Source organism: Pseudomonas sp. NPDC089408 (genome assembly GCF_044749445.1).
Lineage (GTDB): Bacteria > Pseudomonadota > Gammaproteobacteria > Pseudomonadales > Pseudomonadaceae > Aquipseudomonas.
Map to the genome: position 1 here is coordinate 1 of NZ_JBIVHY010000018.1, position 57,671 is coordinate 57,671.

Here is a 57,671-nt window from a genome sequence, read left to right on the forward strand (position 1 = left end):
GTAGGAGCGGCTTTAGCCGCGAAGCGCCGCGCGGGCGGCGCTCGATCTCACAGGCGCTGCAAATGTTTCGGCGAACACCTGCGGCGCTCGATTTCGCAGGCGCTGAATGCATCGAGGCGAACGCTTCGGCGCTCGATCTCACAAACACCATAAAATGCGTGACGAACCTCAACGCAACTGCGGCCCCTGGAACCCCATCCACATCGCCAGGTGCTCAGCCACGCTGGCCCCCACGCGCTTGGAGAAGCGATCAAACGGCGATTCCTGCACAGTGAAGTCCACCAGCTCTTTCTCGCCCACAATCTCACGCGCCACGTAGCTGGCACTGCCCAGGCCATCCACAAGCCCCAACGCCTTGGCCTGCTCGCCCGACCACACCAGACCACTGAACAGCTCCGGGTGCTCCTTGTCCTTCAGGCGCTCGCCGCGCCCCTGCTTGACCATGGCGATGAACTGGTTGTGGGTAGTGTCCAGCACACCCTGCCAGAACCGGGTTTCTTCCGGCTTTTCCGGCGAGAACGGGTCAAGGAAGGCCTTGTGCTCGCCCGAAGTGTACGAACGCCGCTCAACACCCAGCTTCTCCATGGTGCCGACAAAGCCGTAACCGGCCGCCGTCACACCAATCGAGCCCACCAGGCTAGCCTTGTCGGCATAGATCTCATCCGCCGCACTGGCGATGTAATAAGCCCCGGAAGCACCCAGGTCAGCGATTACCGCGTACAGCTTGATGGCCGGGTACTCGGCACGCAGGCGACGAATTTCGTCATACACATAGCCCGCCTGCACCGGGCTACCGCCCGGACTGTTGATGCGCATTACCACAGCCTTGGTCTTGCCGTCCTTGAACGCGTCGCGCAGGCTCTTGACGATGTTGTCGGCACTGGCGGCCTCCTGGTCGGCAATCACCCCACGCACCTCGACCAGCGCGGTGTGGCTGGCACTGCGCGAGGCTGCCTTGTCCATGTCCATCAGTGGCGAGAACAAAGCCAGGATGCCGAACAGGTAGACGAAGGTCAGCAGCTTGAAGAAGATGCCCCAGCGCCGCGACCGGCGCTGCTCCTGCACGCTGGCCAGCAGGGTCTTTTCCAGCAGCTTCCAGCTTTTGCGCTCTTCGCGCTCCTCGGGTTCGGCCTCGGGGGCTTTCCATTCGTCTGCCATGCTTACCTACCTTGGAAGTGGAATTGCGGAACCACCCAGCCACTCGCGCAGCTGGGAAAAATGATCGATGCACACCTGCGGACCAAACTCGGCCAGCGCTTGCAGCGACATGGCACCATAGCCCACCGCCACCGAATGCATGCCGGCATTGCTGGCCATCTGCAGGTCGAATGCCGAATCTCCGACCATCAGCGCACGCGCCGGTTCGACGCCGCAATGGCCGAGGATTTCCTCGAGCATCAGCGGGTGTGGTTTGCCACGGGTCTCATCGGCGGCGCGGGTAATGTCGAAGAACTGCTCCCAGCCATTGGCTTTGAGCACCCGGTCCAGCCCGCGACGGGCCTTGCCGGTGGCCACCGCCAGCCTGTAACCCTCGGCGCGGAAGGCATCCAGCGACTCGGTCACGCCTTCGAACAGCGGCGAAGGCTGCTGATCCAGTGCCATGTAGATATCGGCGTAGTGCTGGCGGAAGCTTTCGACCTGGGCAGGCGCCAGGTGCGGGTACAGGGTGTGGATTGCCTCGCCCAAGGCCAGGCCGATGATGCCCTTGACCGCATCGTCGCTGCTTTGCGCCTCGCCGGCGCGCTCGGCGGCGGCGTTCATGGCTTCGACAATTCGCCCGATGGAATCGGCCAGGGTGCCGTCCCAGTCAAAGATCAGCAGCTCGTAGTCTTTCTTCATAGGTCACGGCGCACTTAAACGTTCTACAGTTTTGGCCCACACCTCGTCCACAGGCGCTTCAAGCTTCAGCTCGCCACCGTCGGGCAGCGGCACCGTCAGCGCATAGGCATGCAGGAACAGGCGCTTGCCACCCAGCTCGCGAATTTCACGGCTGAAATCTTCGTCGCCGTACTTGCTGTCACCCGCGATCATGTGCCCCGCATGCAGGGCATGCACGCGAATCTGGTGGGTACGGCCAGTGATCGGGCGCGCCTCGACAATGGTGGCGAAGTCGCCGAAGCGGCGCAGCACGCGGAACAGGGTCAGCGCCTCCTTGCCCTCGTCGTTCACTTCGACCATGCGCTCGCCGGAACGCAGGTTGCTCTTGAGCAACGGCGCGTTGACCTGCTTCTTGGCGGTCGGCCAGTGGCCGCGCACCAGTGCCATGTAGCGCTTGTCGACACCGTCGCCGCGCAAGGCAGCGTGCAGGTGGCGCAACATGCTGCGCTTCTTGGCGATCATCAGCAGGCCGGAGGTGTCGCGGTCCAGGCGGTGCACCAGTTCCAGTTCCTTGGCATCCGGGCGCAGCTGGCGCAGCGCTTCGATCACGCCGAAGCTCAGGCCACTGCCACCATGCACGGCGATGCCGGACGGCTTGTTCATCACGATCAGCGCCTTGTCTTCATAGACAATGGCCGCTTCCAGGCGCTGCAACAGGCCCTGCGCCACCGGCGCCGGCTCGTCGCGCTCCGGCAGGCGGACAGGCGGCACCCGCACGATGTCGCCCGCCTGGATCTTGTACTCCGGCTTCACGCGGCCCTTGTTGACCCGTACTTCACCCTTGCGCAGGATGCGGTAAACCAGGGTCCTGGGCACGCCCTTGAGCGCCGTGATGAGGAAATTGTCGATGCGTTGGCCGGCAAGCTCCGGCGCGACTTCGATCAGCTGAACGCCGGAAGTCGGAGGGGTATTGGTCGTCATGGCGGGAATCATAACAATTTTTTATGGAATTGAAGCACTTAATCATTGCTGCTATAGTCGCGAACGCCGCCAAAAGCGGCAGGCCAGCGAAACCAGGCCCTTGGCCGGTTCCTGACCTTCGCAATTCTCCAGGACGCGAGGCCGTCCTACGGGGTTTTCGCCAGTTTACCGAATTGCCTGGAATCGCCACCAGCGCTGTGTAGAGAAGGCCGAAAAAAAACGACAAGTGCGGTGTTTCACCTGCTTATCCCACTTCTTTTCGCTGTACCTCTGCCCGCCCCGTCGCTTCCACGCAACGCACGGCGAATGCTTCGGAAATACCTGCCTTGGACATGTAATGGCGTCAGCTTCCCACTTTTGAAGCTGGCGAAAAATGCAACCCGTTGCGGATTCAGCGCGCGGCAGCACCCGAATTATCAGGGATACGTGCAGGGTGGAGATGCACAGCCCTCGGACCGTGTAGCACCGCGTCCGGCCACCGGCCCAGTACAATGGCCGGCGAGCGGATAAGGTCCTGAACAGATGCCCCCGGGCGTCCACGGCTGACGGTTGATTCCTCCTCCTGACTGAGTGCACAAGGCCCGCTTGGTTGATTCGGATACCCATTCGAAGCCACCGGGGCCTTGTTGGCACCGCAGCAAACAGGACGCGTCGTCGCGACAACGGCAGGCTGGGCAACCGGCTGGTGCCGAACGTTGCTCGACACGAGGGTGGCCCAGCCACCCTTTGCGCACCTTGGCACCGACCATGAGACGTCGTGTGTGCCGAACGCCGTTTCCGGCAGCCCGGAAACCGACGGTACAACATGAAAAGAATGCTGATTAACGCAACTCAACCCGAAGAGTTGCGTGTAGCCCTGGTGGACGGCCAACGTCTCTACGACCTGGACATCGAGTCTGGCGCGCGCGAGCAGAAAAAGGCCAACATCTACAAAGGCAAGATCACCCGCATCGAACCCAGCCTCGAAGCCGCCTTCGTCGACTTCGGTTCCGAACGCCACGGCTTCCTGCCGCTGAAAGAAATCTCCCGCGAATACTTCAAGAAGGCCCCGGAAGGCCGGGTCAACATCAAGGAAGTCCTCAGCGAAGGCCAGGAAGTCATCGTCCAGGTCGAGAAGGAAGAGCGCGGTAACAAAGGCGCCGCCCTCACCACCTTCATCAGCCTGGCCGGCCGCTACCTGGTGCTGATGCCCAACAACCCGCGTGCCGGTGGCATCTCGCGCCGCATCGAAGGCGAAGAGCGCAACGAACTGCGCGAAGCCCTGAACGGCCTGACCGTACCGGGCGACATGGGCCTGATCGTGCGCACTGCCGGCCTTGGCCGCAGCAGCGAAGAAATGCAGTGGGACCTCGACTACCTGCTGCAACTGTGGACCGCCATCAAGGAAGCGTCCCAGGACCGCGTTGCGCCATTCCTGATCTACCAGGAAAGCAACGTCATCATCCGCGCCATCCGCGACTACCTGCGCCAAGACATCGGCGAAGTGCTGATCGACAGCATCGACGCCCAGGAAGAAGCCCTTACCTTCATCCGCCAGGTGATGCCGCAGTACGCCAGCAAGGTCAAGCTGTACGAAGACAGCGTGCCGCTGTTCAACCGCTTCCAGATCGAAAGCCAGATCGAGACCGCCTTCCAGCGCGTGGTCGACCTGCCGTCCGGCGGCTCGATCGTGATCGACCCGACCGAAGCCCTGGTGTCTATCGACATCAACTCGGCGCGTGCCACCAAAGGCAGCGACATCGAAGAAACCGCCTTGCAGACCAACCTGGAAGCGGCCGAAGAAATCGCCCGACAGTTGCGCCTGCGTGACATCGGCGGCCTGATCGTCATCGACTTCATCGACATGACCCCGGCAAAGAACCAGCGCGCCGTGGAAGAACGCGTGCGTGAATGCCTGGAAGCCGACCGCGCCCGCGTGCAAGTGGGCCGCATCTCGCGCTTCGGCCTGCTGGAAATGTCCCGCCAGCGCCTGCGCCCGTCGCTGGGCGAAAGCAGCGGCATCGTCTGCCCACGCTGCTCCGGCACCGGCATCATCCGAGACGTCGAGTCGTTGTCGCTGGCCATTCTGCGCCTGATCGAAGAAGAAGCCCTGAAGGATCGCACTGCCGAAGTACGTGCCCAGGTGCCGATCCCGGTGGCCGCGTTCCTGCTCAACGAGAAGCGTAACTCGATCACCAAGATCGAACTGCGTACCCGTGCGCGCATCATCATCCTGCCGAACGACCACCTGGAAACCCCGCATTTCGAAGTCCAGCGCCTGCGCGACGACAACCCGGAAGTGCTGAACAACCAGTCCAGCTACGAAATCGCCGCCAGCGAAACCGAAGAAGCGCCGCAGCCGACTGCCACCCGCACCCTGGTACGCCAGGAAGCCGCGGTGAAAACCGCCCCGGCCCGCGCCAATGCACCGGTACCGGCCGCCGCTGAAGAGCCGCAGCCTGCCGCGCCAGTCGCCCCTGCCCCAAGCGCCCCGGAGCCAAGCCTGTTCAAGGGCCTGGTGAAGTCGCTGGTCAGCCTGTTCGCCGGCAAGGACGAGCCTGCCGCTGCACCGGTGGTCGCCGCCGCTGAAAAACCGGCCGCCGAGCGCAGCCCGCGCAACGAAGAGCGCCGTAACGGCCGCCAGCAGAGCCGCAACCGCAACGGCCGCCGCGACGAAGAGCGCAAGCCGCGTGAAGAGCGTGGCGAGCGCGCACCACGTGAGGAACGTCAGCCACGCGAGGAACGCGCCCCGCGTGAAGAGCGTGCGCCACGTGAAGAACGCGCCCCACGCGAAGAGCGTGCACCGCGTGAAGAACGCGCCCCACGCGAAGAGCGCGCCCCACGCCAGCCTCGCGAAGACCGCCGTGGTAACCGTGGCGAAGAGCGCGTGCGTGAACTGCGTGAGCCGCTGGACGCCACCCCGCCAGCCGAACGCGAAGAGCGCCAGCCACGTGAAGAGCGCGTAGCCCGTGAAGAACGTGCTCCACGTGAAGAACGTGCCCCTCGTGAAGAACGTGCTCCACGCGAAGAACGTGCTCCTCGTGAAGAGCGTGCTCCACGCGAAGAACGCGCCCCTCGTGAAGAGCGTGCTCCACGCGAAGAACGTGCCCCACGCCCACCACGCGAAGAGCGTCAGCCACGCGCTACTGAAGAAGCGGCCGAACAGGCTGCCGAGCTGGCCGAAGAGCAACTGCCGAACGAAGAGCTGCTGCAGGACGAGCAGGAAGGCGCTGATGGCGAGCGTCCTCGCCGCCGTTCGCGTGGTCAGCGTCGCCGCAGCAACCGTCGTGAGCGCCAGCGCAACGCCAATGGCGAGCTGATCGACGGCGAAGAAGAAGGCAGCGAAGAGCAGCCACAACAGCATCAGGCCACCGAGCTGGGTGCCGAGCTGGCTGCGGGCCTGGCCGTGACTGCCGCTGTTGCTACCAGCAACATCAGCAGCGACGCCGAAGCCCAGGCCAACCAGCAGGCCGAGCGGGCCACGGCTGAAGTTGCTGCCGTTGCCGAAACCGACAACAGCGAAGTCGCCAAGCCGGTCGAGCAGGCTGAAAAGGCCGAGCAGGTTGAAGCGGTAGCCGAAGCTGAAGAAGTGGCTGTGGCCCCCGTGGTCGAACAGCCGTTCAGCGAGCCAGTAGCTGTGGTCGAGGCAACTGTCGAGCCCGTGGTCGAAGTTGCGCCTCAGCCGGTTGTCGAAGAAGCGCCTGCTGTCGAGCCGGCCGTGGTTACCGAAACCGTAGCTGTTGAAGCCCCGGTAGAAGCCCCGGCAATCGAAGCCGGTGAAATCGAACAGGCTCCGGCCGTGATCGAAGTCGCCCCGGTTGCCGAGCAGCCTGCCCCGGTTGTCGAAGCCCAGCCAGAAGCAGTGGCCGAGCCTGCACCCGTGGTTGTCGAGCCTGCGCCGGTCGAAGCCCCTGCCGTGGCAGAGCCTGCTACGGTCATGCTGTCCAACGGCCGCGCGCCGAACGACCCGCGTGAAGTGCGCCGCCGCAAGCGTGAAGCCGAAGCTGCAGCCAAAGCCGCGCAGGAAGCAGCTGCCGCTACCGAGGAGCCAGCCCTGGAAGCCGCCGATGAGCACAAGCCTCATCACGGTTGATAGCCAAGGCTGAATGAAAAAGCCCCGCCAGTGCAAACTGGCGGGGCTTTTTCTTGAGTGGCCCTCAACAGTGGGAGCGGGCATCACGGCGGCTGGCACCGGCTGCGCCGGTGTTCGCGGCTAAAGCCGCTCCTACATGTACTGCGCAAAACCGAAACCTGCGCGGTACAGGTAGGAGCGGCTTTAGCCGCGAAAGGGCCGGTACAGGCAACACATCAGTACAGGTTCGGCTCCATTTCCAGCGCAACCCCGAACCGCTCGAGGATATCGGCCTGGATCCGCCGCGCCAGCGCATGCATCTGCGCCCCGCTCGCCTGGCCGTAGTTGACCAGCACCAGCGACTGCAAGCGATGCACCCCGGCATCAGCGTCGCGATAACCCTTCCAGCCAGCCTGCTCGATCAACCAGCCCGCCGCCAGCTTCACCTGGCCATCCGCCTGTGGATAAGCCACCACACCCGGATGCTGCGCCCGAATCCGCTCGACCGACTCAGCCGTAACCACCGGGTTCTTGAAGAAACTCCCGGCATTGCCCAGCTCAGCCGGGTCTGGCAACTTTTCGCGGCGAATGCTGCAAATTGCATCACTGATCGCCTGCGCAGTCGGCGCGGTTACGCCGTGCTCCGCCAACCGCTGACGCACTGGGCCATAGTCCAGGTGCGCCTGCAAGGTGCGACTCAAGGCAAAACGCACACGCAGAATCAACCAACGGCCGGGATTACGCTTGAAAAGGCTGTCACGGTAACCAAAGGCGCATTCCGCCAAGCCGAAGTCACGCAGCTCACCGGTCTCGCGGTCCAGGGCAGTCAGGCCGGCAAACACGTCCTTGATCTCCACCCCATAGGCACCCACGTTCTGCATCGGCGCAGCACCCACGGTACCGGGGATCAGGCTGAGGTTCTCCAGCCCGCAATAGCCCTGCGCCAGCGTCCACTGCACGAACGGGTGCCACGGCTCACCGGCCTCGGCCTCGACCACCACCTGCTCGCCATCGTCACTGAGCACACGCCGGCCACGGCTGGCCATGTGCAGCACCAGGGCCTCGATGTCGCGGGTCAGCAGCAGGTTGCTGCCGCCACCGATCACCAGCACCGGCAAGCCCTGTTGTTGCGCCTGGCCCAACGCCTGACGCACTTGCTGGTCATCCTGCGCCTGGCTGAAATAGCGCGCCTTCACGTCGATGCCGAAGGTGTTGTAAGGCTTGAGCGATACCTGCTCCTGCCACTGCCCTGTCATAACCGCCCCTTGATTTCCAGTACCAGCGCCTGGCAAGCCGCCTCGACCAGGTCGAGTACCTGCTCGAAGCCGTCGGCCCCGCCATAGTACGGGTCGGGCACCTCATCCAGCGCTGCACCGTAGCGACGCAGGAACAGGTCGAGCTCGCCCACGGCGGTGTGCGGGCGCAGGGCTCGCAGATCGCGCAGGTTGTTTTCGTCCATGGCCAGGACCAGGTCGTACTCGGCAAAGTGCGCCGCAGTGACCTGCTGGGCACGTTGCTGCGACAGGTCATAGCCACGCGCCAGCGCCGCCTTGCAGGTACGGCTGTCGGGCGCCTTGCCAACGTGCCAGTCGCCGGTACCGGCCGAGGCCACGCGGACTTGGCCGGCAAGCCCGGCCGCCTGCAATTGCTGGCGCAGCACGCCTTCGGCAGTGGGCGAACGGCAGATGTTGCCCAGGCACACGAACAGGACGCGCATCAGGCCTCCAGCAAGCGCCGCACGCGCTCCAGGTCTTCTGGGGTATCCACACCCACGGCAGGCGCTTCGATGGCGTCCTCGACGTGAATGCGCACGCCGTGCCACAAGGCACGCAACTGCTCCAGGGCTTCGGCCTGCTCGAGCCAGCATGGGCCCCAGCTGACGAAGTCATGCAAGAAACCAACGCGATAGGCGTACATGCCGATGTGACGGCGGTAAGGCACACCTTGCGGCAGCTGGTCACGGCCATTGGCGAAGGTATCGCGCGCCCACGGCAGCGGCGCACGGCTGAAGGTCAGGGCCAGGCCGTTCTTGTCGCTGACAACCTTGACCGCGTTGGGGTTGAACACGGTTTCCGGCTCATGAATGAGTTCGGCCAAGGTGGCGATGCCCGCTTCCGGGTGGGCTGCCAGGTTGGCGGCCACCTGGTCAATGATCACCGGTGGAATCAGCGGCTCGTCGCCTTGCACGTTGACCACGATGGCATCGGCAGCCAGGCCCAGTTGCGCGGCCACTTCGGCCAGGCGGTCAGTGCCCGACTCATGGTCGACACGGGTCATCAGTACTTCGGCGCCAAACGCCTGGCACGCCTCGAAGATGCTGGCATCGTCGGTGGCAATGACCACGCGACCGGCAGCGCTCTTGCGCGCCTGCTCCCACACATGCTGCACCATCGGCTTGCCGGCGATTGCCAGCAGCGGCTTGCCTGGCAAACGCGTGGAGCGCAAGCGGGCGGGGATCACCACGGTGTAGTTCAGGCTCATTTGTCCAGGCGCTCGTCGTCGGTCAGGGTGCGTGCTTCGCTTTCCAGCATGACCGGAATACCGTCGCGAATCGGGTAAGCCAGGCCAGCGCCCTTGCTGATCAGCTCGGTCTTGTCGGCACTGAGCTTGAGCGGGCCCTTGGTGATCGGGCAGGCCAGGATATCGAGCAGTTTGGTGTCCATTGAAAGCGTCCTTTAGGCCAGGTGGCCGGAAAATGAAAACAGGCTCAGGGCTTGCGCAGCAGGCGCTGCAACTGGCTGTCGAACCAGGCGCTGAACGCCGGCGTGGGCTGCGCTTCGACAGCCAGGTACCACCAGTCATCAGCGGCGAAGGGCCGGCATTTCACCGCGTCCTTCTCGGTCATGACCAGCGGCAATGGCGGGTTGAAGGCCAGGCTCCGGGCGCTGAATTGCGCATGGTCGGCGAACGGGTGCGGCAGCGGCTGCCAGTTTAGCCCCAGCAGGGTATTGAAGAAACGTTGCGGGTTACCGATACCGGCCACCGCGTGCAGGCGCTGGCCTGCGGGGAAATGGTCAAGCGGGCGGCGTTCACCACTGCGCAGGTTGACCAGGGCCGATGGCTGCAGGCAAAAGCCAAAACCGTCGGCGCGATCTGCGCTGGCGCCATTGAACAGCACCGCGTCGGCGCCCTGCAGGCGCTCGGCAGGTTCGCGCAGGGGGCCGGCCGGCAGGCAGCGGCCGTTGCCAAGGCCACGCGCGGCGTCGATCAGTACCAGCTCCAGGTCACGGGCCAGGCGGTAGTGCTGCATGCCGTCGTCACACAGGATCAGGTCGAGCGTTTCGCTGGCCAGCAGCGCCTGCACCGCACGGGCGCGGTCGGGGTCGATCATCAGCGGCACGCCGGTGCGCTGCACGATCAGCAGCGGTTCGTCACCGGCTTGCCCGGCGGGCTGGTCGGCGCGCACGCGCCAGGGCAGCTGCGGTGGCTTGGCACCGTAACCACGGCTGACCACGCCCACCTTCAGCCCCTGCTGGCGGCAGTGCTCGATCAGCCAGAGAATCATCGGTGTCTTGCCGGTACCACCGACGGTGATGTTACCCACCACGATGACCGGCACCGGGGCCCGGTAGCTGGCGCTTTCACCGCTGAGAAAACGCGCGCGCTTGCGCGTGACCACACGGCGGTACAGCGCCTCCAGCGGGCGCAGCAACGCCAGCGCCGGGTGCCCGGTGTACCAGGCGGCAAGCAGGCGGTCGGCGAAGGCCATCAAGGCGTACCCTGGGCCGCCTCGACGGTGGTCATGCGCAACTGGCTGAAACCGAGCTTGCCGGCGGCATCCATTGCAGTGACCACAGCCTGGTGCGGGGTCTTGCCGTCGGCGCTGATGGCCAGCGGCAGCTTGTTGTCGCCGCCCGACTCACGTTCGATGGCCTCGCTCAGGGTGGCCAGGTCGCTCTTGGGCAGCAGGTGGTTGTTCACCGAATACACGCCTTCGGCGCTGATGGTGATTTCCACCAACTTGCCCTGGTCGGCCGGCGCCTGCTCGGCACTGGCTGCCTCAGGCAGCTCGACGCGCAGCTGGGTCTCGCGGGTGAAGGTGGTGGTGACCACGAAGAACAGCAGCAGGACGAACACCACGTCGATCAACGACGCCAGATTGATGTCGACGTTCTCCCGCTGGCGATTGCGCCGGAACTTCACGCCTTGCCTCCGGCCACTTCCACTTCGCGGTCGCCCTGCAGCACTTCCACCAGCTTGATTGCCTCCTGCTCCATGCCCACCACCAGCTCATCGATGCGGCGCAGCAGGAAGCGGTGGAAGAACACCGCCGGGATACCGACCATCAGGCCGGCCGCCGTGGTGACCAGCGCCTTGGAGATACCACCGGCCAGGACAGCGGCATTGGTGGTCATCTGCGAGCCCATGAAAGCGCTGAAAATGTCGATCATGCCCAGCACGGTACCCAGCAGGCCCAGCAGCGGGGCCATGGCGGCAATGGTGCCGAGGGTGCTGATGTAGCGCTCCAGTTCGTGGATGACGCGCGAGGCGGCTTCCTCGATGCACTCTTTCATGATTTCGCGGCCATGGCGCGAGTTGGCCAGGCCTGCGGCGAGGATTTCGCCCAGTGGCGAATCGGCACGCAGGGCCTTGAGCTTGTCACTGGTGAGTTGCTTGTCCTTGATCCACATCCATACCTGGCCCAGCAGGTGCGGCGGGGTGACGCGGCTGGCGCGCAGGGTCCACAGGCGCTCGACGACGATAGCCATGGCAGCGATGGAACTCAGAATGATCGGCAGCATCATCCAACCACCGGACTTGACCAATTCCCACACAGTAAACGCCCCTTCGGAAAAAGGCCGCCACTCTACCATAGGCGCGCGGGGGGCTCATCTGCCGGAGGTCAGGGAATTGGTGGGGGCTCGCAAGTGTTCGCCATGGCAAATTCAGCGCCTGCAAGATCGAGCGCCGCCCGCGCGGCGCATCGCGGATAAATCCGCTCCTACATGTGTTGCAACGTGGCCATGCCTGTCAGGCCATGGTTGTCAGCCGGTTTGCAAGTCTCGAGTCATGCGCCAGGGCTGGCAACCATGGCGTAACAGGTTCGGTACGTTGCAACAAATGTAGGAGCGGATTTATCCGCGATGCGCCGCGCGGGCGGCGCTCGATCTCATAGGCGCTGAAGATCTTATGGCAAGCACCTATCAGCGCCAACCTCACCGCCCCCGCCAGAACCGCCGCTGCCCCCGCATACCCTCAACCTCTCCCCCCCTACCCAACACCAACCGCAAAGCCCCCTCCACCGCCGTGTCATGCATTACCACCCCATGCCGCCGATAGCGCTCCACCACCTGCCCATGCGGGTGCCCGAAGCTATTATTACGCCCCCGCGAAATCAGCACCCCACGTGGCGCCGTGGCATGGATAAAAGCTTCGCTAGAAGAACTGCGGCTGCCGTGGTGCGGTGACTGCAGCCAATCAATACGCGGAGCATCAGTAGCCTCCAGCCAGGCCCGTTCGGCCCCGGCCTCCATATCCCCCGCCAGCAGCAAGCGCTCGCCCTGTGCCTCAACCAGCAACACACAAGAACGGTCATTGCTGCTCTGCCCGCCCGCCCAGCGCCACAACGAAAAACGCACACCATCCCAGTCCCATTGCTCGCCGCTGCCACAAGGCTGCAACTGCACATCGTCCAGCGCTTCCCCACCGATTACCCGCTCGACCGGCAGGCCACGCAGGATCGCCGCAGCCCCCCCGGCATGATCGGCATGGGCATGGCTGACCAGCATCAGGTCCAGGCTAGCCACCCCCAGCTTGCGCAAGGTCGGCAGCACCACCCGCTCCCCCAGGTCACTTTCGCCCCTGGCCGGCCCTGCGTCGTACAGCAGGTTGTGATGGCGGGTACGCAACAGCACCGCCAAGCCCTGGCCAACGTCCAGCTGCCAGACCTCGACCTGCCCGAAAGGCACCGGCTCCCGCGGCACCCACAACGCCAGCAACATCACCCCACCCAAGCCGCGCAGCGGCACGCCACGGGGCAGCAACACCAGCAAGGCACCCAGGCAGACCAGCATCCAGGCCCACAGTGGCAACGCGGGTGGCACCCACGCTGGCCGTTGCTGCGCCACCAGTGCCAGCCCGCGAAACAGCACATCCAGCAAGCCACCCGCCAGCCACAAAAGCGCTTCCCCTACCCCGGCAAGGGGCAGCAGCAACGTGCCCAGCAACGCTACCGGCAATACCGCCAGGCTGATCCACGGCACCGCCACCAGGTTGGCCAGCGGCGCACTCAGGCTCACGGGCAAACCCACGGCCAGCAGCACCGGCAGCAACCCGATGGCGATTACCCACTGCGCCCGCGTCCAGGCCTGCCAGGGCCGCCAGCCCCCCAGGCGGGCACTGAAGCAATAGATAAGCGTGGCGACGGCACCAAACGATAGCCAGAAGCCGGGCAGCAGCGCCGCCAGCGGCTCGACCAGCAAGACGGCAACCAGCGCCAGCAGCAACGGCAGAAAAGCCCCAAGATGACGAAAGCGCAGGCGCCAGAGCAGCACCACGGCCAGCATCAGGCAGGCGCGCTGCACCGGCACGCCGGCACCGGCCACCCAGCCGTAGGCCAGCGCGGCAGTCAGCGCCAGCCCACAGGCGCAAGGCAACCACGGTAGCCGGGCCGGCCACAGCCCCCAGCGCGCCAAACCGGCGACCAGGCCATACAGCAAACCGGCCAGCAGACCGATGTGCTGGCCAGAAATCACCAGCAAGTGCACAGTGCCGGTGGCCTGCAATGTCTGCCAGTCCTCCCGGGCCAGGCCCGCCCCGTCACCAAGCACCAGTGCCACCAGCGCCGCTTGCCGCCCATTGGCGTCGACGGCCAACAGGCGCTGGCGTAGCGTGTCGCGCCAGCCGCCGACAACGGGCGCCAGCAGGTGCCCGGCCTTGACCGTGCCGGTGGCGCCCACCCGACGCGCCAGCAGTTGCGCTTCCCGGTCAGGCCCATGAGGGTTAAGCAGCCCGGCCGGTCGCTGCAAGGTTACCGCCAGGCGCCACTGCTCGCCGCCCTGCAGCGGCGGCCCGTCGAACCAGCTCAACTGCAGGCGTCGTGGCAGCTCGGCGCGCCGTGAGCGGGCCGCTTCCAGTTCAAAACGCACCCCTTGCGCAGTCCGGGTCGGCAAGCCGACCACCTGCCCCTCCAGCCATACCGTGCGGCCATCCAGGCCGGCAGCCAGGCGATCATCGAGCGCCTGCTGGGCGGACCAGCAGGCCCAACACAACCCCAGCAGAAAACAACCCAACGGCCACAACCGGGTAACCAGGCAGACGGCAGCGCAGGCAGCCAACGCCAGCAACCATCCGACCGATGGCAAGGCGGGGAGAAAGCCCAGGCAAAGCAGCCCGAGCGCGAGCGCAAACATCCCTGTGCGCATGAGGTAGAGCTCCAGAAGGCGGATCACCCCCTGAGGCATAGCCCAATTGCCGGCAAGGCTTGCTCAACAATTGTCACAAACTCTAAACGAGGCTGAACGGGAATAAGGGCATACTGCCCGGATCAACGCTCCGGGAGCCCACATGCCGCGCCGCCTGTTCAAACGCTACATGCCGGACCCGACCAGCATTCGGGAACACAAGTCCTTACGCTTTTTCGGCAAGTTGCTGCACGACCCGAACCTCTGGCACCTGAATCGCCATTCGGTGGCGCGGGCCATGGGCGTGGGCCTGTTCGCGGCGCTGATCCCGATGCCGGCGCAGATGCTGCTGGCTGCCGCACTGGCCATTCCGCTGCGCGGTAACCTGCCGATCGCGGTCAGCCTGGTGTGGTTGACCAACCCGCTGACCATGCCGCCGGTGTTCTTCGTCACCTACATGACCGGTGCCTGGCTGATGCAGGTACCGCCACGCACCCTGCCCGACGAACTGACCTTCGAATGGATCACCGACCAGCTGGCGACGCTGTGGCAGCCCTTCCTGCTCGGCTCGGTGGTGTGCGGCGTGGTGCTGGGCATCGTGGGCTACTTCGCCACCATGCTGTACTGGCGCTGGTGGGTGGGCCGGCAATGGCGTCGCCGCCAATGCCGGTGCAAGGCCTCAGGCGCGCATGCCGCGGCCGCTGACCAGCAGGCGAACACACAGGGTGTAGAGCACCGCAGTGGCCACCAGCATGAAGGTGATCGCCGTACCAATGCTGATATCCGACACCCCTAGAATGCCGTAGCGGAACGAGTTGACCATGTGCAGCACCGGGTTGGCCAGCGACACGGTCTGCCAGAACGGTGGCAGCAGGTTGATCGAGTAGAACACCCCGCCCAGGTAGGTCAGTGGCGTCAGCACGAAGGTCGGGATGATCGAAATATCGTCGAAGTTGCGCGCAAACACCGCGTTGACAAAGCCCAGCAGCGAGAAGATGGTCGCAGTCAGTAGCACCACGATCACGGTCACGCCCAGGTGGTGCACCTGCAGGTCGGTGAAAAACATCGACAGGATGGTCACGATCACCCCCACCGCCAAACCGCGCAGCACGCCGCCCAGCACATAGCCGACGAGGATGGTGTGCGGCGATACCGGCGATACCATCAGCTCTTCGATCGAACGCTGGAACTTGCTGCCGAAGAAGCTAGAGACCACGTTGCCGTACGAGTTGGTAATCACCGACATCATGATCAGCCCCGGCACAATGTACTGCATGTAGGTGAAGCCACCCATGTCGCCGATCTGCCGGCCGATCAGGTTACCGAAGATGACGAAGTACAGGACCATGGTGATTGCCGGCGGCAGCAGGGTCTGCGGCCAGATGCGCAAAAAGCGCCGCACTTCACGGTAGACGATGGTGTTCAGGGCGACCCAGTTGGTGCGCAGTTCCACACTCATACAGCCACCTTCGACAGGTTTTTTTCCACCAGGGACACGAACAGCTCCTCAAGTCGGTTGGTCTTGTTGCGCAGGCTTTGCACTTCGATGTTCTGCAGCGCCAACTGGCCGAACAGCGCGGTAATGCCGATGTCCTTTTCCACCTGCACTTCCAGGCTGTGCGGCGTCAGCAGCCGGCATGGGTAACCCTGCAGCGCAGGCGCCGAGACCAGGTCCTGCTTGAGGTCGAGGACGAAGGTTTCGACATGCAGCTTGCCCAGCAACTGGCGCATGCTGGTGTTCTCGACGATGGTGCCGTGGTCGATGATGCCGATGTTACGGCACAGCTGCTCAGCCTCTTCCAGGTAGTGGGTGGTGAGGATGATGGTGATGCCTTTCTGGTTCAGCTCGGTGAGGAAGCTCCACATCGAACGGCGCAACTCGATGTCCACGCCGGCAGTGGGCTCGTCGAGGATCAGCAGGCGTGGCTCGTGGATCAGCGCGCGGGCAATCATCAGCCGCCGCTTCATGCCGCCCGACAACGAACGCGAGGGCACGTCACGCTTGTCCCACAGGCCCAGCTGGGTCAGGTACTGCTCGGCACGCGCCTTGGCCACCTTGGGCGGGATACCGTAGTAGCCGGCCTGGGTCACGACAATGTCGAAGCACTTCTCGAACTGGTTGAAGTTGAACTCCTGCGGCACCACGCCCAGGCAACGCTTGAGCGCCGAGGGCTCGCGGTCCAGGTCGTGGCCGAATACGTTGACCGTGCCGCTGGTCTTGTTCACCAGGGTGGAAAGGATGCCGATGGTGGTGGATTTGCCGGCGCCGTTGGGGCCGAGCAAAGCGAAGAAGTCGCCTTCGGCAACGTCCAGATCGATGCCCTTCAGGGCCTGGAAGCCGTTGCCGTAGGTTTTGGTCAGCTGTCGGATGGACAGGGCAGAACTCATAGCGGGTCACTTACCGAAGAATAAGGTGCAGGACACGCCAGATAACGTCACTGGCGCAGTGAGTGCGGCCAATGGTGCAAGGCCAGGCCGCACAAGTACAGTCATGTGTATTGATAGTGACTATCGAAACAGCCGTGGTGTTCGATCAGGTCAGCGCAGTCATCACCGCAGCCTGGTAGGCCGGCCGCGCCTTCAGGCGTTGGTACCAGGCCTCCAGGTGGTGCATGGCCGGGCGTTCGATGGGCATTTCGAACCAGGCATAGACGAAGCTGCCCAGTGGGATGTCGCCCATGCCGATCTGGTCACCGGACAGGTACGGCTGTTTGGCCAGGGTTTCGTCGGCGATGGCCAGCAGCTGCGCGCATTGCTTGTGCGCAGCGTTGATCGCCACCCAGTCGCGCTGGTCTTCCGGGGTGCGCAGCAGGCCCCAGAACAGCGGGCGGAACGGCGTGGCGAAGGACGAGGTGGTCCAGTCCATCCACTTGTCGGCCAGGGCGCGCTGGCGCGGGTCTTTCAGGTACCAACCCTGCTCTGCACCGTACTCGGCGCACAGGTAGCGGACGATGGTGTTGGACTCCCACAGGGTCAGGTCGCCGTCCTCCAGCATCGGCACCAGGCCGTTGGGGTTGCGGGCGCGGTAGTGCGGCTCGTTGACCACGCCGAAGGCGCCGCCGGCGTCGATGGCCTCGAAGTCCAGGCCCAGTTCGTGGGCGATCCACAGCGCCTTGCGCACATTGCTCGAATTCTTGCGGCCCCAGATCTTCAGCATGTCGACATCCCTGAATGAACACGAAGGGAGAGTCTACCCCTACAGCTTCCAGGTTGCAGCCGAAACCACGCGGGCACAACCAGGCACCGCCTACCTGGCAAATCTGCCAGTAGCGAGGGTGCAGTGCACGTGTTGCACTCACCTCACTTACCCGCACAGTGAGGCCACACCATGGAACAGGATACGCATGCCCCCATACAACCGGATCACAACATGCGCGGCTGGCGCATTCACGTCATATTCGACGCAGCCAAAATCAATACTGCGCGCGAGCAACTGATCGTATCGAAGCCACCCATACTTCACGAGACCATTCACTACGAGCGGCTAAGGGGCGCAACCAGCGAGCTGGTCACCTGCGAACTTGCGACGCCATTTGTGCAATATCTTCAGGACCGTGTGCGCGTCTGCTCACGCATCATGTCATATGCCAACTTCATCTGGTCCGCGCCGGTATTTGGTGGCAAGCCCAGGGCAAGCCTCGACCGGGTAATTGCTTTTACCAGGAACGAACCGCAATTCCTCTATCAGGAGTTCCCCCTGGATGGGTTCGTCGGGCACTGTGCAGGGCCTGGCGCAGCGCTGACACTGAAAGTTGGTAAAGACTCCACCTTCTATATACAGGCCACGGGTTCGGAGCGGCCTGACGTAGAGCTGGCAGACATTTTTCGCCAACGCTTCAATGCCTTGCCGGACGAGCAGCGCATCATTCAGCCCTACAAGGTTGCAGCCGCTGCACAAAGTAACTGGCTGCTGTCCCAGTTGCGACTCTACCTGCGCAAGCACCCGACTTCAGGCGCTCACGTTCTGTACATCGTGAATGGGAACAGCAGCACAGGAAGCTTCCCCACGCAAGACAGCACGCCTTGGGATCAACTGGCGGTCTACATGCCCCATGCCGAAATGCCAGACCCGATTTACTACAACGATTTCACCGACCTTGCCCTCCTCTTGCTACCACCGTCCTATGTGCTGTGCGACAAGATTGATGTGATTGAAAACTATGTTCACAAAATGTCGTACAGGTTCCTGCGCGCCAATGCGCAGCAGGCACAACCGCTGGCATCACTGAGCTTCCATGCCGACCCCCTGGTCGCAGCGGTCAGCGCCGGAAGCACTGCCCACAAGGTCGAGGTGAGGCCGCAAGGTACTGCTACTCCTCGCTGGGAACTGGATGGAGGCGGCCACGGTTCATTGAAGCCAAATGGCTACGTATGCGAATACTCAGCGCCGGTCAAACCGGAAATTCGCCTGGCTGACAACAGCCTGACCCAAGAGCCAACAGCAACCAGAACGTCATTCAAAGAGCCGGTGCGAATAGACCGGGTAATTACCGGTTTTGCCTTGCTACCCCTTGTTTCAACCTTCGTGGTACTGAACACCGCCCCCAACTTTTTCTTCAAGACCGAATGGGTTCAGGGCCGTTTGAAATTGCGTTTCTGTTACATCGACAGGAATACCGGCAAAGAAGCCGAGGCACCGGCCAGCATGACGCAATGGAAAGTGCTGGCGGGGGACGGCAAAGTCGACAAGACCGGCATCTTTACACCCGGCCTGAGCAGCCGCTTCACCGTGATCCAGGCCGTGATGGACGACCCGATCAATTGGTACTGGGCCTACATCATCGTGCCCGTACCGTTGATGACGGCCGAAACCTTTGTGGCCCGCTGGAACAAGCGTTGACTGCGCGGCCTTGGTCACCTTGCAGTGAACGCCTTCAGCCACACCCTGTCACTGTTCAGGTCAGGTCTTTACCAGGCAGCCGTCTAAGCTGTTGGCAAAGGTTTCGAACACCGGCTCCATGGAGGAAGGATTATGTGGCTATTGTGGTTGGCAGGGTTGGTGATCGGCGCGGCATACCTGACGCATCGGCGCCTGGCACCCTTGCAGATACTGGGCATCATGGCAGCCTATGTGCTGCTGATGGGTATTTTCAGCCATGCACCCGGCTGGCTGCTGGCGCTGATCTGGGTGGTATTGGCACTGAAGATCGCCCTGGTGACCCTGCCCGAATGGCGGCGCAAAGTATTCACCGGGCCCGTGTTCAACTGGTTCCAGCGTACCCTGCCGCCGATGTCGCAAACCGAACGCGAGGCGATCGATGCGGGCACCGTTTGGTGGGACGGCGAACTGTTCAGCGGCCGCCCCGACTGGCGCACTCTGCTCAGCTACCCGGCACCGAAGCTGACCGAGGTAGAACAGGCCTTCATCGAAGGCCCTACTGAAACACTCTGCGCCATGGTCAGTGACTGGCAGATCGGCCAGGACATGGACCTGCCGCCCGCTGCTTGGGCACATATCAAGCAGCACGGTTTCTTTGCCCTGATCATCCCCAAGGAATACGGCGGCAAAGGGTTCTCGGCCTACGCCCACTCCCAGGTGGCAATGAAGCTGGCCACCCGCAGTGGCGACCTGGCCTCCACGGTGATGGTGCCCAACTCCCTCGGCCCGGCCGAACTGCTGCTGCATTACGGCACCGACGAACAACGCAACCACTACCTGCCGCGTCTGGCCTGTGGCGAAGAAATCCCCTGCTTCGCCCTCACAGGTCCACTGGCCGGTTCCGACGCTGGGGCTATGCCCGATACTGGCGTGGTGTGTAAGGGCCAATGGCAAGGCGAGGAAGTCATCGGCCTGCGCCTCAACTGGGAAAAACGCTACATCACCCTGGGCCCGGTCGCTACCCTGCTGGGCCTCGCCTTCAAGGCCTATGACCCGGACCATCTGCTGGGCGAGCAGGAAGAGCTGGGTATCAGCCTGGCGCTGATCCCGACCGACACCCCGGGCGTGGAAATCGGCAAACGCCACCTGCCGCTGGGCGCCGCGTTCATGAACGGCCCCAACAGCGGCAAGGATGTGTTCGTCCCGCTGAGCTTCCTCATTGGCGGCCAGGCCATGCTCGGCAAGGGCTGGATGATGCTGATGAACTGCTTGTCGGTGGGCCGCTCCATCTCCCTGCCAGCGGTCGGCACCGGCGCCGCCAAGTACACCAGCCTGGTTACCGGCCAGTACGCCAACATCCGCGAGCAGTTCAATGTGCCGTTGGCGGCGTTCGAAGGCATCCAGGAGTCACTGGCGCGCATCGGTGGCAATGCCTGGCTGATGGACAGCGCCCGCCTGCTGACCGCCAAGGCCGTGGACCTGGGCGAGAAGCCTTCGGTGTTGTCGGCGATCCTCAAGTATCACCTCACCGAACGCGGCCGCGAGTGCATCCAGCACGCCATGGATGTGCATGGCGGCAAGGGCATCATCATGGGCCCGAACAACTACCTGGGGCGCAATTGGCAAGGGGCGCCGATCTTCATCACGGTGGAAGGTGCCAATATCCTCTCGCGCAACCTGATGATCTTCGGCCAGGGCGCCATCCGCTGCCACCCATTCGTGCTCAAGGAAATGGCCCTGGCTGGCCGCGAAGACCGCGAGCAGGCACTGCGTGAGTTTGATGACCTGTTGATGAAGCACATCATGTTTGCTGCCGGTAATGCGGCGAGCACGCTGGCGCTCAACCTCGGCCTGGGCCACCTGGAAAGCCTGCCGGGCGATGCCTTGAGCCAGGGTTACTTCCGCGCCCTCAACCGCCAGGCGGCAGCCTTTGCCTTGCTGGCGGACGTGTCGATGATGCTGCTCGGTGGTGCGCTCAAGCGTCGCGAACGCCTGAGTGCAAGGCTGGGGGATGTGCTGAGTTACCTGTACCTGTCCAGTGCCGCGCTCAAGCGCTATCACGACCTGGGCTCACCGGAACACATGCAGCCCTTGCTGCGCTGGGCGATGGAAGAAAGCCTGGGCCAGGCGGAAACAGCCCTGGACCGGTTGCTCGAGAACTTCCCCAACCGCTTTGTCGGCTGTGCCCTGCGCGTGCTGGTGTTCCCCTTCGGCCGGCGCCATACCGGGCCGAGCGATGAACTGGATGCCGAGGTGGCGGCATTGATTGGCCGCAGCAAAGGTGACCCGGCCCTGGAAGAGCTGCTTGCCGGGTGCTTCAGGCCAGAGGCCGACGGTGACCCGGTGGCGGCGCTGCAACGGGCCAGCGACTTGCTGAATGAAGCGATGCCGCTACACAAGTCGCTGCATCAGGCAATCAAGGAAGGCAAAGTGCGGCCGGCACCTGGGCAGTCAGTGATCGATGCAGCCGTCGAAGCCGGTGTATTGCAGCCTGGCGAAGGGCAACAACTGCAGGCGGCGGAACAGGCACGTCGGGCAGTGATCGATGTGGACGCCTTCGACAAGGCGCAATTGCTGCCTGAACAGGGCAAAGTGCGCTGACCTCTTGATCGCTGGACGCGGTCTGGTGTAGGAGCGGCCTTGTGTCGCGATAGGGCTGCGCAGCAGCCCCGGCAATTTGTGCATCTGTGCTGAACCTATCGCGACACAAGGCCGCTCCTACACCGGACCGCGCCCGCCATAGCCGCCTTACCCAACCGGCCCCCAACCGGCGTATACTCCGCCCCCGTTTCAACCACCCCGAGGACCGCCCCCATGGCCAACCCCCACCTGCAATACCACCTGCAACTGCTGAACCACCTGCGCACCATCCTGGTGGCACTGGGTGAGGCTGAGCAGGTACCGGAGGAAAGCCACGCCCTGTTCCTCGAACGCTTCGACGAGCTGCTGACCTTGCTGCCGCAAGACCCGCTGGAAAGCCAGTACCTGGGCCAGGACCTGATCTGCCAGGTGATCCAGCGTTACCCGCAAATCGCCCACCTGGTGCCGCGCGACCTGCTGTGGTTCTTCGGCGGCGACTGCCTGCACTACATGCCTGACGAAGAACTGGACCTGTACCAGGCACTGGAAGAGCGCCGCTACGAATGCGAACAGCGGGGCGAGGCCTTTGATTGGCTTGAGCAAAAGCAGCTGCTGTCCTCGGCAGCAGCCGATACCCGCCACTGATCCCCCTGCCCCGACGAAGGGGAGTGCCGTGCCGTTTCGATCTGCCGGTTTCTGGCGAAACCAGCAGCCTTCCCCTACAGCGCCCCTGTGTTGCCCTGCGTACTCTGCCAGCGCGCTGAGATACATGAGTTCGCAGCGATCTACCACACAGGGATAATCCTATGAAAAAAACACTATCCGTGCTTGCACTGAGCCTTTGTAGCAGCGCAGCAATGGCCGACATCATCAACTTTGAAGGTTCCGTGAAGGCCCCCGGCACCTGCCCAATCGAGGTTGTAACGCCGGGTGGGCCAGCCCTGCCGCTTGTTTTCCTGGGCAACTTCAAGACACATCATTTCGACAAAGTTGGCCTGGAAACCCCTCCCAAACAATTCGCGCTGCGCATTCCGGCATCCTGCGTGACAGCAATCCAGGCAGGCCATGCCACATTCACCGCAGGTTACAGTCCTGACAAGGACAACCCTGACCTGTATGCCCTGAAAGACGGAGTGGGCTACGCCTCGGGTCTGGGCCTCGCAATCAACGACAAGGCAACGCGGTTGTCGCCTGGCACCGAATCGGCAGCCTATGAAGTGAAAGATACAGGCGACACCGACATGGTCTTCCTGGCCCGGTTGGTCACTACCAAGACGGCAGTAACCGAAGGGCAGATCGATACCAACATCTCCTTCAATGTCGATATCCGCTGATTCAAGCCCCCTGGTGTCGCCAGGGGGACTCATCCGTTTCACTTCCCAAGCCGGTCCCGTCATGTACACAACCACTCTGCGCAATTACGCACTCGGCTTCGCCTGCCTGGCTACACTTTGCTCAACCAGTGAAGCAGCCTTGACCGTTAGTGACACCCGCGTTGTCCACCATAGCGACAAACACAGCAGCTCGGTGGTTGTCGCCAACCCAAGCCAAGCACCTTATGCGGTGCAGGCCTGGGTAAATACTGCGGCCGACGACACCAGCACCGCAGTGCCTTTTGCCGTATCCCCGACCCTGTTCCGGCTCGACCCCAAACGCGAGCAGTTGGTCAAGATAAACCAGTTACCCAACAACCTGCCAACCGATCGCGAATCGCTGTTCTACTTCAATGTGCAGGAAATTCCCCAGGTCGACAGTGGGCAGCAGAACGTGCTGAAAATCGCCCTGCGCACCCGCATCAAGCTGTTCTATCGACCTAGCCAGGTGCAGGGCGTGCCCGAACAGCATCTGGACAGCCTGCAGTGGTCACTGTCCAGCGCTAACGGCAAGACCTTGCTGCAGGTTCACAACCCCACGCCCTACCACTTCACCTTCGGCCGTCTGGAAGTGGGCAAACCCGGGAAAGTCGAAAAAATCGACACTGCCCAGATGGCCCTGCCCATGCAAAGCCAGTCCTTTGAACTGCAGACTACCCGGGTCGGAGACGGACTACAGGTACGCTTCACCACAATCAACGACTATGGCGGGACGACTCGCCTGGTAGAAAAACCTCTGCCAATAGCCCCGATCTAACAGGGCCGCTCAGTCGCGCAGCGCCATGTCAAGTATTGGAAAGTTGGGCATTGACGGCCATGTCTGTCCCTGATCAAAACTGACAAAAACCTTGACGCTGAATCTGTCACGCTTCAGCGAGAGCAGAAAAGGCTTGGTCACCTTTACCGCATTATCGAACCCCAAGCCCTTTTCCACCTCCTGTGCAGTAAGGGCATGCGCCTTCAGCACCTCCTCGAAAACTGCCTTGCCCTGTAGATCCACACCGCTGACGAGCAATGTCACCCTGTGATCGGCATGAATGTATCGCCAGGCGTCGAGTTTGATGACCAAGCCACCTGCCGGGACACTGGCCAGATACACCGTATCATGTGTGGCAGAGGGAATATTCGGCATCGGGAACCCCTGGGTGAGCGGCAGGAACGATACAAGCCGGGGTTCAGACGGATGAACCCTGCCACCCTTCTCGGTCACGTTATAAGACACACGCAGAACCTTGCCACTGTGCTGGGCAATTCGATCCAGCGGGATATCGTATTGGCCAGGGTTACCAGGCACCTCTTGCGTCGCCTTGTAACTGCCCACGGCATCCGGCTCGCCCCATGACACTTCGACACCTTCGCCCGGATGCGCTGCACCAGAGGGCACCACCACCCGCATCGACGTGATCCGTTTGTTAGGGTCCAGTTCGACCTGCTGCGCACTCCCTGTGGCATGGGAGACGTCTGGCCAGCCCAGGTCCCTGGGCAGCGGTGCGGTATCTACCTTCAACTGCACCACTTTCGGCTCTACAGGCTTACTTTCGTTACCGGCATAGTCGAATAGCCGGTAATGCGCAAAACGCTGCCCATCACCTCGTTCACGGAGGATATCGCCCGAGATCTCCAGGGTGACAGGAAAGTCCCCCTGTTTGAGCACCTTCTCGGCCACAAGGTTGTCTTCGTACATATGCGCATCCCAGTACCAGCGAACGCGATCTCCCGGCACAAAGACTTGGTAGTCCGGCACACCCGCGACAAGCACTTCACCGTGACGCTTCAGGTAATCTTCCGTTACACCGTCGGTGAGCACCTCGCCGTCGAACACCAGGGCACCACGATCACCTGCCAACTCGGGCCCGGTCAGATCCAGGGTTATTGTCAGTGGCCGCGAGTCCTGTTCAGCATTGTTGTAAGCCTTGACCCTGTAGGTCAATGCAGGCGTGCTGTCGTCCTTGAGGTTCAGCAGGGGAATCTCGACGTAATAGTCGTCCGCAGCAATGGGGGCCACCCATTCCCTTGTGTCCCCTACCTGCACCCCGTCCCACAGCAGCACAAGAGTCTCTGGCGTGTCAGGGGCAGGATTGGAGCCCGGCCAAGGCGTCACATCCACACGCAGCGGCCTTTGCAGCAGCCCCAAAGGAATGACGTTCTGTGCACCGCCTTCCAGGTTTTGCAACGAGCCTTTCACCCATGGCGCAGGAAAAAGCGGTTCTTGTTTCACACTACTCATAGCTCAGGCTCCATGGTGTCCCGTCAGATGTAATGAAAGGCTCGCAACGCTTTACCAGCTGTAATGCACGCCCAGGTTGACGCCCCAGGGCTGCTCCAGCGCCTTGCCGTTGCTGTAGTCGAAATCGGCATGCACCTGCAGGCGGTCCATCAGCGACACCGCCACCCCCATGCCCAGCTCGCCACGCGAACCGGACAGGTCATTGTCGAAACGGTGATTGTTGACCTTGACCTGGTTGTTGTTGGCGAACTCGTGCACATAGGCCAGCCGTACATAAGGTTGCACCGCCTGCCCACCCTCGAGTTTGAGGGTACGGCCGGCCGTGGCACCGGCCTTGCCCAGCAAGGAGTGCGTGGCATCACCGTCAGCCTTCAGACCATTGTCCAGGTGATAATCCTTGCCCTGGATGCCGACCACCGACAGCTGCCCGAACGGCTCGACGAAGTAGCCATCGCCCAGGCCGAGGTGGCGGCCGAACTCTACCGACGCACCCAGGCCGACGTTGTCATAGTCGCCTTCGGTGCGCTGGCCATCGCTGAGGCTGACCTTGGCCTGGTTGTCGAAGCGGTTCAGCTTGACCACGCTGTCCAGGTAATAGCCGCTCTGGGCATCCAGCCAGGTGGCATACAGCCCCAGGTAGTAGCTTTTCACTTCACCCGAGGCACCCCGGGTCAGGTTCAGGTCCGAACTGCTGTAACCGGCCATCACCCCGGCCAGCCACTGGCCGTCACCCCACGGCAAGGGCGTATCGGCACCCAGCGAAAAGCCCTGTTGAACCTGGCTGTACGGCGTGCCGGTAGACGAGGCAACGTTGTACTTGTTGCCATAGCTACGTGCCCACAGGCCCGATTTACGCTCGTCGAGGCGCAGCTCGCCCATACGGCTGCGCAGGGAGGAAAGCTCGCCATACCACACGGTCGGCGCGGTATTGAACAAGGCCATTGCCGCCTCGGTACTGGGGCTGATCACCTTGGTCGCGCCGTCCAGGTACCAGTCATTACCGCGCTGCACCAGGCTGTAGGAAAACGCGCCCAGGTCCACCGGCCCGTTCAGCAGGGAGAACTGTGCATCCCCCGCCGCAGCATGCACCAGATGCAGGCTGTTTTCCTGGGTGGGCTCGCTGCCACTGCTCCCCACCAGCAGGCTGTGGTTGCCGGTAGCCGTACCGGTAATGTCGAGGAAGTCGCTTTCGCCGGTGCTGAAGTCGGCGTCCATGATGAACGTGCCACTGCCCGACAGGCTGCCCAGGGTAAGGCGCTGGTACTGCGTGGCCTCCCCGAAGCGCACCGAGCCCCCCGCCATGGCCAGTTGCCCAAGCTTGCTGTCCTCGACCATGTTCCAGCGCCCGCCATCATTCAGCGCCAGGCTCTCGACATTGGTCAGGCGCCCGGTGAGGCTGGCCTGGTTACCCAAGGTCAGGTTGGCACGGGAGCCGGCCTCCACCCACACGTCCCCCATCAGGTCGCTGCCCTCGACCTGCAGCTTGGCATTGGAACTGTTCGCCACCTCCAGCAGGTTGCCATTGCTGCCAACCAGCGTAGTGCCGCCGGTGACGGTGATCGTCGCATCGCCACGCGGTTGGTTTACGGTGCCCACGCGAATGGCAGCGCCATTCTGGCCTTCCACCCGTGTGCCTTGCAGGTTGATCGATGCAGCCTCGGTCGACCGGCTATCGCCAACCACCCGGATGCCATCCGTGGCACCGGTCAACCGACTGTTGGTCGCATCCAGCCCGGCATCGCCAAACAGCAAGGCAGCACCGGACGCCCCAGTACTCACCAGGGTACTGTCGGTCAGGGACAGATGAGAACTGCCGGCCACCCGGGCACCGCCGATACCACCTTCGATATGGCTGCCCTTCACCGACACGCTGGCGCCGGCCGTCGCACTGCGCAGCACATCAAGGCCGAACAGGTTGCTGGTCAGGCGCGAACCATTGGCAATGGTTGCCGAAGCACCGCCGTTGACCATGACTGCAGCGACCCCTGTGGCTGACACCGTGGAACGCTCCAGCTGCAACCCTCCGCCTGTACGCACGTCGATCTCCTGGGTAGTAGCCCCCTCGGCGACAAGGCGCCCACCGTCAGTGACCCTGTAGCTGTCAACCGGCGTACTGGCGCCAATGTGTTGCTCCTTGTCCACCAGCGTCAACGCACTTGCCGGGCCAACAAAGAGCACGGCCGAAGCACCCATTAATAATTGCCCAATGGCTGACGCCAAGGGGGGCAGAGTAGAATTGCGTTGTTTGAACATTGCACCTTGACCTCATCGTTTTACCCGCAGACGGGCAGCAGAAACGTGAGCAAGGTTATTAAGAATTCGCCTCAAAACGAGTAGGAAAAATCCTACGATTGATGCGACTTTTCAACAAGCCTCGCCCAGCATGCTGTATCGCCGACACTCAAGGGCGAACGAGAGGGCACTCAGCGCCAAAACTGTGCATTGCTACTACTGCCACGGCAGGGTCGGATGGGACAGGTTTGCCATTACGCTCAAATGTATAAGTGAAAGTTGCCAGCCCGTCATAACTGACTGCCTGATCGAACTCGTAAATAGGCTTCAGGCCATCGGCATAAGGAATGCGCCAAATGAAACCGGTCGGCGGGTTGGCCTTGTCCAACTCGATCGTTTGCTCATACTTGGCATTTGGTATATCTGCTCCACCTGGGGATGTACCCTGTGTCGCGGTCCAGGTCAGTGTCAATTCGTTACCTTCTGCCAACCACTCGCTAAGGTCAGGGATCTGGATACGGATATCAGGGGTAGTATCACTTGAATCCGCCGGGTCAAACAACGATTTGCAGTTCAGCCACAGCCGCCCTCCAATGATGACCCCGCCCTGGATCTCCGCCGCTTCAGGGTGTAGAACGATAGCCTCGACCACAATGGGTTGAGGTTTGGAAACAGCCTTGTTCGGCACGTCTTTACGGCTGACCGCATAGTGAGCAAAGCGATTACCGTTGTCGTGTCGAAGAATATATTCCCACGGAATGGTCGCTTCAATTTCAGCGCCGAGGTCGCCAGCCTCAAGTCGGTAATCCGCCTCGACGACATGCTCATCGGTGTAGTAAAACTCAACCAGATCACCTATCTCGAATGCAGCGTCGATCGTTACTTTCAACACCGCGTCGGCCAGCTCGTCGTTCTCGGTCAGGCGGTTTTTCTCGTTGTCGTTACCGCCATAAACATCCGGCAGGGCCATTTGCGGGTTTACCGGCCCCGGCCATTCCGGGTCTGGGTCAGGTACGACCGGGCCTATGCGCTCAAGGTTGACGTCGAATGTGTCTTTTTCGCCGCCCAATGGGTGGTCGCCTCGCCGCACTTCATATGTGACTTCGACCGGTTTGACCCCGGTAGAACCTTTTCCGTAAATAGCCAGGATAACGCTGGCAGGAATGGCCAGCTTGACCGGGAACGTGCCAACTGCGCGCTCCTCGAAAGCCTGTGTGCCCCAACGAATGGTAATCAGATCTGTCGCTTTGAAATGCTGATAAGCGTCAATCTGCACTTCGATACCGTTGAACACGGCATCCTGATCCACCACACCGCCGTTCATGCCTATAACCACAGGCTTCTTGAAATCCGCCGGAACAGGCAACGCCCCAAGTGCCACCGCAATCCGCGTAGGCACCGACATCGCACTGGTATTACCGGCCTTGTCCTGAAGGATATAGGCGATATGAATGCCGCCATCCCCTTCACGCTCAATGACAGCCTTGGGCACCTTGATCATCATGGGCGACGCAGTGACAGGCTGAGTACCATCCGGTACCAGATCGCCCGGATCAACGGGCACTTCCTTGCGCCAGATCCAGCCGACTGCGTCTTTATCAGCCCAATCGGAATAGCCCGGCAATGTCAGTTCAACTGCATCAATGTTGGCATCCAGCACGGGCGCGATAGCAGGAAAGGCAGCAGGTAGCTGGTTGGGGTAAGGAGCGACACGATCGAAGATCAAGCTCAAAGGAGGGAAATCAACAGGATCCAGGTCGTAATAAGGGATAACCCTGATGAAAAACTCATGTTTGCCTTCGCCCCACTTTTTTACTTTTTCCTTGTCCAACTTGACAGTGAAGGGGAATGCGCTGTCTCTATCATACTGCCCCCTGTGCAGTTCTTCCTCGACGCCACTGTCAGGCAGGTGAATCAGCCACATCTGGTCAAATTCCCCGACACTGGGATCTCCCGCGGCATTCCAGTTCTGGATGGTCAAGGGTATCTCGACCGTATCGTCGGTCAAGACATTACTGAACATCGTATTGTCAGTGCGGTCTGCCAACAGCGCCGCATTGATTTCAGGTGCGACAGGTGCAAGAACAACACTACCCGCGGGTGAGTACTTTTCGCTTTTCATTTTGAGCCTCGAACGTATAGAAAGGAGGGCTGCTGGAATAATCACATGAATAGTGAAACCTTGGCGCCTTTCTGCACAACTGGCAAATTTACCAGTTGCCAATACGCGTGCGGTGTACTTCGCACGCAGGCCAATAAAAAAGCCCGCGCTAGCGCGGGCTTTCACAACACCAGAAGCCTACAAACTCAGGCTCAACCCTGCCCACTCAAACGGTCAACACCATCATAATAATAGTTTGAGGTCACCCCGGCCTTGGTGACCAAGCTCAGCCGGCCAGTAGCGTCATACTCCATCTCCATACCTTCACCATCGTCGGTCAGGTTGCCGTCACCGTCATACTCGAAATGTATCTCGGGCTTATAACCCTTGTAGCTATTGGTTTGCTTACTGAGTTGCGCGGGGTCGCTGTACTCGAAGAAATACTCGGCCACATTTTCTCCCGCTTCATGAGTGTCTTTATCTGTCAGCTGAGTGATGACCAGGGTGATATTGTCCAGCGAATCGAACTCAAACGCCTGGGCTCGGATCACATGACCTTGTGGATCGACCGGTAACAGCGGGCCATTACATTGGTAATCATAGAGTCGACCGCGTGAATCGTAGGCAAACGTTTCGTGCCTGAGTAGTTCACCGGTTTCCGCCTCACCCGCCTTCAGTGCCTTCACGTCAATGCGGTCACATTCATCATACCGCTGGGTCAACGTCTGAATATCACCCTTCATATCAAAACGGCGAAGCGTCTCTCGATCAAATTCGTCATATTCCAGCTGAGTGATGAGGTAGTTATCGCCATCGCGAGTCTCGATCTGCGACGTTCTGCCTAATTTGTCATACTTGAAATTTGCTACTGTCGAGCCCAAGGTCGTTTTCTCCAAACGCCCAGCATTGTCATACTGATACTCCTGCGTCTGCTCGAGCACATCGGTGTAGCTCAGCATCCGTTCGCGATAGCTGAACACATAAAACATCTTGAATTTCTGTTCGTCCTCGGTCCCCTCACCCTCGATACGCTCCTCGGATTTCATCTGCCCGGTACTGAAATACTCTCGTTTCAAGACTTGCCCATCTTCCGTGCAGCTCATCAACCTGGCATTTTCCGGGTCATACTCGTAATCGGCGGTGAAACGGCTGGATACACGCTTCAGCGGCTCCTCTCCCAACACAGGGTTGTATTCATAATCGACCCATTGCCTGGAAGGCGTAAACACCTTCTCTGGCCGGTTTTGCCCCGGCTTATAGTAAAGGGTACGTGGCCGCCCCCCCGTAACGGACCGATACAGCCGCTTAAGGCCATCGAACGTTTGCGTGCCCAGCTCAATGCCATTGACAGCGATGTGCTCCGGAAGGTCGCCACTGTCGAAGTCCGCGTAGCGGCGGGTTACCACCGAGCCATCGGGCAGCGTCTGTTCAAGCAACCGTCCGAAGATGTCGTAGCTGTTCAGCGTGGTGGCCTTGTCGGCGGCCACTTCCCGAGCTAAACGGCCCAGGCCATCGTGGTGATAGGTGTGCTGACTATACGCAACTGTTTCTTCCGGGGTCTTGAAGCGCGTGACCTGGGTGGCCTGTTCGAAACGGTTGAGCCAGGTCTCGGTCACGCCACTTGCATCAGTGCCGTCCTCTGATACCCGCCAGCTACGCTGGATGGGCATGAAGGCCGAGGCCTCGGTGCCGACCGGGTCTGTCACCTCGAAATGGCAGATACCGTCCGGCCCCTTTTGCCATGCTTGCTGGCCCCAGTCGTCGTAGCCGTAACGTGTCTGCAGCGGGAGATCCACTGCACGGCTAATACCCTGTTCAGTAACCGTATCCGCCATCCAGTCGTATTCGGTTTCTTCATCAAGCTGGCCGTAAGCGTTGTAGGTCGCCGTATAGCTCTTGCGATACGCCTGGCGGCGCCAAACTTGATTGCTGTCGGCGTCCATACGCTCTTCTTCGCACACACGGCCCAGGCCATCGAGCATCGAGCGCGTAGTCACACCTTTGACATCGGTCGCAGTCTGCACAGCCGGGTTTTCACCCACTGCCAGCACATAACTGTACTCGCGCGAAGCCTTGTACTTGGGGTCGTTTGGCGCAACCGTCTCGCGAATCACGCGGGCCACGCGATCGTAGGCATAGGCGATTTCCACATCGTTGTCATCCCGGTTAAGCAATGGCTCACCGATCAGTGCCGAGTGCTTCAGGGTGAACGTTTTCTGAACATCGCGAACGGTTCCATCTTCCAGCTTTTCGCCATGGTCGAAGCCCTCCACTACATGAGTGGTCACCAAGGCAGGATGGCGTTCCACTGTCTCTGTGGTATAGCTGAACGAGGTGGTCGTATCCTTCCCCCCCATGGTGCTGATCGTGCTGGCCTGCCGCCCATAGCTCAACAGGTCATCAATGGACTCATGGTAGTGGGTGACCGTCTGGCTCACGGGCACCTTCACGTCACCCTCGATGACGAAAAGCTCCTCCTCTTTCGGCACGATGAACGGTTTGGCAATATAGACGGGCGTCTCCGCAGGCAGGGGCACTGGGTCAAGCGCCTTGTACACAAACTCTGTAACCTGAGTTGCGGCTGCGCCTTCACCGTTGAGGGACGGTTTGGTGGTCTGGCTCTTTCTCCAGCGCACAAAGCCCTGCGGGTCTGCCGGGCACTTGCCAGGTTCACCCACAGCCGGGTAGTACGCATAAACCGTCTCTACGCCCGTGGCGGCAGTTTCATGGGTCAAGTTGCCAAACAGGTCATACGTGGTGGCAGTTTCGGCCTTGCCAGACACCACTTGCCCCTCGATCTGCCAGCGCTGGGTCACAAGCTTCGGCAACTGGAAGTTTGCGGGTTGCCTGGCAAACGGGTCCGCCGCTTCGCCATGGTAATGGGTAACCGTAGAAGTCACACACTTGCCCTGCACCCGCTTTTCCTCGATATTGCGATGGAAGCGGTCATAGGTTCGTAAAACAGTTTGGTCGGCCTGCCCGGGGCAGCGCTCGGTGGTTTTGCTCCAATAGGTATAACTGGCGTTCGTCACCTCGTAGAGATTGTCCAGACCATTGTTGTTCCAGACCACCGAGCTGCCATTGCCCACAAAGTTGTGCGAGGAATAGTCATACTCGGTCACCCGCTCGGCCTGACCAAAGCCTGGAATGATGCGGTGGCGCTTGACCCGCGGCAGGTACTGGTCAACCCCAGGCAGTTTATGGCCCGGATCACCCTCTATACCATATTCGATATGCTCCACCGCACCCGCCGGTGTACGCACCCGGTTGACACAGGTTTGCCCGTGCACCTGTTGATAGAAGAACTCCCAATACGCATGTTCATCGGTGGGCAGTATCACTCGCTGCAGCCGCCGCCCGTTAAACTGGAGCGTGTAACTGGCTTGCGCTGCGGGTTCATCAGGGTACAAGGTGATGATCATATCGCCCGAGTACTCTATCAACAGCAAGCGACGGCGCTGTTTCCCACCGACCCCGGAATCATATACCTCACTCAAACAGGGGTTGCCTGGTAACAGCGGGTTATCGCGGTAGACAAACTCTAGCCAACGTCTTGAATCGGCGTAAATCTTTACCGGTAGCGCTTGTTTGCCTGTACCAATCGTCGTGCGCTGCAACACTTCCGTCAGCTGAGCGTCCTTGTGCTCGACTCGAAACAGCCCATCGCCATCCTTGTGAAAATGGAAAGTATCCAGTTTTTTCTCACTGATCGTTTCCACCCCGTCCACCGTGAAGCGCTCACCGGTATATAACGAGAGCGCACTCCCCCCCTCCGGGTAAGCATGTTCGATAAGACTGCTGAGGTTGATATCCCAACCTTCCCCATAGCCAAAGTCGCCTGCCCCCATTGAGCTGTAGGTCAGCCTCAACGGGAAATCTGCCCCCCCCAGGTAATCACCACGCAGGAGGGGTAACGCGATACTCAGGCCATACTGACCGGTACGCGGATCAACACTATTGCTGATGAAACTCAAGAAATTGAAAGCACCAGAATGCAACGCTGTTTTGCCAGCCATATCGACCTACCTTAAATTTTACGTTGTTTACATGAGGTTGAAAGTCAGTTTGTCACGGCTGCCCTTGATACCACTCGCCAAATGGAACGACACACGTAGCCTATGCCAGTTTCCATTCTGATCCATCAAGCGGAATGACAATGGCCTTTCCAAAGCACTGCGCCACTTCTTATCATTGGCTTGATCTTTATCGTAAAATAGCGGCAAGTCCGACACCCGGTGCAGGGCAAAACATACGTCTCCCGCCCCAGGCTTGTGACTGTCAACCAGTTCAGTATCCAGATAGTCACTGATCGCTTTTTGTTGCTTCACCAGTGCCTGCAACAGGCCATCATGCACCAGATACTTTTCCGGGTCTTCCGGATTATCCGTACCCTCGGCGAGCCGCGCACCCGCACGCACGAATGGCGTGAATGCATAACCGGTAAAGCTGCAGTATTTTTCCTTGCGCTGGTCGGACTCCCAGCGAATCATCGACACTTGGCTTTCGTCTTCAAACTTCAGCCTGAGGAATTTCAGTGTCTGGAAGTCATCGCCTTTTGCGCCGGCCAGCACCCAATAATCGGTGGTGTCGTCTACTTTATCGAAGTCTTCATTGCCTTGGTTTTCCCAGCCTTTGACCGGGACACGGTTGAAGGTGTAGGCATCGGTAGCAAAAATAGGTACAGGCTCAGCGACCACCGTTACTTTCGAAATGCCTTGGTTATAACTTGTGGAGCGGTAGACGACCCTGTCATCGCTTGTGAACTGCGCAGCCACTTCCAGCGTGCCAACAGTGGTGCTCATCAGGAATAAATGCTTGCGTCGGGTACTCTCTTCCCCCCGCGCTTCACCCTGCAGGTTTGCCGGACGCGTTCCCACCCGGTTACGATCCAGGCTCACGGCCCAATTTGCTTCCCCGCCGGGCTCCAGCCCCTCTTCGCCGGCAGGCAGGAACTCGAGTACCTTGCCCCCCTCAACGTTAAACAACTTCAGGCTGGCCAGTTCTGCGTCGCTGATTGGCGGTGCAATGCCTGGCCCATCAATCTTGGTTTCAATGGTGACTTTCACTTCAATCTGTTGCATGCCATTGGCATAGCACTTGCCCGCGCTGACCAACTCGATACTAAACACGAGGAGATCATCCCAGACAACATTCGCCGGCCTGGCCTGCACCACCGGGCGGTGCTCGATGATTGCGTAACCGCTGTACAGGTCATTGACGTCGGCCATCACCACGGTGACCGGTGACTTTGCTGCCTGCGGAGGGGTATAGGTACCGTCCTTGTCGATTGTGCCTTCGCCGAACAAATGCCACGTCAAGCCGGCGGGAATATCCTTGACCGTGAAGGGCACCGTGGCGTTCGGTTTGTAGTCCGCTACATAAAATGGCTCGACAGCAAAGCGTTGCGGCCAGGTCACGATAACCACCGTCGCATCGGCAAATACCTGCGACTGAGTGTCCGTAGCGCGGATGGTCTGGAACAGGATCTCGGGTTTGCCTGGCGCAATTTTTTGGGGGGTAAACCTGGCCTGGCCATTGCCCAGGTCCTCCAACTTCCCGAGGTCAGCCCTATATGCGCTGGCCAAGTCGTGCTTGCCGGGGTTACCTGTTCGCTGTGGCCCTTGCAGGGTTCGCTGCGCGGCTGAAGCATCAATCAGCTCCCAGCGAAGGGTTCCACCCGCTTCGCTCGAGGCAGACAGCAGGATCGGTACCTCATTGGCGGAAGTGACCATGACGCGCGGGGAAACCTCTACCGGCCTGACCCGCTCAACCACCAGCGCACTGCGTGAATGCTCGCTGCCACTGCCATCCACATAATGCCCCGTCACCAACGAGACCTGGCTATCGGCGGTAAAGGCATCCGCATCACGGGCCGAGTAAACACCTGTAGGGGTGATGGCGCCACTGGCAGACGCCCGCGTCAGGTTTGCCGTTGCCCATGTCTTGACGGGCGTACGGCCTTCCAGCTTGAACGGCAACGTCCCCTTTGCCACGATACTCGATGTCGCAGGGTCTACCCGATAGGTACCCTCCGTGGGTGATATCTGACCAAAACCGACCACATCGGCAGGCACGAACTTGTCGCTTTCACTGTACGTGTACCGATGTGCATTAGGCATACGCACAGGCCTGAGCACTTGGCTCAAGGGCTCGGCGGGCTTCCCCTCGTTGACCGGGTCAAGCAACAAAGTGCTTGAGTGCTCGGCACCTGTGGCAGCCGTACCAGGAATTAGATAAGGGAAATCATCGCCCAGTTGCGGGAGCGTGCCTGGAAGCATATGCGAGCGTAACTGCATCATCAGCACCACGGCACCATCGCCTTCGCTGGCGGCCTTGTCCTTGAACGCCTTGTTGGTCCTGCCCCCCCATGGCGCCATCTGGGTCAACACCTTGATCCCCATAGGCGACATCGAAGCGTAATCTTCGCGGTCAAACTGAGCCAGGACATAAACCTGACGGTAGCCGGGTTGCTCAACCCAATGACTGAAAACTGCCTTGCCGATCTGGCGCGAGGTATAAGGTGTAGTGCCAAGCTCACACTCAAGCGAGTCGGCACGGGCGTCGGAGAGCGCCAGCACCAATTGGGTGAACTGCCCGCTTGCACTCCCCTGCAACTTCAACGCTACCTGTGCGCTGACCGCATGGTCCATGCCCTCATCCACACTCATGGCCCTGAGCAGGATCGGCGGGCTGCCTGGCAGGTAGGCATATTGAACGTATTCCGCAGAGAGGATTTTCATCCGCACAGTGGTCACCGCCGAGAGCATATTGGCATCTTCGAAAGAGAGCTGCGGCGGGCCTAGAACCAGGTTGCGGAATTCGCCACGCAGTTCGCCACCTTCATCCAGATCGAACTGCTTGCTCATTGGCTCGATGAACGAATGGCTGGTATAACCCTGGAGATACTGATCGCGAAGCAGCAGGTTGAGTTGATCCCGCGCCCACGCGGCAATCGCCCCCCAGCGCCTCATTACGCTACCGCCGGCCAAACGTTTTACAATATCTTGCTTTGAAAGATCGGTCATCATCTTAACCCTCGATTCATTGGCCAAACTAAGGGCCACACATTCATTAGCGCTAAGAAACAAGGTTGACAGGGGGCGCTTGGCCACTGCCAAGGCAGCCAACATCGCCTGACACCTGCTCATTTCTTCAGCCCACTGGCAAACTACCAACTTAAATAAAGCCCGCCGGCCTAGCTTTTCAGTGTGAGATCAAGTTTCGGAAAGTCCCACCACTGATCCCCGTCAAAACTCACACTGGCCCAGAGCTGAAACTTTGCGCCCACTTTCAGCTTGCGCAGCACGGCATATTCAAGCACCCCACTCGCACCGTTTTTGACCTCTGCCGACGTAACCGGTAGCGCGTTGCGCACGGTTTCTTTGATAGGACCCCCTTCATGCCCGATACCGCTCAGGTAGAAACTCAAGCGTTGGTCTTCCTTGATGAGCACCCAGGATTCCAATTTAAGCGTTGCCCCAGCGGGCACTAAAACCAGCTCTTCTGATGAATTTGCTTCAGGGCAGTCAATACGCGGATACACTGTTACTGGCAATGGCAATACCAACAGTTTCACGGGTTTGCTGTCCCAATAGTCACCTGTGTTGTTATCGACCAGACGGTAGAAAACCTCGAATCGCTTGGACTCGGTATTCCCCATATTGGCTGCGACAAATTCGGCAGGTACGTTAAATACCCTCGGGCCTTCCGTAGACGGGCTCTCGATAACCGTCCGGCCACTATTCGGCTCACCTTGCCAATGCACTTCAAGGCGTTCACTTGGCCTGACATCGGCCTCGCCAGGGATGATGACGGAAGCGCCATTGCGCCTGATGTCATTGGCGTCGATGTTGTACTCGTCTACCGCACCTGCCTGTTTGGCGTTCCTGACCGTAGGCATGGGCGGCACTGCGCGGGGTTTTACGACCTTCAGCGATAACGGCCGTGACGTCTGCGAACGGCCTTCGCGGCCGTACTGGTAGAACACCTGCACCGCACCCACACTGGCAAGCAGCACGTCCTGGGCAATACGCAAGGTAAAGCGTGCGGACAGCAGGCTGCTTTCATCCAGGCGGATAATTTGCAAGTCTTTCTCACCCGACGGCAATACCCAGGCCAACGCCATATAATCGCCGACGGCGCGCTGTGGATAACCATCGATGCGTATAGATAAACCGTTTGGATGATTGCCGGGTTCGATTTCGTCGCTGCCACCATTATCCACGCTGGGGGGTGCCAGCAACGTGCCGTCGTCTATGGCGCCCCTGATCATGAATGTCTGAGCACGTGATGGCACCCGTTCGCCGCCGTCTTTAAGTGTGATGGTATAGCTGATTTCAAGGCGCCCTCCCACATCGACCGTATTCAAGTCCGATAACGGAATCAGCCATTCGAGGGGTTCACCCTTGAACGTCTGCCCCGCAGGCAAGGGCTTTGTCAACTTGGATAACTCGGTGCCAGTGCTTCTGAAGCGACGAACTGTCAGTTCAACCTTGTCACCCTCCTGTATGGCCTGATAAGCCGCCGTTACCACCTGTATATTCACCTTGATATCCGGCTTGCTGATCTCCAGGCCATGCGATTGCAGCACCTGCACCACCGGCAGTTGCTCGGGATCTGGGTCTGGTTCGGGTGGGCGCAGGCCGATATAGCAAAACTGCCGTAGCGACTCTGGCGCAGCACTATCATTTACTTGATAAGATAAAAAGGCATACCCCCCACCGGCATCTACCACTGTTTTATTGGCTATCTTTATAGTGACATTCGCAGCGTCTTCGACCACGGTACCGTCCTGCACTTTGTCGAACGGAACACCGTCTGGGCTCAACCCTCGCCAATTCGAGAGTACGACGTCCCCCACCTTCAACTCAGCACCCTGAATAGTGGCCCGTAGATCCTCACTACCTAACGCATCCAGATCCACTTCAAACTTCTCGGTCAACCCTTCAACAATCGGCTTGGGGTTAATGATATACGTGCCTGCACCCAAGGTGGCGTTGGCGCTGCTATCAGCCTTTGAACTCATTTCCATCACTCCGTAACTGGATTGCTGAAAACACGTTCTACGCCTGCAGCGCCCCCTCGACCACTAGCAAAAATGCTAGGTCCCGGCCAGCGCATAATGCCCCAACGCCCTACCTGTCATTTCTGCTAGGTGCCAGCCTGAATAAGGTGTTTTAACCTGCGCATGACCAGGCCGATCTGGTAACGATCAGCAACCTGTTATTCCTAACGTGAGGAGTTCGACCACCATGAACACGACAAGGGCGGGCCATACCCGATACCTATCAACAGCAATACTCTCATTCACTTTCGGATTTATTCTTTTTTCCTTGAATACCCCCTACGCCAATGCAGGCACCATTACCCTGGTCTCAAAGCCTATCGGTGATTTCGGCGAACGCCGATGCAACCTGGATATCCCTGCTGCTGGCTCCGGCAAGACCCTAAAGCTCTCCTTGGCCGATAAAGGCGGGCCAGGTGTGGGCAATTGTTATGACATGCAGCCCACCGAGATCATCATGCAGGACATCCCTTCTGCCGCTGAAATTCTACTGACCGACGATTGGCTGTGTGGCACGGCATTAGACAGCACGTTCTACACACAAGACGACCCTGAAGATAATAAGAGTTTTGTGATCCGGCTGGAAACTACACGCCAGCCATCACAGCTCCCGGAAATTGGCATTGATCGCCTGGTGGAGTTCGAGCAAGGCAAATATCTCGATTACCCGAACGACAAAGGCGAATCACCCGTCGGATTCAAGCTGGCAGAAAAAACCAGCAACGGTGCAGGGCGAGTTTCACGCAAGTTAAGTTGCCTGGAAATTAAAATCTCGGACGACGCCAACACACCCGTGCTTAAACCCGTGGCGTTAGGTGACAGCACTTTGAGTGTAGTTAATGAAAAGGACAGTGACTTCGAATGCAAAGACGGGAGAGTCATTACTAGGCGCTGGCACACTGGAGACGAAAACGGCAGTACGAGTTACTTCTGCACAGCCATCAAAGGCTATGAACATGAAACCTTCCTGACCAAAAAGACTTTTACGTCCGCTAAGTTCCCTGAATGCGGAAGACGCAAACCTGGAAAGGTAGGTGACGAACAGCCAGACAAAGACTGTAACGAGGCTGTAACCTACCACAAAGATCAAGTCGACCCTGTCTATTTCACCTGCCCTCCGAACACAGTAATGACCGGGCGCAAACATGAAGGGGATGAGAACGGGCTTACCAATTACACTTGCTCCGCCCTGTACCTGCAGGAAGAAGCCAAGGACAACCAGCTAATCGTAGAACCCGGTGAATGGGAAGGCTGGGCGTACGAATACCAATCCACATTTAGCTGTGGCGATGGCAAAGTCATGATCGGCCGCGCTCACAAGTCCGATGAAAATGGCCCTACCGAGTACCGTTGCGGCCAGCTGTTCTACCCCCCCACATCTAAACATCAGGTGACCCCATGAGCAGCCTGGCAGCCTATTCCAACGCCAACAACTTCGCCGTCGAGAAACGCGTCGATCCCCGTACCGGGCAATACGGCGTCAACATCGGCCTTCCTGAACTGGTCGCCAACAGCGGTACAGGGCCCAACCTCTCACTAAGCCTGGCTTACAATTCGATGGGCGGAGGCGATATCGGTTATGGCGAAGGCTGGGACCTGAACCTCACCCGGTTTGTCGAGCACGCCTACCCTGAAGGCGGCAGTGCCCTGTCACTGTCTACCGGTGAACAGTTCACCGTGGATGGCATTGAAAGCATCAGCGAGAAAAAGCTCGATACGTTTCACTTCCACAAGGACAGCGACGATCGCTTCCGCGTCGTGCACCGTACCGGCGTTGTCGAAGTACTGGAAAACAAGGGCGCTAACGCACAGCGGGTGGCCTTGCCGACGCGCATCTACGCACCGAGCGGGCAATGGATCGAGCTGAGCTATATCGACAACCCGCTTTCCCCAGGCTGGTTCTGCCTGCATGAAGTACACGAGGGCCGCCCCGATGGCCCCGGCAAAGGGCGCCTGCTGTTGCGGGTGACGTACGGCGGCAATACCGAGTTCACCCGTTTTCCTGACGCCGATGATGTGCGGGCGAGCCATGTGCTGAAGTTCAACGGGCGACAACTGAAGCACGCCGTAATGCCCGACCAGAGCCAGTGGCAGTTCGACTACCTGACGGTGCATGAACAGACCTGCGTGTCGAAAGTGATTTCACCCTCGGGGGCAGTGGAAGTCATCGAGTATGGCATCGACGATGACCCCGGCCATGCTTTGCCGGGCGTCGACAAGAAGCTGCCGCGGGTCAAGCGCCATCGGGTATTGCCAGGGCATGGCCAGCCTGAAATGCGCACGGACTATGACTACTCCACCGAGAACTTCATGGGTAATGGCAGCAGCATTACCTGGAGTAACAGCGGCCGCGACAACTTGTATGAAGTTACCAACGCGGACTACAGCTACTGGAGCAAGATGACCCAGCGCTGTGTGGGCCAGGCTGACCGCACCGTCACCACCACCTATGACCGCTTCCACCGCACAACGATGGAAACCCGCGCCCAAGATAAGGAAATTACCCGCACCCAAATGACCTATCACGGCGAGTTGGGTGACCCGTTCGCCAAGCAGCCAACCATCTACCTGATGGCACGTACGGTTACCACCACTTGGGAGATCAAGGATGATGCCAACCAGAAGCGCTCCGAAGTTGTCACCACCGAATACGACCGGGAAGGCAACCTGACCAAAGAAATCCGCCAGGATGGCTCGTACACCGAGCTGGAATACTTCGACGCCAAGGGCGAACCCGAAAGATGCCCGGCTGAGCCTAACGGCTTCAGGAAACACGTCAAAAGCCAGACGGCCTACCCGAGCGCACTTGCCAAGGTTGAAGAAGGGGCAATTCCAGTGCGTACGGATTTTACCTATGCAGCGCTGGATATTGCGCAAGGCCGCAAAGACCTGCCGGAGTACGGCAAAATTGCCGCTACCTGGTTGGCCATCGAAAAGGAAGAAGTGTTCGACGCCTCCAATGCGCAATCACCTCGCGAAATCTCGACGATCCGGCGCCACTACCTCAGCAACCCCGCGAATTCCCAACTGCATGGGCGTTTGAGCAAGCGTGAAACTACCTTGGTTGGCGAGCATGATGGCACACCACTGGGTAAAGTGCTGGCCAGCGCCACCACCACCGTCGAATGCAAGTACAGCTTGAATGCCCACAAGGCATTGGGCGATGTCTTCCAGACCAGCCAGACGACTACCGGGTACAACCTGAGCCAGAAGGTATCGAAACAGCTCCAGCATGCGCTGACAGGCCAGGTCCTGGAAAACCTCGACATTCACAACACGGTCACGCGTTTCAGCTATGACACAAGCAACCGGCTGATCAGCGAAACCTCCGCTCCGGACGATGATGAAAGACGCGCTCGAATCCAGTATCGCTATAAAGTGTCGGCAGACCGGAACTACCAGGAAACCGAAGACAACCTGGGCGTGATCAACCGCGTGTTGTTCGACGGCCTCAACCGCCCCATCCAGGAAGAGCGGGTATGCGAGGAGGTGGCCTCGACGACCAGGGCGAAGCGGACGTATCAGGTCTACTCGGCCACGTATAACGCCTTTGGCCAGCTGGAAAAAGAAACCACCTACGACCACCTGCCCGGCCGCGAACTGGCCTTGACCAGCCAGCATCGATACGACAACTGGGGTAACCGGTGCGCTACCGAGCGGCCGGACAAAGTGACCTTACGCACCGAACGCTCCCCGTTCGGCAGCGAAGGGGATATCGTCACCAATTGGCAGGAGTACCCCGATCAACCCGGCGTGCGTAAAAACCAGAGTGTCACCACCTTCAACCGTTTCGACAAACCCGAACACGTGCAAACGCAGGACGGGGAAGGTAACCCGGAATCGACCCGAGCATACCGCTATGACGGCTTTGGGCGCAGCGTCGAAGAAACCTTCACCTTCAGCGTGCCGGCAAGCGGCGTGCACGCAGCGCGCGTCGAAGACACACGCACCACCCGTTCCACATACGACGTCTGGGGGCGCATGCAGCGCACCGATCGCGCGGATGGCTCGGCACTGAGCCGCACGTTCGCCGGCCACAGCACCGACGAACTGGCTACCAGCCTGCTGTTGCACCCGCAGCGAGACGATGCCGGGCTTGCGGTGTGCAAGCGCGAGTACGACGATCTGGACCGGCTGACCAAGATGAGCATTGGCCCGCACCAGGAAACACGCGAGTACCCCGGTGCGCAGATGCTGCCAAAAAAACGGGTCATGAAGTCTGGGCGCACCTTCAACTACACCTACGACCTGGCCGTCGGCACCGCGCCAACGCTTATCACTGCGGGGAAAAGCCTGAAGCCGTCCAGCTTCAAGTACAGCATGGCCACGGCGGACATTACCGAAGCGGAAAACGAGCAAGGTACACGCCAGTACAGCTACACCGACCAGGGCTACCTGCTAAGTGAAAGCTGGGCCGGTAAACAACCAGGCGACGCCTATAGCCGTGACTTCCTCACTTCGCTGCAAGGGCGCGTGCTGGAGACCAGTGACAGCGACAGCAGCCGAAAGATCTATGACCACGATGACTTAGGCAGGCTGCGCTCGATCACCCAGGGCACGCTGCATGCGGCGTTCAAATACAACAGTGCGGGGCTGTTACATACCACACTCACCACCAACAGCGCAGAGGCCGGCCGCACGCAGGAACTGCTATGCACGCAAACCTATGACCATCGCGGCCGGGAAACGTCGCGCACCCTAAAATTGAGCCGGTCTGACATTACCCTCGATGAGCGCACACTGAAACAGGAGTGGCGCGAAGACAACATGCTGCACAGCCGCACGCTGATCAAAGCCGGCGTACCGGTGCTGACAGAAACCTTTGGATACGATCCCCGTGATCGCGTGTACAACCACAAGTGCGAAGGCAGCCTGCTGCCGACTAACAGCAAGGGCCGCCCGATCATTAATCAGGCGTTTGAATTTGACGCGTACGACAACATCTATTTCTGCCTCAGCGAATTCGCAGATGGCGAAATCGACGAAGCGTTCTACGAATACTTCGAAGACTCGCCATTCCAGTTGAAAAGCGTAAGCCACTCGCTGACTGCCGATTACCCGGCACGGGTGACGTTCACCAAGGACGATTACGACGCCGACGGCAACATGCTCAAGGACGAGCAAGGCAACCGCCTGGTGTACGACGAGGACACCGGCTACCTGTCCAGTGTCACCGCCCCGGACGGCACGACCCTGGCCAACTACCGCTACGATGGCCACGGCCAGCTGCTGGCCGTGCGTCACGGCGCGCAGGCCGAGGAACAACGCCGCTATGAGGGCTATCGCGTCAGCAGCACCCTGCGCGATGGCGTGCTGACCCAGTACCTGTACGCCGGCGAGATTCCGCTTGGCCTGCAACAGTCGGGCGAAGCCAACCAGACACGCCTGTACATGACCAGCAACAACAACAGCGTGCTGGCCGAGTGCACGACCGACGGCACGGTGCATGAAGCGAGCTACAGCGCCTATGGCGAGGTGGAAGAAGGCAAGTTGCTCGGCCTGCTGGGCTTCAATGCCGAAGCCCGCGAGCAGGCACTAGGCTGGTACCTGCTGGGGCGTGGCTACCGCGCTTACAACCCGGGCCTGATGCGCTTCCACAGCCCGGACAACATGGACCCTGAAGTGGCCGGTATCAACCCCTACGTGTATTGCCTGGGCAACCCGGTGATGTGGCAAGACCCCACCGGGCATTACAGCCGCGGCTGGGGCTCGAACGATGATCCGAAGAAAGAGAAGCAGAAACGTGGGGTTGAATTCTGGCTGAACATCGGCGTGCTGGTGATGAACGTGGTGTTGACCGTTGGCTTTGCCATCGTCACGGCGGGTGCCGCCACCCCTCTGGCCGTAGCCGTGATAGGGTTGGGTGTGACCGCAACACTAGCATCGGCGGCCACGCAGGTGGCGGCGGAGTTTGTGAAAGACCCCGAAATGCAACAGAAACTTCGCATTTCCTACCTGGCATTGTCGATAGCCGGCACATTGGCGTTGACAGCAGGTATGGTCAAAGGGGCGCGGGATAAGCAAGCGGCCAAGAAAAAAAAGCTTGAACAGCAAAATAATGAAGGGGGCGATAATTCGAACCCGCAGCGCAAAGATGCATACATTCAAACTGATCCAGTGGTTCTTGAAGATCCACCTATGGATTATGAATCCCAGGGACCGCGCCAATCATTCAGCAATCGGTCCGAATCACACGATGGCATAATATCTCCTCAGGGATCGCCTGCGCACTCCAGGCGTAGCAGCTCGACTAGCAACCATAGTGAAGCTCAATCTATTGAACTTCCACCGCCACCAGATGGATTCGAGTTTAGTGGTACCGGTGTGATTGAAGTGAAATCAAACAATGGACTGCATTTGGGCGTGTTTACCCGACAAGAAATCGCCAATAACGTCCAACGATATAGAGATTTTCTGGCTAAAGAGTATAGGTCCCAATTTTAAAATCACTGTACGGCAATGCAGGTACTTCCTGCATTGCCGTAACTCATCAACACCGCCCTTTCAAGACACTGTCGACATCTCCGACTTTTCCCGCTCCACCACAGACTAGTCCTATAGCCCTCCCCCCTACTTTCTCCTTATCTTCCCCCCATCAAGCGACCGCCTCGCCCTAGCCAAACACACCTCGCTTGCCAACGCCGGCCCCACCTAACCGCCGCGCTCTAATGTCCAACCCAGGCATCCGTCATGCTCAAGCCCCACAAACGCCGGCAGGCGCTGTCACGCCTGCGCTTTTTCCACCTCCCCGTGCTTGGCACCGGCCTGCTGAGCCTGCCAGGCTTGGCTGCCCCACCCGACCTGCAGTTCGAGCCCGGCTTCATCCGCCAAAGCCCGGGGCAACCGGCCGATGCCGGCGCCCTGGCCTTGCGCGCTCTGGCCGAGCACCGCCCGCTCAACGCCGGCCGCTACACGCTGGACTTGTACGTCAACCTCAGCACGCAGGGCAGACGGGAAATCGCGCTGCACGAAAGCAGCCAGGGCCAGGAGCTGGCGCCATGCCTGAGTACAGGGCTGCTGAGTGAAATTGGCGTACGGGAGCAAAACCTGGCCCCAGCAAAAACCGCTGATGACGGCAATTGCATCGACCTGACCACACAACTGCCCGGCGCCAGTGCCGACCTGGATACCGGCAAACTGCGCCTGAACCTGTCGATCCCGCAGTCCTACCTGCGCCGCGACACCAGCGGTGCCATTGCCGAAAGCCACTGGGACCACGGCATCAATGCAGCCTTCATGAATTACCAGGCCTCGGCCCAGCACAGCAACCGGCGTGGCAGTGGCAACCGCAGCAGCCAGGACCTGTACTTGAACAGCGGCGTCAACCTGTACGGCTGGCGCCTGCGCAGCCAGCAGGCGCTGCGCGAAAACCCGCAAGGCGCTATGCGTTGGACGCGCAGCAACACCTACGCCCAGCGCGACCTGCCAGCGCGCTGGGGCACCCTCACCCTCGGCGAAACCTTCACCCAGGGTGAAATCTTCCGCAGCTTGCCGTTCAAGGGCGTGAAGCTGGCCTCCGACACCGAGATGCTGCCCGACGGCATGCAAAACTACGCCCCGGTGTTGCGCGGCGTAGCACAAACCTACGCCAAGCTGGAGGTGCTGCAGAACGGTTACCCGCTCTACTCCACCTTCGTCGCCCCCGGCCCGTACGAAATCGACGACCTTGCGGTGGGCGCCAGCAGCGGCGAACTGGAAGTGGTGCTGACCGAAGCCGATGGCCAGGTACGCCGCTTTATCCAGCCCTATTCGACCCTCGGCAACCTGATGCGCGCAGGTGTGTGGCGCTACGACCTGGCCATGGGCCGCTACCACGGCGCCAACCAGGCCGACACGCCTGCGCTGTGGCAGGCAACCCTGGCCCGCGGTATCGGTTGGGACAGCACGCTATACACCGGCGTGCTCGGTGGCGACTACTACCGCGCCACCATCCTGGGCCTTGCGCGCGACTTCGGCGCACTCGGCGCACTGTCACTGGACCTCACCCAGGCCACCAGCGACCTTGGCCCGGCGCTGGGCGAGGTGCAAGGCAACAGTTTCTCGGCCCGCTACGGCAAGGCCTTCGACAGCGGCACCAGCCTGCGCTTTGCCGGCTACCGCTATTCCACCGTCGGCTACCGCGACTACGACGAAGCCGTGCAGCAGCGCAACGCCTCCGACCTGTACCTGGGCAACCGCCGCAGCCGCCTGGAAGCCTCGGTGTACCAGCACCTGGGCAACGCCGGCGCGCTCAGCCTGACCCTGTCGCAGGACGACTACTGGCACAGCAGCCTGCAACGGCGCCAATACCAGCTGCAATACAACACGCAGCTGCCGCACAACATCAGCTTCAACCTGTTCGCCTCGCAGTCGCTGACTTCGTCGCGCGACAGCGACCGCATCATCGGCGTGGGCATCACCCTGCCACTGGATTTTGCCCACGCCTCCAGCGCCACGTTCGACATGCAGCGCAGCGCCGGCAAGCACAGCGAACGCGCCAGCCTCAGCGGCCACTTCGACGACCGGCGCCTGAACTACCGCGCCTCACTGGCCAACGACACCCAGCGCAGCGGCAGCCTGTCGCTGGCTTACCAGGGTAGCCATGCCAACTACGGCATGGGCTACAGCGAAGCCGCCGATTACCGCAACCTGTCGCTGAGCACCAGCGGTGCCCTGCTGGCACATGGCGGCGGCATGCTGCTGGCGCCGTTCATGGGCGAAACCAATGCCGTGGTGCATGTGCCGGACATCGCCGGGGTCGGGGTGAGCCAGGCACAACAGGGCAAGACCAACCACGCAGGCTATGCACTGGCACCGTACCTGCGCCCCTACCGGGCCAACCCGCTGGTGCTGCAACTGGACCAGCTCGACCCGGAAATCGAGATCGACAATGGCGCCACGCAGGTGGTGCCACGCCGCGGCGCCGTGGTGCTGGCCGAATTCCCGGCCCGCCGGGTCAACCGCCTGGTGCTGACCCTGTTGCAGGCAGATGGCCAGCCCTTGCCGTTTGGCGCACAGGTCAGCGATGCCCAGGGCCAGCAACTGGCGGTAGTCGGCCAAGGTGGCCAGGCACTGGTCGCCACCGAGCTTGAGCAACAGCAGCTGCTGGCCAGGTGGAGCGCCGGCAGCGAACAGCTATGCCGCTTCGATATCACCCCCGCCAACTTGCCGCTTGAACAAGGCTACCGCCTGCAGACCCTGCACTGCCAAGCCCCTTCCGACAGGAACAGCCAATGAACACCCCCTATCGCCTGGCCCTGCTGCCCGCCTTGTTGCTGGCCAGCCTGCCTTTCATCCCGCAGGCTGCCCATGCCGTTTCAGGCTGCACCACCCTCGGTGGCGCCGGCCCCGCCATATTCACGGCAGATTTCAAGGATGTATGGGTGCCCCGGGACCTGCCTGTTGGAGAGCCAATCATCACGACACGCTTTCCTCCGCTTTTAACCGATCCGGCAAATATCATCGTCGAATGCCGTAACAGTAGCGACCGCCTGCTGGAAGCACATGTCAACCCCACCACCCCACTGCTGCACAACCTGCCAGCGCGCCTGGGCAACGGGCGTTTCGCCAACAAGGTCCTCAGAACCCGGATCAAGGGGGTTGGCGCCGTAATCGAGATGGGCTGGCCCTTTGCCGGGCAAGCCGGTAACAACTTCAGATCGGCCAGCGGCGACAATACCGTGCCCTACTACGGCACCAACATGAGCACCATGGCCGTGCCCCTTGCGATCGGCCCGATGGGCATGAAGGTCACGCTGGTCAAGACCGGCCCCATCGCGGCGGGGCCGGTGATGCTGGATGAAGAACTGGCCCATGGCAGCACCACGGATGTACCCGATGCGTTTCGCCTGCGGCTCAGCGCCAACCTGAACCAGGCACAGTGCACGTTGAAAAGCGACGCCGTCAGTGCCGACCCTGTGGACCTGGGCAGCCACACCGTGGCGGACTTCCCCGCCAAGGGCACCACCACCACCAGCATGCCATTTCACATCACCTTGAGCGACTGCGAGGACGACCCGGTGTCGAGCACCGCCACCGCCTACCTCTACCTGACAGGCACCGACGGCTCGGTTGCGCTCGACCCGAAACAGGGCCTGTTCAGCCTGGGCAACGGCTCGACAGCGAAAGGCATCGGCATACAGATTACCGATGACAGCGGCGTTCCCGTACCCCTGCAAGAGCACGTATCAAGCAACCAGAAGCTGCAACTCCCGATCACCCGCCTGCCCTACCGTGCGCATTTCTACCAGACGGACGACCGGGTTACCCCCGGCTTGGCCAAAGGTGCGCTCGACTTCACCATCAGTTATCGCTGAGTTCGACCCTGCCCATGCGAACGCCTGGTTCGCATGGGCAGGGCCTAAAAATCAGGCACGCAAAAACGCAAAAAGGAACCCGAAGGTTCCTTTTTGCGTTACATGTTTGGAGCGGGAAACGAGACTCGAACTCGCGACCCCGACCTTGGCAAGGTCGTGCTCTACCAACTGAGCTATTCCCGCATTGTGAAGCTTTACCGCTAATCGGCGTGAAGCGCCTTGACGACCCTCACCACCACTGCACCGTGCGAACGCCACAGTCTTTAAACTGGAGCGGGAAACGAGACTCGAACTCGCGACCCCGACCTTGGCAAGGTCGTGCTCTACCAACTGAGCTATTCCCGCATTTGGCGTCCCCTAGGGGACTCGAACCCCTGTTACCGCCGTGAAAGGGCGGTGTCCTAGGCCACTAGACGAAGGGGACACACAACACTTTTCAGTGCACCAGCACCTGAACCTTACGATTCAGACTGGGTTTTTATTTCCTGCCCCGCCGTTAAGCGTTGCCGGAGAATTTGGAGCGGGAAACGAGACTCGAACTCGCGACCCCGACCTTGGCAAGGTCGTGCTCTACCAACTGAGCTATTCCCGCAATATGGCGTCCCCTAGGGGACTCGAACCCCTGTTACCGCCGTGAAAGGGCGGTGTCCTAGGCCACTAGACGAAGGGGACACGCTGCTGGCATTTCTGCCTGCTTTCACTCCCTGCCGCGTTTCGCTGTGTGCTTTACGCTGCAAGTGGCGCGCATTCTATGGATGCTTCGAACAGGCGTCAACCCCTTTGTAGAAATTTATTTAAATCAATGACTTCCGGGTGGGTTGGGGTGCAGATGCGGGGTGGGTGGTCGATATAGAGAGAGGGTTTGCCTGTGCCGGCCCTTTCGCGGGTAAACCCGCTCCCACAGGGACTGCGCAGGCATATAGCCGCTATTCGTGCCTCGGCAAACTCACTACACTCAAACCTGTAATTCTTCTTCAATGAGGCATTAACGGTGACACCACTCCTGATCACCCTGCTTATCGTGGCGGGTATCGCGTTGCTGATCGTGATCGGCTACCTCAACAATGTGGTCGAGAACGGCAAGCTCGAGCGCGCCCGGCTGAAGGTCGAACTGGCAGACCGCTTGCGCCGTTGTGGCGAAATCACCGAAACCTTCCCCGGCCAGTTCATGACCCCGGCGCTGAAGCTGCTGCTGACCCGCCTGGAACTCAACCTGAACCAGCGCCAGCTGGCGGTGGACAAGCACAACCCAGCATTGAAGGCACGCATTGCCGAACTGGAAGGGCTGATTGGCCTGGGCGAGAAGATCCCGGTAAACAACCCGCCCAACCCGATCCACACCGAGGTCAAGGCCAAGGATGTACGCTTTTTGCTGGAGGCGCTGCACACCCAGGTGACCCGCGCCGCCCAGGAAGGCTTCCTGCCTGCCGCCGAGGCCAAGCACTGGGTGAAGGAAATTCGCCATATCCTGGTGCTGCTGCATATCGAGTTCTTCAACAACCTTGGCCAGCAGGCCCTGCAAAAAGGCCAGCCGGGCCAGGCGCGTTTGGCGTTCGAGCGCGGCGTGCAGTATTTGCGCAAGCAGCCGGAGCCGAAGGTGTATGAAGAGCAGCTGACGTATCTTGAGAAATTGCTGGCCCGGGCCAATGCCCAGGTGCTTGATCGCATGACCCCGGCCGAGGACGAGCACAACGAACTGACTGACGGGCTCAAGACCGACGAGGAAGAGACCTGGAAGAAAAAGGCGATGTACGACTGATGCTTTAACCTGTACCGGCCTCTTCGCGGCTAAAGCCGCTCCTACAGGGACCGCATTGCCCTCTGGCCTGATGCGATCATTGTAGGAGCGGCTTTAGCCGCGAAAGGGCCAGCACAGGCGACACACCCATCAGCAGTCAGTCAACTTCAGAAAAATCGCTGCCAACCGCTCCAGCCCCACTTGGTCCGCCTCGCTGAACCGCCCAACCTTCGGGCTATCCAGGTCCAGCACCCCAATCAGCCTGCCCTCCTTCACCAACGGGATCACCAACTCGCTGTTCGACGCACTGTCACAGGCAATGTGCCCCGGGAACGCATGCACATCCGCTACCCGTTGGGTCTGCCGGGTAGCCGCCGCCGCCCCGCACACGCCCTTGCCGAACGGAATGCGCACACAAGCCACCTGGCCCTGGAACGGCCCCAGCACCAGTTGCTCGTTGCGGTTGAGGTAGAACCCCGCCCAGTTCAGGTCGTCCACCTGGTTGTACAAAAACGCCGAAAACTGTGCGGCGTTGGCGATGAAGTCGCGCTCGTCGGCAAACAGCGCCTGCACTTGCGCCGCCAGCAGGTTGTAGCCGTCGAGGCCGGCGCCACTGGCATTAAGGTCGATCATTTACTTTTGCTCCAGCAATTGCAGCCCGACCCAGTAGCGGGCGAACTGATAGGCACAACGGCCATTACGGTTACCGCGGCCGGTGGCCCAGCGCACGGCGAGGATTTCCAGTGCTTCGTCACGCTGCCAGCTCAGCCCAGCCGGGCGCGCCAGCTGGCCGATCCAGTGCTCGACCACGTCGAGGAAGTGTTCCTGGCTGAACGGGTAGAACGACAGCCACAGACCAAAACGGTCAGACAGGGCAATCTTGTCCTCCACCGCTTCGTTGGGGTGCAGTTCGCCGTCGACCATTTTCCAGTTTTCGTTGTCGCTCTGCTTTTCCGGCACCAGGTGGCGGCGGTTGGAAGTGGCGTACAGCAATACGTTGTCCGGGGCCTGTTCCAGCGAGCCGTCGAGCACGCTCTTGAGCACCCGGTAGTCGCCCTCCCCGGCTTCGAACGACAGGTCGTCGCAGAACAGGATAAAGCGCTGCGGCAACTTCTGCAGTTGCTCGACCACACGTGGCAGGTCGGCCAGGTGATCGCGTTCGATTTCTATCAGGCGCAGGCCGGCATCCGCGTGTTCGGCCAGCAGAGCGCGCACCAGCGACGACTTGCCAGTGCCGCGCGAGCCCCACAGCAGTGCGTGGTTGGCCGGCAGGCCGTTGATGAACTGGTGGGTATTGCGGCCAAGCTGGTCACGTTGCTTGTCGACACCGATCAGGTCAGTGAGGCGAATGTCCAGGCTGACTTCCAGCGGCAGCAAGTAGCCGCTGCGGCCATCGCGCTGCCAGCGCGCTGCCAGGGTGGTGGCCCAGTCGATGTTCGGGCGTGGCGCGGGCAACAGGGGTTCGAGGCGTGCCAGTACCGATTCGGCGCGGTCGAGGAAAGCAATCAAGCGGGTGTCCATCAGGGGCTCCTAGGGATTCAGATTTGGGTTTGCTGTGCGGGCCTCTTCGCGGCTAAAGCCGCTCCTACAAAGAATTGCACCAAGCCTGGGGGCAATGGTGTCCCTGCAGGAGCGGGTTTACCCGCGAAGAGGCCGCCACAGGCCAATAGAGCAATCAAGGCTGAATATGCGACAGACCCACCAGCAGCCGGGGTTGATCGGCTATGCTTGCGCAGCGCAAGGAACGGGAAACCGGCTCGGGACTCATGGATATCAAGTTCACCAATCGCCTGTCATACAAGCAAGCCCGGTTGACAGTCCTGGTCGGCTTCATCCTGGGAACATTGCTCAGTCTCATCCAGATCGGCATCGATTATGCCAGCGAAGACGCGTCCATCAACCGTGAAGTGCGCGCCTTGCTGCAAATCAGCCACAACCCGGCTTCGCGCATCGCCTACAACATCGACTCGGAGCTGGCCCTGGAGCTGACCCGCGGCCTGCTACAGTCACCGGCCATCATCCGCGCCCGGCTGATCGACAACAACGAAACCGTGCTGGCCGATGTCGAGCGCCCGCGCCTGCAGGACAGCTACCGGCCGCTCAGCGACTTCCTGTTCGGCGAGCAGCGCCAGTTCAAGGAACGCCTGTACCTCACCCACATGCCCGAGGAATACCTCGGCACCCTGTACCTGGACGTCGACACCTACGCCTTCGGCGGGCGCTTTCTCGACCGGGCCGGCATTACCCTGCTCAACGGCTTTGCCCGCAGCCTGGTACTGACCGGCATCCTGCTGGCACTGTTCTACATGATGCTGACCAAGCCGCTGGTCACGGTGATCGGCGCGCTTAGCGGCAGCGACCCGCGCAAGCCCCGGCAAACCCGCCTGGAATGCCCGCACGGGCACGAAAACGACGAGATCGGTGTGCTGGTGAAGGTCGCCAACCAGCAGTTCATCAGCATGGCCACCGAGATTGAACAGCGACGCACGGCGGAAAACCGCCTGACCCAGTACCTCAACGAGCTGGAAGACATTGTCTCGGCGCGCACCAACGAGCTGAAAGCCAGCAACAGCAGCCTGAGCCTGTCCAACCAGGAGCTGGAACAAGCCCGCAGCCGAGCGCTGGACATGGCCCAGGCCCGCGCCGCCTTCCTCGCCAACATGAGCCATGAAATCCGCACCCCGCTCAACGGCATGCTCGGCATGATTGCCCTGGCGCTGGACAGCCCGCTGCCCAGCGAGCAGCGCCAGCAACTGGCGATTGCCCACGACTCGGGCAAGGTGCTGGTGGAATTGCTGAACGATATCCTCGACCTGTCCAAGTTCGATGCCGGCCAACTGGAGCTGGAGCGCATTGCCTTCGACATGGGCTCGATGGTCGAGGACACCGCCAACCTGCTGTCGCAGAACACCGCGCAAAGCGTGGAGCTGACCTGCCTGATCGCCGGCAACTTCCCCAGCAGCGTACTTGGCGACCCCACGCGGGTGCGGCAGATCGTCAGTAACTTGCTCTCCAACGCGCTGAAGTTCACCCGCTTCGGCCGCGTCGACGTGCGCCTGGTGCCCCTTGTCGGCGGCGTGCGCCTGGAGGTCCGTGACACGGGCATCGGCATCCCCGAAGAAGCCCAGGCGCGGATCTTCCAGCCCTTTACCCAGGCCGGCGCAGGCATCACCCGCCAGTACGGCGGCACCGGCCTGGGCCTGGCGCTGACGCGCAACTTGTGCAAAGCCATGCAAGGTCACCTGCATATCCGTTCGGAGCCCGGCTTTGGCAGCTGCTTTACTGCCGAGCTGCCGCTGACCGTACACACCGAGGCAATCGCGCCGCCGCCGCTGCACGGCCGCGTGGCAGTGCTGAGTGCAGCCGGCAGCGGGCTGAATGAGTTGCTGCAAGGTTTGCTGCCCGCGTGGGGCCTGAGCTACCAACGGCATGATAGCCCTGCGACCCTGGACGCCACCGCGATGGAGCTGTTGATCACCGACGACGTGGACCAGCTGTTCGAGCTGCGCCCGGCACTGACAACCCCGATCCTGCTGGTGACCGCCTACGGCAACTTCCTGCCCAACGAGCAGTCGCTGGCGCTGGCACCGCTGCATCAGCTGGCCCGGCCGCTGGCGCGCAACGCCCTGTACCAGACGCTACGCCGCACCTTGCAAGGCCATGAGCCCGAGCACCCGCTGGCCACCCCGGCCATTACCCTTGGGCAAAGCCGCGCGCGCATTCTGCTGGTAGAGGACAACCCGGTGAACCAACTGGTGGCCAAGGGCATGCTGGCCAAGCTCGGCTGCCAGGTACAACTGGCCACCCAGGGTGCCGAGGCCCTGGAGCTACTGGAGCAGCGCGAGTTCGACCTGGTGCTGATGGACTGCAACATGCCGGTGATGGACGGCTACGAGGCCAGCCGGCGCATCCGCCAGAGCGGCCGCTGGCCACACCTGCCCATCGTCGCCCTCACCGCCAACGCCATGCCCGAAGAGCGAGAACGCTGCCGGGCGGCGGGCATGAACGACTACCTGGCCAAGCCGTTTCGCCGTGAAGAGCTGCTGGCGCTGGTCGACCACTGGGTGCCCGTCAACGGCTGAGCAGGCGCTCGATGTCTGCTTCCAGCGCCTGTGGCTTGGTGGTTGGGGCATAACGCCTGACCTGGCCGCTGGCCGGGTCGACCAGGAACTTGGTGAAGTTCCACTTGATTTTCTGCGAGCCGAGCAGGCCCGGGGCGCGCTGCTTCAGCTCGATATACAGGGGGTGGGTGCCGGGGCCGTTGACCTCGACCTTGCGAAACAGCGGGAAGCTCACACCGAAATTGCGCTCGCAGAACTGCGCAATTTCCCGCGCATCGCCCGGCTCCTGCTTGCCAAACTGGTTGCAGGGAAAGCCCAGCACCACCAGGCCGCGCTCGCGGTAGGCCTGCCACAGTTGCTCCAGGCCCTTGTACTGAGGGGTAAAGCCGCACTGGCTGGCGGTATTGACCACCAGCAGCGCCTTGCCCGGGAAGTCGCCCAGTACCTTGTGCTCCCCGCCCAGTGTCACGCATTTGATACCCAGCATCGATTCGGCCATGTGTCGAGCTCCGGTCAGTCGCGCGGGCGTAGGTCGATGCACACCGAGTTGATGCAGTAGCGCAGGCCGGTCGGTGGCGGGCCGTCGGGGAACACGTGGCCCAGGTGCGCATCGCAGCGGGCGCAAGTGACTTCGGTACGGATCATGCCGTGGGAGGTGTCGCGGACCTCGATCATCGCGCTGTCCTCGATCGGTGCATAGAAGCTCGGCCAGCCGCAGCCTGAGTCAAACTTGGTCTGCGCGTCGAACAGTGCCAGGTTGCAGCAGATGCAGTGGTAAATGCCATCACGGCGCTCGCTGTTGTACTTGCCGCTGAACGGTCGCTCGGTGCCCTTGAGGCGGCAGACCTGGTACTGCTCGGGGTCGAGCATCGACCGCCATTCCTCCAGGGTTTTTTCGATCTTTTTCATGTAGGGACCTCGGCAGGCTGAATTTCACCCCGCACCGTCTTTTCCGGGGCGCAGGTGGCACGTATATTAGTTGGCTTCGTGTGCCAGGCGTTCAGTCTGGCACCCGCTTCCTGCCCTTTCAAACGTTTCGACGTGGGTTGCGCGTTTTCTCAATCGGGATCCCATCATGCAGTTCAGCAAATCGAACAAGCTCGCCAATGTCTGCTACGACATTCGCGGCCCAGTGCTCAAGCACGCCAAGCGCCTGGAAGAGGAAGGCCACCGCATCCTCAAGCTGAACATCGGCAACCCGGCGCCGTTTGGCTTCGAAGCGCCTGACGAAATCCTTCAGGATGTGATCCGCAACCTGCCCACCGCGCAGGGCTACAGCGACTCCAAGGGCCTGTTCAGCGCACGCAAGGCGGTCATGCAGTACTGCCAGCAGAAGGAAATCGAAGGCGTCACCATCGAGGACATCTACCTCGGTAACGGCGTGTCCGAGCTGATCGTGATGTCGATGCAGGCGCTGCTGAACAACGGCGACGAAGTGCTGATCCCGGCGCCCGACTACCCGCTGTGGACCGCTGCCGTGAGCCTGGCCGGCGGCAAGCCGGTGCATTACCTGTGCGACGAGCAGGCCGACTGGTTCCCCGACCTTGAAGACATCAAGGCCAAGATCACCCCGAACACCAAGGCCCTGGTAATCATCAACCCGAACAACCCGACCGGCGCGGTGTACTCCAAAGAGCTGCTGCTGGGCATGCTGGAACTGGCCCGCCAGCACAACCTGGTGGTGTTCTCCGACGAGATCTACGACAAGATCTTGTACGACGAAGCCGTGCACATCAGCACCGCCTCGCTGGCCCCGGACCTGCTGTGCCTGACCTTCAACGGTTTGTCCAAGTCGTACCGGGTGGCCGGCTTCCGTTCTGGCTGGCTGATCATTTCCGGGCCCAAGCACAACGCGCAGAGCTATATCGAAGGCATCGACATGCTGGCCAACATGCGCCTGTGTGCCAACGTGCCGGCACAGCATGCCATCCAGACCGCGCTGGGCGGCTACCAGAGCATCAACGACCTGGTGCTGCCGCCGGGGCGCCTGCTGGAACAGCGCAACCGCACCTACGAGCTGCTGAACGACATCCCGGGCGTAAGCTGCGTGAAGCCGATGGGCGCACTGTATGCGTTCCCGCGGATCGACCCGAAAGTGTGCCCGATCCTCAACGACGAGAAGTTCGCGCTTGACCTGCTGCTGTCGGAAAAGCTGCTGATCGTTCAGGGTACGGCGTTCAACTGGCCGTGGCCGGACCACTTCCGCGTGGTGACCTTGCCACGGGTGGATGATTTGGAAGCGGCGATTGGGCGGATTGGTAATTTCCTGAAGGGGTATTCGCAGTAGGGTTTGGGGGGGGGGAGCGAGAGGGTTCGACGGGGGGTTGGTGGTGGCGCGGATATCGAGCGCCGCCCGCGCGGCGCTTCGCGGGGCAAGCCCGCTCCCACATTTGTTGCAACGTACCGAACCTGCCAGGCCATGGTTGCCTGCCTTGGTGCAGATCTTGAGGCTGGTGGGGCGGCATCAATGCCCACATCGAAGTCCAGTCATGCTAACAAAACTGACAACCATGGCCTCACAGACATGGCCACGTTGCAACAAATGTGGGAGCGGGCTTGCCCCGCGAAGCGCCGCGCGGGCGGCGCTCGATCTCATAGGCGCCGCAATTCTCAAGGCGAACACCATTTCTTACATCCTGCAACGCTCTATCCCACAGCCCCCGCGCCATCCTCTGCCATACTCCGCCGTACACAGTTTGAAATAGTCGCCCGATTGAATCGGCACGGCAGGCACCTTATATACCCCGCAGTAAGCGACAACTCATCCGTCAGGAGAACGTAACAACCATGATGCGCATTCTGTTGTTTGTAGCCACCAACCTTGCGGTGGTGCTGGTTGCAAGCATTACCCTGAGCCTGTTCGGTTTCAACGGGTTCATGGCCGCCAACGGGGTCGACCTGAACCTCAGCAGCCTGCTGGTGTTCTGCGCCGTGTTCGGCTTTGCCGGCTCCCTGGTCTCGCTGTTCATCTCCAAGTGGATGGCGAAG

The 57,671-nt window shown here is 60.8% G+C and carries 38 protein-coding genes, 5 tRNA genes and 1 pseudogene (1 of these 44 running past the window's edge); 15 read left to right on the forward strand and 29 right to left on the reverse strand.

Features of this window, described 5'->3' with window-relative positions; genetic code table 11:
- Positions 1-168 precede the first annotated feature (168 nt).
- Genes ACIP02_RS22570 through rluC form a run of 3 tightly spaced genes read right to left on the reverse strand, consistent with a single transcriptional unit; the run spans position 169 to position 2,799 of the window.
- Entirely contained in the window at positions 169-1,158 is a 990-nt protein-coding gene (locus ACIP02_RS22570; RefSeq protein ID WP_400620835.1) for a S49 family peptidase, read from the reverse strand.
- Positions 1,159-1,164: 6 nt separating this feature from the next.
- Entirely contained in the window at positions 1,165-1,839 is a 675-nt protein-coding gene (locus ACIP02_RS22575) for an HAD family hydrolase (protein WP_400620838.1), read from the reverse strand.
- 3 nt (positions 1,840-1,842) lie between these two features.
- The gene (gene rluC / locus ACIP02_RS22580; RefSeq protein ID WP_400620841.1) at positions 1,843-2,799 is read right to left on the reverse strand and encodes a 23S rRNA pseudouridine(955/2504/2580) synthase RluC; all 957 of its coding nucleotides are present in this window, start codon (positions 2,797-2,799) and stop codon (positions 1,843-1,845) included.
- An 805-nt stretch (positions 2,800-3,604) separates the two neighbouring features.
- On the opposite strand from rluC, the gene rne reads away from it, so the two are divergent.
- Positions 3,605-6,871: a ribonuclease E gene (gene rne, locus ACIP02_RS22585; protein ID WP_400620844.1), complete on the forward strand. Its 3,267-nt coding sequence runs from the start codon at positions 3,605-3,607 to the stop codon at positions 6,869-6,871.
- Positions 6,872-7,086: 215 nt separating this feature from the next.
- On the opposite strand, the gene murB is transcribed toward rne, so the two are convergent.
- The 8 genes from murB to ACIP02_RS22625 all read right to left on the reverse strand — a co-directional run bounded on the left by murB (position 7,087) and on the right by ACIP02_RS22625 (position 14,214).
- A complete protein-coding gene (gene murB / locus ACIP02_RS22590; RefSeq protein WP_400620847.1) occupies positions 7,087-8,106 on the reverse strand; it encodes a UDP-N-acetylmuramate dehydrogenase in 1,020 nt (339 codons plus the stop codon).
- Positions 8,103-8,567 carry a low molecular weight protein-tyrosine-phosphatase gene (locus ACIP02_RS22595; RefSeq protein ID WP_400620850.1) on the reverse strand — a complete coding sequence of 155 codons (465 nt, stop codon included), beginning with the start codon at positions 8,565-8,567 and terminating at the stop codon, positions 8,103-8,105. The genes murB and ACIP02_RS22595 overlap by 4 nt, the downstream gene beginning before the upstream one ends.
- Positions 8,567-9,331, reverse strand: coding sequence for a 3-deoxy-manno-octulosonate cytidylyltransferase (gene kdsB / locus ACIP02_RS22600; RefSeq protein WP_400620853.1), 765 nt, complete (start codon positions 9,329-9,331; stop codon positions 8,567-8,569). Before kdsB ends, ACIP02_RS22595 begins: the two co-directional genes overlap by 1 nt.
- Positions 9,328-9,513: a Trm112 family protein gene (locus ACIP02_RS22605; RefSeq protein ID WP_003247142.1), complete on the reverse strand. Its 186-nt coding sequence runs from the start codon at positions 9,511-9,513 to the stop codon at positions 9,328-9,330. The genes kdsB and ACIP02_RS22605 overlap by 4 nt, the downstream gene beginning before the upstream one ends.
- 44 nt (positions 9,514-9,557) lie before the next feature.
- On the reverse strand, positions 9,558-10,559 hold the full coding sequence (lpxK, locus tag ACIP02_RS22610; RefSeq protein ID WP_400620857.1) for a tetraacyldisaccharide 4'-kinase: 1,002 nt from the start codon (positions 10,557-10,559) through the stop codon (positions 9,558-9,560).
- On the reverse strand, positions 10,559-10,993 hold the full coding sequence (locus tag ACIP02_RS22615) for a biopolymer transporter ExbD (RefSeq protein ID WP_012271149.1): 435 nt from the start codon (positions 10,991-10,993) through the stop codon (positions 10,559-10,561). The genes lpxK and ACIP02_RS22615 overlap by 1 nt, the downstream gene beginning before the upstream one ends.
- Positions 10,990-11,625 carry a MotA/TolQ/ExbB proton channel family protein gene (locus ACIP02_RS22620; RefSeq protein WP_201204667.1) on the reverse strand — a complete coding sequence of 212 codons (636 nt, stop codon included), beginning with the start codon at positions 11,623-11,625 and terminating at the stop codon, positions 10,990-10,992. Before ACIP02_RS22620 ends, ACIP02_RS22615 begins: the two co-directional genes overlap by 4 nt.
- A gap of 381 nt (positions 11,626-12,006) precedes the next feature.
- Positions 12,007-14,214 carry a DNA internalization-related competence protein ComEC/Rec2 gene (locus ACIP02_RS22625; RefSeq protein WP_400620862.1) on the reverse strand — a complete coding sequence of 736 codons (2,208 nt, stop codon included), beginning with the start codon at positions 14,212-14,214 and terminating at the stop codon, positions 12,007-12,009.
- A gap of 142 nt (positions 14,215-14,356) precedes the next feature.
- Between ACIP02_RS22625 and ACIP02_RS22630 the strand changes: the two are divergent.
- A pseudogene (locus ACIP02_RS22630) lies at positions 14,357-14,863 on the forward strand (DUF2062 domain-containing protein); the annotation flags it as partial.
- 9 nt (positions 14,864-14,872) lie between these two features.
- Here ACIP02_RS22630 and ACIP02_RS22635 read toward each other — a convergent pair.
- The 3 genes from ACIP02_RS22635 to ACIP02_RS22645 all read right to left on the reverse strand — a co-directional run bounded on the left by ACIP02_RS22635 (position 14,873) and on the right by ACIP02_RS22645 (position 17,350).
- Positions 14,873-15,652 (reverse strand): ABC transporter permease, encoded by a 780-nt coding sequence (locus ACIP02_RS22635; RefSeq protein WP_201206088.1) that lies wholly within the window; start codon positions 15,650-15,652, stop codon positions 14,873-14,875.
- Positions 15,649-16,581 carry an ABC transporter ATP-binding protein gene (locus ACIP02_RS22640; RefSeq protein WP_400620865.1) on the reverse strand — a complete coding sequence of 311 codons (933 nt, stop codon included), beginning with the start codon at positions 16,579-16,581 and terminating at the stop codon, positions 15,649-15,651. Before ACIP02_RS22640 ends, ACIP02_RS22635 begins: the two co-directional genes overlap by 4 nt.
- Positions 16,582-16,726: 145 nt before the next feature.
- Positions 16,727-17,350, reverse strand: a complete 624-nt coding sequence (locus tag ACIP02_RS22645) for a glutathione S-transferase (protein ID WP_400620868.1) — start codon at positions 17,348-17,350, stop codon at positions 16,727-16,729.
- Positions 17,351-17,521: 171 nt separating this feature from the next.
- On the opposite strand from ACIP02_RS22645, the gene ACIP02_RS22650 reads away from it, so the two are divergent.
- The 5 genes from ACIP02_RS22650 to ACIP02_RS22670 all read left to right on the forward strand — a co-directional run bounded on the left by ACIP02_RS22650 (position 17,522) and on the right by ACIP02_RS22670 (position 23,722).
- Positions 17,522-19,033: a hypothetical protein gene (locus tag ACIP02_RS22650; RefSeq protein WP_400620871.1), complete on the forward strand. Its 1,512-nt coding sequence runs from the start codon at positions 17,522-17,524 to the stop codon at positions 19,031-19,033.
- A 132-nt stretch (positions 19,034-19,165) separates the two neighbouring features.
- On the forward strand, positions 19,166-21,613 hold the full coding sequence (locus ACIP02_RS22655; protein ID WP_400620874.1) for an acyl-CoA dehydrogenase: 2,448 nt from the start codon (positions 19,166-19,168) through the stop codon (positions 21,611-21,613).
- A gap of 213 nt (positions 21,614-21,826) precedes the next feature.
- The gene (locus ACIP02_RS22660; RefSeq protein WP_400620877.1) at positions 21,827-22,237 is read left to right on the forward strand and encodes a PA2817 family protein; all 411 of its coding nucleotides are present in this window, start codon (positions 21,827-21,829) and stop codon (positions 22,235-22,237) included.
- A gap of 161 nt (positions 22,238-22,398) precedes the next feature.
- On the forward strand, positions 22,399-22,926 hold the full coding sequence (locus ACIP02_RS22665) for a fimbrial protein (protein WP_400620880.1): 528 nt from the start codon (positions 22,399-22,401) through the stop codon (positions 22,924-22,926).
- A gap of 61 nt (positions 22,927-22,987) precedes the next feature.
- Positions 22,988-23,722, forward strand: coding sequence for a molecular chaperone (locus ACIP02_RS22670; protein WP_400620883.1), 735 nt, complete (start codon positions 22,988-22,990; stop codon positions 23,720-23,722).
- A 9-nt stretch (positions 23,723-23,731) separates the two neighbouring features.
- Here the strand turns inward: ACIP02_RS22670 and ACIP02_RS22675 are convergent, their stop codons facing one another.
- From ACIP02_RS22675 to ACIP02_RS22700, 6 genes are all read right to left on the reverse strand, one after another.
- The gene (locus tag ACIP02_RS22675) at positions 23,732-25,192 is read right to left on the reverse strand and encodes a hypothetical protein (RefSeq protein WP_400620886.1); all 1,461 of its coding nucleotides are present in this window, start codon (positions 25,190-25,192) and stop codon (positions 23,732-23,734) included.
- A gap of 51 nt (positions 25,193-25,243) precedes the next feature.
- Positions 25,244-27,445 (reverse strand): autotransporter outer membrane beta-barrel domain-containing protein, encoded by a 2,202-nt coding sequence (locus ACIP02_RS22680; RefSeq protein WP_400620888.1) that lies wholly within the window; start codon positions 27,443-27,445, stop codon positions 25,244-25,246.
- Between the two features lie 148 nt (positions 27,446-27,593).
- A complete protein-coding gene (locus ACIP02_RS22685; protein WP_400620890.1) occupies positions 27,594-29,711 on the reverse strand; it encodes a hypothetical protein in 2,118 nt (705 codons plus the stop codon).
- 26 nt (positions 29,712-29,737) lie between these two features.
- The gene (locus tag ACIP02_RS22690) at positions 29,738-33,541 is read right to left on the reverse strand and encodes a sugar-binding protein (protein WP_400620892.1); all 3,804 of its coding nucleotides are present in this window, start codon (positions 33,539-33,541) and stop codon (positions 29,738-29,740) included.
- A 27-nt stretch (positions 33,542-33,568) separates the two neighbouring features.
- A complete protein-coding gene (locus tag ACIP02_RS22695; protein WP_400620895.1) occupies positions 33,569-36,553 on the reverse strand; it encodes a hypothetical protein in 2,985 nt (994 codons plus the stop codon).
- 167 nt (positions 36,554-36,720) lie between these two features.
- Entirely contained in the window at positions 36,721-38,550 is a 1,830-nt protein-coding gene (locus ACIP02_RS22700; protein ID WP_400620898.1) for a hypothetical protein, read from the reverse strand.
- A 226-nt stretch (positions 38,551-38,776) separates the two neighbouring features.
- Here ACIP02_RS22700 and ACIP02_RS22705 point away from each other — a divergent pair, with 226 nt between their 5' ends.
- From ACIP02_RS22705 to ACIP02_RS22720, 4 genes are all read left to right on the forward strand, one after another.
- Positions 38,777-39,991, forward strand: coding sequence for a hypothetical protein (locus ACIP02_RS22705; RefSeq protein WP_400620901.1), 1,215 nt, complete (start codon positions 38,777-38,779; stop codon positions 39,989-39,991).
- On the forward strand, positions 39,988-45,033 hold the full coding sequence (locus tag ACIP02_RS22710) for an RHS repeat-associated core domain-containing protein (RefSeq protein ID WP_400620904.1): 5,046 nt from the start codon (positions 39,988-39,990) through the stop codon (positions 45,031-45,033). Before ACIP02_RS22705 ends, ACIP02_RS22710 begins: the two co-directional genes overlap by 4 nt.
- A 246-nt stretch (positions 45,034-45,279) precedes the next feature.
- Complete coding sequence (locus tag ACIP02_RS22715) at positions 45,280-47,805, forward strand: fimbria/pilus outer membrane usher protein (protein WP_400620907.1); 2,526 nt, start codon at positions 45,280-45,282, stop codon at positions 47,803-47,805.
- Positions 47,802-48,884 carry a fimbrial protein gene (locus ACIP02_RS22720; protein WP_400620910.1) on the forward strand — a complete coding sequence of 361 codons (1,083 nt, stop codon included), beginning with the start codon at positions 47,802-47,804 and terminating at the stop codon, positions 48,882-48,884. Before ACIP02_RS22715 ends, ACIP02_RS22720 begins: the two co-directional genes overlap by 4 nt.
- 107 nt (positions 48,885-48,991) lie before the next feature.
- Here the strand turns inward: ACIP02_RS22720 and ACIP02_RS22725 are convergent.
- From ACIP02_RS22725 to ACIP02_RS22745, 5 genes are all read right to left on the reverse strand, one after another.
- Positions 48,992-49,067: transfer RNA gene (locus ACIP02_RS22725), tRNA-Gly, on the reverse strand.
- Positions 49,068-49,153: 86 nt separating this feature from the next.
- Positions 49,154-49,229, reverse strand: a tRNA-Gly gene (locus ACIP02_RS22730).
- 3 nt (positions 49,230-49,232) lie between these two features.
- Positions 49,233-49,308: transfer RNA gene (locus tag ACIP02_RS22735), tRNA-Glu, on the reverse strand.
- Between the two features lie 92 nt (positions 49,309-49,400).
- Positions 49,401-49,476, reverse strand: a tRNA-Gly gene (locus tag ACIP02_RS22740).
- 4 nt (positions 49,477-49,480) lie between these two features.
- Positions 49,481-49,556, reverse strand: a tRNA-Glu gene (locus ACIP02_RS22745).
- A gap of 319 nt (positions 49,557-49,875) precedes the next feature.
- Between ACIP02_RS22745 and ACIP02_RS22750 the strand changes: the two genes are divergently transcribed.
- Complete coding sequence (locus tag ACIP02_RS22750; protein ID WP_400620913.1) at positions 49,876-50,643, forward strand: hypothetical protein; 768 nt, start codon at positions 49,876-49,878, stop codon at positions 50,641-50,643.
- Positions 50,644-50,772: 129 nt separating this feature from the next.
- On the opposite strand, the gene ACIP02_RS22755 is transcribed toward ACIP02_RS22750, so the two are convergent.
- Entirely contained in the window at positions 50,773-51,255 is a 483-nt protein-coding gene (locus tag ACIP02_RS22755; protein WP_400620916.1) for a GAF domain-containing protein, read from the reverse strand.
- Positions 51,256-52,143, reverse strand: coding sequence for an ATP-binding protein (locus ACIP02_RS22760; protein ID WP_400620919.1), 888 nt, complete (start codon positions 52,141-52,143; stop codon positions 51,256-51,258).
- 203 nt (positions 52,144-52,346) lie between these two features.
- Between ACIP02_RS22760 and ACIP02_RS22765 the strand changes: the two genes are divergently transcribed.
- A complete protein-coding gene (locus ACIP02_RS22765) occupies positions 52,347-54,704 on the forward strand; it encodes a response regulator (protein ID WP_400620922.1) in 2,358 nt (785 codons plus the stop codon).
- On the opposite strand, the gene ACIP02_RS22770 is transcribed toward ACIP02_RS22765, so the two are convergent.
- The gene (locus ACIP02_RS22770; RefSeq protein WP_400620925.1) at positions 54,694-55,182 is read right to left on the reverse strand and encodes a glutathione peroxidase; all 489 of its coding nucleotides are present in this window, start codon (positions 55,180-55,182) and stop codon (positions 54,694-54,696) included. The two genes, ACIP02_RS22765 and ACIP02_RS22770, sit on opposite strands and share 11 nt — an antisense overlap.
- Before the next feature lie 14 nt (positions 55,183-55,196).
- Positions 55,197-55,592: a peptide-methionine (R)-S-oxide reductase MsrB gene (gene msrB, locus ACIP02_RS22775; protein WP_400620928.1), complete on the reverse strand. Its 396-nt coding sequence runs from the start codon at positions 55,590-55,592 to the stop codon at positions 55,197-55,199.
- A 166-nt stretch (positions 55,593-55,758) separates the two neighbouring features.
- On the opposite strand from msrB, the gene ACIP02_RS22780 reads away from it, so the two are divergent.
- Entirely contained in the window at positions 55,759-56,970 is a 1,212-nt protein-coding gene (locus tag ACIP02_RS22780; protein WP_400620931.1) for a pyridoxal phosphate-dependent aminotransferase, read from the forward strand.
- A 500-nt stretch (positions 56,971-57,470) separates the two neighbouring features.
- On the forward strand, positions 57,471-57,671 hold the 5' portion of the coding sequence (htpX, locus tag ACIP02_RS22785) for a protease HtpX (RefSeq protein WP_012271122.1). It continues 687 nt past the right edge of the window; the window shows 201 of its 888 coding nt (coding positions 1-201); its start codon is at positions 57,471-57,473; its stop codon lies beyond the right edge, outside the window.

Excerpts from the sequence above, each read along its gene's own strand:
- ACIP02_RS22570 (WP_400620835.1), bottom strand. The coding sequence starts at position 1,158 with ATGGCAGACGAATGGAAAGCCCCCGAGGCCGAACCCGAGGAGCGCGAA.
- ACIP02_RS22575 (WP_400620838.1), bottom strand. The coding sequence starts at position 1,839 with ATGAAGAAAGACTACGAGCTGCTGATCTTTGACTGGGACGGCACCCTG.
- rluC (WP_400620841.1), bottom strand. The coding sequence starts at position 2,799 with ATGACGACCAATACCCCTCCGACTTCCGGCGTTCAGCTGATCGAAGTC.
- rne (WP_400620844.1), top strand. The coding sequence starts at position 3,605 with ATGAAAAGAATGCTGATTAACGCAACTCAACCCGAAGAGTTGCGTGTA.
- murB (WP_400620847.1), bottom strand. The coding sequence starts at position 8,106 with ATGACAGGGCAGTGGCAGGAGCAGGTATCGCTCAAGCCTTACAACACC.
- ACIP02_RS22595 (WP_400620850.1), bottom strand. The coding sequence starts at position 8,567 with ATGCGCGTCCTGTTCGTGTGCCTGGGCAACATCTGCCGTTCGCCCACT.
- kdsB (WP_400620853.1), bottom strand. The coding sequence starts at position 9,331 with ATGAGCCTGAACTACACCGTGGTGATCCCCGCCCGCTTGCGCTCCACG.
- ACIP02_RS22605 (WP_003247142.1), bottom strand. The coding sequence starts at position 9,513 with ATGGACACCAAACTGCTCGATATCCTGGCCTGCCCGATCACCAAGGGC.
- lpxK (WP_400620857.1), bottom strand. The coding sequence starts at position 10,559 with ATGGCCTTCGCCGACCGCCTGCTTGCCGCCTGGTACACCGGGCACCCG.
- ACIP02_RS22625 (WP_400620862.1), bottom strand. The coding sequence starts at position 14,214 with ATGCGCACAGGGATGTTTGCGCTCGCGCTCGGGCTGCTTTGCCTGGGC.
- ACIP02_RS22635 (WP_201206088.1), bottom strand. The coding sequence starts at position 15,652 with ATGAGTGTGGAACTGCGCACCAACTGGGTCGCCCTGAACACCATCGTC.
- ACIP02_RS22640 (WP_400620865.1), bottom strand. The coding sequence starts at position 16,581 with ATGAGTTCTGCCCTGTCCATCCGACAGCTGACCAAAACCTACGGCAAC.
- ACIP02_RS22645 (WP_400620868.1), bottom strand. The coding sequence starts at position 17,350 with ATGCTGAAGATCTGGGGCCGCAAGAATTCGAGCAATGTGCGCAAGGCG.
- ACIP02_RS22650 (WP_400620871.1), top strand. The coding sequence starts at position 17,522 with ATGGAACAGGATACGCATGCCCCCATACAACCGGATCACAACATGCGC.
- ACIP02_RS22655 (WP_400620874.1), top strand. The coding sequence starts at position 19,166 with ATGTGGCTATTGTGGTTGGCAGGGTTGGTGATCGGCGCGGCATACCTG.
- ACIP02_RS22660 (WP_400620877.1), top strand. The coding sequence starts at position 21,827 with ATGGCCAACCCCCACCTGCAATACCACCTGCAACTGCTGAACCACCTG.
- ACIP02_RS22665 (WP_400620880.1), top strand. The coding sequence starts at position 22,399 with ATGAAAAAAACACTATCCGTGCTTGCACTGAGCCTTTGTAGCAGCGCA.
- ACIP02_RS22670 (WP_400620883.1), top strand. The coding sequence starts at position 22,988 with ATGTACACAACCACTCTGCGCAATTACGCACTCGGCTTCGCCTGCCTG.
- ACIP02_RS22675 (WP_400620886.1), bottom strand. The coding sequence starts at position 25,192 with ATGAGTAGTGTGAAACAAGAACCGCTTTTTCCTGCGCCATGGGTGAAA.
- ACIP02_RS22680 (WP_400620888.1), bottom strand. The coding sequence starts at position 27,445 with ATGTTCAAACAACGCAATTCTACTCTGCCCCCCTTGGCGTCAGCCATT.
- ACIP02_RS22690 (WP_400620892.1), bottom strand. The coding sequence starts at position 33,541 with ATGGCTGGCAAAACAGCGTTGCATTCTGGTGCTTTCAATTTCTTGAGT.
- ACIP02_RS22695 (WP_400620895.1), bottom strand. The coding sequence starts at position 36,553 with ATGATGACCGATCTTTCAAAGCAAGATATTGTAAAACGTTTGGCCGGC.
- ACIP02_RS22700 (WP_400620898.1), bottom strand. The coding sequence starts at position 38,550 with ATGAGTTCAAAGGCTGATAGCAGCGCCAACGCCACCTTGGGTGCAGGC.
- ACIP02_RS22705 (WP_400620901.1), top strand. The coding sequence starts at position 38,777 with ATGAACACGACAAGGGCGGGCCATACCCGATACCTATCAACAGCAATA.
- ACIP02_RS22710 (WP_400620904.1), top strand. The coding sequence starts at position 39,988 with ATGAGCAGCCTGGCAGCCTATTCCAACGCCAACAACTTCGCCGTCGAG.
- ACIP02_RS22715 (WP_400620907.1), top strand. The coding sequence starts at position 45,280 with ATGCTCAAGCCCCACAAACGCCGGCAGGCGCTGTCACGCCTGCGCTTT.
- ACIP02_RS22720 (WP_400620910.1), top strand. The coding sequence starts at position 47,802 with ATGAACACCCCCTATCGCCTGGCCCTGCTGCCCGCCTTGTTGCTGGCC.
- ACIP02_RS22755 (WP_400620916.1), bottom strand. The coding sequence starts at position 51,255 with ATGATCGACCTTAATGCCAGTGGCGCCGGCCTCGACGGCTACAACCTG.
- ACIP02_RS22760 (WP_400620919.1), bottom strand. The coding sequence starts at position 52,143 with ATGGACACCCGCTTGATTGCTTTCCTCGACCGCGCCGAATCGGTACTG.
- ACIP02_RS22765 (WP_400620922.1), top strand. The coding sequence starts at position 52,347 with ATGCTTGCGCAGCGCAAGGAACGGGAAACCGGCTCGGGACTCATGGAT.
- ACIP02_RS22770 (WP_400620925.1), bottom strand. The coding sequence starts at position 55,182 with ATGGCCGAATCGATGCTGGGTATCAAATGCGTGACACTGGGCGGGGAG.
- msrB (WP_400620928.1), bottom strand. The coding sequence starts at position 55,592 with ATGAAAAAGATCGAAAAAACCCTGGAGGAATGGCGGTCGATGCTCGAC.
- ACIP02_RS22780 (WP_400620931.1), top strand. The coding sequence starts at position 55,759 with ATGCAGTTCAGCAAATCGAACAAGCTCGCCAATGTCTGCTACGACATT.